General features: G+C 61.7%; 48 protein-coding genes, 5 pseudogenes and 1 other annotated feature (1 of these 54 running past the window's edge). Of the genes and pseudogenes, 23 read left to right on the plus strand and 30 right to left on the minus strand.

Annotation, left to right across the window (positions count from 1 at the left end; translation table 11 throughout):
- Positions 1-298: pseudogene (locus tag AiwAL_RS09660) on the plus strand (Na/Pi cotransporter family protein); the annotation flags it as partial.
- Here the strand turns inward: AiwAL_RS09660 and AiwAL_RS09665 are convergent.
- The 7 genes from AiwAL_RS09665 to AiwAL_RS09695 all read right to left on the minus strand — a co-directional run bounded on the left by AiwAL_RS09665 (position 295) and on the right by AiwAL_RS09695 (position 7,110).
- Positions 295-1,137, minus strand: coding sequence for a PhzF family phenazine biosynthesis protein (locus AiwAL_RS09665; RefSeq protein WP_235706219.1), 843 nt, complete (start codon positions 1,135-1,137; stop codon positions 295-297). The pseudogene AiwAL_RS09660 and the gene AiwAL_RS09665 overlap by 4 nt on opposite strands.
- Entirely contained in the window at positions 1,134-2,165 is a 1,032-nt protein-coding gene (locus AiwAL_RS09670; RefSeq protein ID WP_262312607.1) for a histone deacetylase family protein, read from the minus strand. The genes AiwAL_RS09665 and AiwAL_RS09670 overlap by 4 nt, the downstream gene beginning before the upstream one ends.
- Before the next feature lie 41 nt (positions 2,166-2,206).
- A complete protein-coding gene (locus tag AiwAL_RS09675) occupies positions 2,207-3,646 on the minus strand; it encodes a cytosine permease (protein ID WP_235706221.1) in 1,440 nt (479 codons plus the stop codon).
- 137 nt (positions 3,647-3,783) lie between these two features.
- On the minus strand, positions 3,784-4,191 hold the full coding sequence (locus AiwAL_RS09680) for a RidA family protein (protein WP_235706030.1): 408 nt from the start codon (positions 4,189-4,191) through the stop codon (positions 3,784-3,786).
- Between the two features lie 27 nt (positions 4,192-4,218).
- Complete coding sequence (locus AiwAL_RS09685) at positions 4,219-5,697, minus strand: 4-hydroxyphenylacetate 3-hydroxylase family protein (protein WP_262312608.1); 1,479 nt, start codon at positions 5,695-5,697, stop codon at positions 4,219-4,221.
- 12 nt (positions 5,698-5,709) lie between these two features.
- Positions 5,710-6,282: a flavin reductase family protein gene (locus tag AiwAL_RS09690; protein WP_235706028.1), complete on the minus strand. Its 573-nt coding sequence runs from the start codon at positions 6,280-6,282 to the stop codon at positions 5,710-5,712.
- A gap of 153 nt (positions 6,283-6,435) precedes the next feature.
- Positions 6,436-7,110 (minus strand): DUF1028 domain-containing protein, encoded by a 675-nt coding sequence (locus AiwAL_RS09695; protein WP_235706027.1) that lies wholly within the window; start codon positions 7,108-7,110, stop codon positions 6,436-6,438.
- A gap of 124 nt (positions 7,111-7,234) precedes the next feature.
- Between AiwAL_RS09695 and AiwAL_RS09700 the strand changes: the two genes are divergently transcribed.
- Positions 7,235-8,170: a LysR family transcriptional regulator gene (locus AiwAL_RS09700; protein WP_235706026.1), complete on the plus strand. Its 936-nt coding sequence runs from the start codon at positions 7,235-7,237 to the stop codon at positions 8,168-8,170.
- Here the strand turns inward: AiwAL_RS09700 and argE are convergent.
- The gene (argE, locus tag AiwAL_RS09705) at positions 8,154-9,302 is read right to left on the minus strand and encodes an acetylornithine deacetylase (RefSeq protein WP_235706025.1); all 1,149 of its coding nucleotides are present in this window, start codon (positions 9,300-9,302) and stop codon (positions 8,154-8,156) included. The two genes, AiwAL_RS09700 and argE, sit on opposite strands and share 17 nt — an antisense overlap.
- Positions 9,303-9,556: 254 nt before the next feature.
- Between argE and AiwAL_RS09710 the strand changes: the two genes are divergently transcribed.
- The 4 genes from AiwAL_RS09710 (at position 9,557) to AiwAL_RS09725 (ending at position 13,693) form a co-directional block, all read left to right on the plus strand.
- Positions 9,557-10,348 carry a hypothetical protein gene (locus tag AiwAL_RS09710; protein WP_262312609.1) on the plus strand — a complete coding sequence of 264 codons (792 nt, stop codon included), beginning with the start codon at positions 9,557-9,559 and terminating at the stop codon, positions 10,346-10,348.
- 173 nt (positions 10,349-10,521) lie between these two features.
- Positions 10,522-11,868 carry an FAD-dependent oxidoreductase gene (locus AiwAL_RS09715; protein ID WP_262312610.1) on the plus strand — a complete coding sequence of 449 codons (1,347 nt, stop codon included), beginning with the start codon at positions 10,522-10,524 and terminating at the stop codon, positions 11,866-11,868.
- 11 nt (positions 11,869-11,879) lie between these two features.
- On the plus strand, positions 11,880-12,251 hold the full coding sequence (locus tag AiwAL_RS09720) for a cupin domain-containing protein (RefSeq protein WP_235706023.1): 372 nt from the start codon (positions 11,880-11,882) through the stop codon (positions 12,249-12,251).
- Between the two features lie 53 nt (positions 12,252-12,304).
- Positions 12,305-13,693 carry an APC family permease gene (locus AiwAL_RS09725; RefSeq protein ID WP_235706022.1) on the plus strand — a complete coding sequence of 463 codons (1,389 nt, stop codon included), beginning with the start codon at positions 12,305-12,307 and terminating at the stop codon, positions 13,691-13,693.
- Positions 13,694-13,704: 11 nt separating this feature from the next.
- Here the strand turns inward: AiwAL_RS09725 and AiwAL_RS09730 are convergent.
- Positions 13,705-13,901 (minus strand): annotated as a pseudogene (locus AiwAL_RS09730) (hypothetical protein); the annotation flags it as partial.
- A gap of 451 nt (positions 13,902-14,352) precedes the next feature.
- Here AiwAL_RS09730 and AiwAL_RS09735 point away from each other — a divergent pair.
- Positions 14,353-14,912 (plus strand): annotated as a pseudogene (locus AiwAL_RS09735) (transposase); the annotation flags it as partial.
- Positions 14,640-14,756, plus strand: a sequence feature (AL1L pseudoknot). Its footprint overlaps the pseudogene before it by 117 nt.
- An 800-nt stretch (positions 14,913-15,712) precedes the next feature.
- Here the strand turns inward: AiwAL_RS09735 and AiwAL_RS09745 are convergent.
- The 3 genes from AiwAL_RS09745 to AiwAL_RS09755 form a co-directional block, all read right to left on the minus strand.
- Complete coding sequence (locus tag AiwAL_RS09745; RefSeq protein WP_262312611.1) at positions 15,713-16,495, minus strand: 3-hydroxybutyrate dehydrogenase; 783 nt, start codon at positions 16,493-16,495, stop codon at positions 15,713-15,715.
- 190 nt (positions 16,496-16,685) lie between these two features.
- Positions 16,686-17,582 carry a 3-keto-5-aminohexanoate cleavage protein gene (locus AiwAL_RS09750; protein ID WP_262312612.1) on the minus strand — a complete coding sequence of 299 codons (897 nt, stop codon included), beginning with the start codon at positions 17,580-17,582 and terminating at the stop codon, positions 16,686-16,688.
- Positions 17,583-17,915: 333 nt separating this feature from the next.
- Positions 17,916-19,337 (minus strand): MFS transporter, encoded by a 1,422-nt coding sequence (locus tag AiwAL_RS09755; protein ID WP_262312613.1) that lies wholly within the window; start codon positions 19,335-19,337, stop codon positions 17,916-17,918.
- A 249-nt stretch (positions 19,338-19,586) separates the two neighbouring features.
- On the opposite strand from AiwAL_RS09755, the gene AiwAL_RS09760 reads away from it, so the two are divergent.
- Both AiwAL_RS09760 and AiwAL_RS09765 read left to right on the plus strand, forming a co-directional pair.
- Positions 19,587-21,014: an MFS transporter gene (locus AiwAL_RS09760; protein WP_262312614.1), complete on the plus strand. Its 1,428-nt coding sequence runs from the start codon at positions 19,587-19,589 to the stop codon at positions 21,012-21,014.
- Positions 21,015-21,192: 178 nt separating this feature from the next.
- A complete protein-coding gene (locus tag AiwAL_RS09765) occupies positions 21,193-21,492 on the plus strand; it encodes a hypothetical protein (RefSeq protein ID WP_262312615.1) in 300 nt (99 codons plus the stop codon).
- 4 nt (positions 21,493-21,496) lie between these two features.
- Here the strand turns inward: AiwAL_RS09765 and AiwAL_RS09770 are convergent, their stop codons facing one another.
- Genes AiwAL_RS09770 through AiwAL_RS09785 form a run of 4 tightly spaced genes read right to left on the minus strand, consistent with a single transcriptional unit; the run spans position 21,497 to position 25,625 of the window.
- Entirely contained in the window at positions 21,497-21,964 is a 468-nt protein-coding gene (locus AiwAL_RS09770; RefSeq protein WP_262312616.1) for a biotin/lipoyl-containing protein, read from the minus strand.
- A 9-nt stretch (positions 21,965-21,973) separates the two neighbouring features.
- Entirely contained in the window at positions 21,974-22,798 is an 825-nt protein-coding gene (locus tag AiwAL_RS09775; RefSeq protein ID WP_262312617.1) for a 3-keto-5-aminohexanoate cleavage protein, read from the minus strand.
- A gap of 27 nt (positions 22,799-22,825) precedes the next feature.
- Complete coding sequence (locus AiwAL_RS09780; RefSeq protein WP_262312618.1) at positions 22,826-24,286, minus strand: pyruvate carboxylase subunit B; 1,461 nt, start codon at positions 24,284-24,286, stop codon at positions 22,826-22,828.
- Positions 24,279-25,625, minus strand: coding sequence for an acetyl/propionyl/methylcrotonyl-CoA carboxylase subunit alpha (locus AiwAL_RS09785; protein WP_262312619.1), 1,347 nt, complete (start codon positions 25,623-25,625; stop codon positions 24,279-24,281). The genes AiwAL_RS09780 and AiwAL_RS09785 overlap by 8 nt, the downstream gene beginning before the upstream one ends.
- Positions 25,626-25,729: 104 nt before the next feature.
- Between AiwAL_RS09785 and AiwAL_RS09790 the strand changes: the two genes are divergently transcribed.
- The gene (locus AiwAL_RS09790) at positions 25,730-26,638 is read left to right on the plus strand and encodes an IclR family transcriptional regulator (protein WP_262312620.1); all 909 of its coding nucleotides are present in this window, start codon (positions 25,730-25,732) and stop codon (positions 26,636-26,638) included.
- A 28-nt stretch (positions 26,639-26,666) separates the two neighbouring features.
- The gene (locus tag AiwAL_RS09795; RefSeq protein ID WP_262312621.1) at positions 26,667-27,440 is read left to right on the plus strand and encodes an SDR family NAD(P)-dependent oxidoreductase; all 774 of its coding nucleotides are present in this window, start codon (positions 26,667-26,669) and stop codon (positions 27,438-27,440) included.
- Positions 27,441-27,495: 55 nt separating this feature from the next.
- Here AiwAL_RS09795 and AiwAL_RS09800 read toward each other — a convergent pair whose 3' ends face one another.
- The 9 genes and pseudogenes from AiwAL_RS09800 to AiwAL_RS09840 all read right to left on the minus strand — a co-directional run bounded on the left by AiwAL_RS09800 (position 27,496) and on the right by AiwAL_RS09840 (position 39,252).
- Positions 27,496-28,929: an MFS transporter gene (locus AiwAL_RS09800; protein ID WP_262312622.1), complete on the minus strand. Its 1,434-nt coding sequence runs from the start codon at positions 28,927-28,929 to the stop codon at positions 27,496-27,498.
- A gap of 144 nt (positions 28,930-29,073) precedes the next feature.
- Positions 29,074-29,994 (minus strand): CoA-binding protein, encoded by a 921-nt coding sequence (locus AiwAL_RS09805; protein WP_262312623.1) that lies wholly within the window; start codon positions 29,992-29,994, stop codon positions 29,074-29,076.
- The gene (locus AiwAL_RS09810) at positions 29,991-31,118 is read right to left on the minus strand and encodes a succinate--CoA ligase subunit beta (protein WP_262312624.1); all 1,128 of its coding nucleotides are present in this window, start codon (positions 31,116-31,118) and stop codon (positions 29,991-29,993) included. The genes AiwAL_RS09805 and AiwAL_RS09810 overlap by 4 nt, the downstream gene beginning before the upstream one ends.
- A 23-nt stretch (positions 31,119-31,141) precedes the next feature.
- Positions 31,142-32,566 (minus strand): acylating sulfoacetaldehyde dehydrogenase, encoded by a 1,425-nt coding sequence (gene sauS / locus AiwAL_RS09815; protein WP_262312625.1) that lies wholly within the window; start codon positions 32,564-32,566, stop codon positions 31,142-31,144.
- A 42-nt stretch (positions 32,567-32,608) separates the two neighbouring features.
- Positions 32,609-33,619 carry a phosphate acyltransferase gene (locus tag AiwAL_RS09820; RefSeq protein WP_262312626.1) on the minus strand — a complete coding sequence of 337 codons (1,011 nt, stop codon included), beginning with the start codon at positions 33,617-33,619 and terminating at the stop codon, positions 32,609-32,611.
- 117 nt (positions 33,620-33,736) lie between these two features.
- Positions 33,737-34,462 (minus strand): IclR family transcriptional regulator, encoded by a 726-nt coding sequence (locus tag AiwAL_RS09825; protein WP_262312627.1) that lies wholly within the window; start codon positions 34,460-34,462, stop codon positions 33,737-33,739.
- Between the two features lie 367 nt (positions 34,463-34,829).
- Positions 34,830-35,647 (minus strand): annotated as a pseudogene (locus AiwAL_RS09830) (IS5 family transposase).
- A gap of 1 nt (position 35,648) precedes the next feature.
- A complete protein-coding gene (gene xsc, locus AiwAL_RS09835) occupies positions 35,649-37,424 on the minus strand; it encodes a sulfoacetaldehyde acetyltransferase (RefSeq protein ID WP_262312628.1) in 1,776 nt (591 codons plus the stop codon).
- Positions 37,425-38,209: 785 nt separating this feature from the next.
- Positions 38,210-39,252 (minus strand): annotated as a pseudogene (locus AiwAL_RS09840) (IS110 family transposase).
- A gap of 238 nt (positions 39,253-39,490) precedes the next feature.
- Between AiwAL_RS09840 and AiwAL_RS09845 the strand changes: the two are divergent.
- The 9 genes from AiwAL_RS09845 (at position 39,491) to AiwAL_RS09880 (ending at position 49,467) form a co-directional block, all read left to right on the plus strand.
- Entirely contained in the window at positions 39,491-40,915 is a 1,425-nt protein-coding gene (locus tag AiwAL_RS09845; protein ID WP_235703738.1) for an MFS transporter, read from the plus strand.
- A 93-nt stretch (positions 40,916-41,008) separates the two neighbouring features.
- Positions 41,009-41,173, plus strand: a complete 165-nt coding sequence (locus AiwAL_RS09850) for a hypothetical protein (protein ID WP_235703739.1) — start codon at positions 41,009-41,011, stop codon at positions 41,171-41,173.
- Positions 41,174-41,177: 4 nt separating this feature from the next.
- Positions 41,178-41,264, plus strand: coding sequence for a K(+)-transporting ATPase subunit F (kdpF, locus tag AiwAL_RS20385; protein ID WP_407932529.1), 87 nt, complete (start codon positions 41,178-41,180; stop codon positions 41,262-41,264).
- A gap of 2 nt (positions 41,265-41,266) precedes the next feature.
- A complete protein-coding gene (kdpA, locus tag AiwAL_RS09855) occupies positions 41,267-42,964 on the plus strand; it encodes a potassium-transporting ATPase subunit KdpA (RefSeq protein ID WP_235703740.1) in 1,698 nt (565 codons plus the stop codon).
- Positions 42,965-42,975: 11 nt separating this feature from the next.
- Positions 42,976-45,012, plus strand: coding sequence for a potassium-transporting ATPase subunit KdpB (gene kdpB / locus AiwAL_RS09860; RefSeq protein ID WP_235703741.1), 2,037 nt, complete (start codon positions 42,976-42,978; stop codon positions 45,010-45,012).
- 12 nt (positions 45,013-45,024) lie between these two features.
- Positions 45,025-45,642 carry a potassium-transporting ATPase subunit KdpC gene (gene kdpC, locus AiwAL_RS09865; protein ID WP_235703742.1) on the plus strand — a complete coding sequence of 206 codons (618 nt, stop codon included), beginning with the start codon at positions 45,025-45,027 and terminating at the stop codon, positions 45,640-45,642.
- A 69-nt stretch (positions 45,643-45,711) separates the two neighbouring features.
- On the plus strand, positions 45,712-46,071 hold the full coding sequence (locus AiwAL_RS09870; RefSeq protein WP_262312629.1) for a hypothetical protein: 360 nt from the start codon (positions 45,712-45,714) through the stop codon (positions 46,069-46,071).
- Positions 46,072-46,171: 100 nt separating this feature from the next.
- Positions 46,172-48,775, plus strand: a complete 2,604-nt coding sequence (locus AiwAL_RS09875; RefSeq protein ID WP_235703744.1) for a sensor histidine kinase KdpD — start codon at positions 46,172-46,174, stop codon at positions 48,773-48,775.
- On the plus strand, positions 48,772-49,467 hold the full coding sequence (locus AiwAL_RS09880) for a response regulator (RefSeq protein ID WP_235703745.1): 696 nt from the start codon (positions 48,772-48,774) through the stop codon (positions 49,465-49,467). Before AiwAL_RS09875 ends, AiwAL_RS09880 begins: the two co-directional genes overlap by 4 nt.
- Here the strand turns inward: AiwAL_RS09880 and metZ are convergent.
- Positions 49,464-50,648, minus strand: coding sequence for an O-succinylhomoserine sulfhydrylase (gene metZ / locus AiwAL_RS09885; RefSeq protein ID WP_235703746.1), 1,185 nt, complete (start codon positions 50,646-50,648; stop codon positions 49,464-49,466). The genes AiwAL_RS09880 and metZ overlap by 4 nt on opposite strands.
- Positions 50,649-50,778: 130 nt before the next feature.
- On the opposite strand from metZ, the gene AiwAL_RS09890 reads away from it, so the two are divergent.
- Positions 50,779-51,789 carry a glycosyltransferase family 4 protein gene (locus tag AiwAL_RS09890; RefSeq protein WP_235703747.1) on the plus strand — a complete coding sequence of 337 codons (1,011 nt, stop codon included), beginning with the start codon at positions 50,779-50,781 and terminating at the stop codon, positions 51,787-51,789.
- 97 nt (positions 51,790-51,886) lie between these two features.
- Here the strand turns inward: AiwAL_RS09890 and AiwAL_RS09895 are convergent, their stop codons facing one another.
- Both AiwAL_RS09895 and AiwAL_RS09900 read right to left on the minus strand, forming a co-directional pair.
- Positions 51,887-52,543 (minus strand): hypothetical protein, encoded by a 657-nt coding sequence (locus tag AiwAL_RS09895; RefSeq protein ID WP_235703748.1) that lies wholly within the window; start codon positions 52,541-52,543, stop codon positions 51,887-51,889.
- Between the two features lie 88 nt (positions 52,544-52,631).
- Positions 52,632-53,675: a class I SAM-dependent methyltransferase gene (locus AiwAL_RS09900; protein ID WP_262312630.1), complete on the minus strand. Its 1,044-nt coding sequence runs from the start codon at positions 53,673-53,675 to the stop codon at positions 52,632-52,634.
- Positions 53,676-53,838: 163 nt separating this feature from the next.
- Between AiwAL_RS09900 and AiwAL_RS09905 the strand changes: the two genes are divergently transcribed.
- On the plus strand, positions 53,839-54,147 hold the full coding sequence (locus tag AiwAL_RS09905; RefSeq protein ID WP_262312631.1) for a carboxymuconolactone decarboxylase family protein: 309 nt from the start codon (positions 53,839-53,841) through the stop codon (positions 54,145-54,147).
- Positions 54,148-54,170: 23 nt separating this feature from the next.
- Here the strand turns inward: AiwAL_RS09905 and AiwAL_RS09910 are convergent, their stop codons facing one another.
- Positions 54,171-54,914, minus strand: coding sequence for a flagellar hook assembly protein FlgD (locus AiwAL_RS09910; protein WP_235703750.1), 744 nt, complete (start codon positions 54,912-54,914; stop codon positions 54,171-54,173).
- Between the two features lie 27 nt (positions 54,915-54,941).
- Entirely contained in the window at positions 54,942-56,408 is a 1,467-nt protein-coding gene (locus AiwAL_RS09915) for a flagellar hook-length control protein FliK (RefSeq protein WP_235703751.1), read from the minus strand.
- Between the two features lie 270 nt (positions 56,409-56,678).
- On the opposite strand from AiwAL_RS09915, the gene flgE reads away from it, so the two are divergent.
- Positions 56,679-57,671, plus strand: the 5' portion of a protein-coding gene (flgE, locus tag AiwAL_RS09920) for a flagellar hook protein FlgE (protein ID WP_235703752.1). 324 nt of this gene lie beyond the right edge of the window; only the first 993 of its 1,317 coding nucleotides appear in the window; it begins with the start codon at positions 56,679-56,681; its stop codon lies beyond the right edge, outside the window.

A 57,671-nucleotide genomic window follows, 5' to 3' on the forward strand; every position in this document is an offset into this window, starting at 1 on the left:
GAACGTGCGGACGGCGGCGGCTTTGTTCGTGACCGAGGATGCGCGCGCGGCCCGCCTGCTCGCCGCCGAGAAGGAGGCGTTCCGGGATATCGAGGCTCACGCCACGTCCGTGCATTTCGAATGGTTGCGGGCCGGGCGGATCGATATGGCCGAGACCAGCTCGCTGTATCTCGACACGCTGCGCGACCTCAAGCGGGTGAACGCCCACCTTGTCGCGGCGGCGGCATACCCCGTGCTTGAGGGCAAGGGCGAGCTGCTGCCGAGCAGGTTGCGCCAGGACGGGATGGAGGAAGATTAGAGCGCCACTGTTCCCTCGATGCAGGTCGTGACCTTGCCGCCGACCCAGATATCCGCGCCGATCTGCCGCACCTCGACCCGTCCCGCGCGCCCGAGTGCCGTGCCCTGGCTGGCCACGTAGGTCGAGGGTGCCAGGCCGCTCCCGATCAGCCATTGGGCGAGGCCGGCATTCAGACTCCCGGTGACCGGGTCTTCCGGCACGCTGGAACCCGGAATGAAGGCGCGCACTTCGAATTCGGCGTCCGTCCCGTCCCGGTCGCGGTCCCATTTCCCGACCACACCGAGATCCAGACCCGCCAGGGCGGCGTAATCCGGTTGCAGCGCCAGCACCTCGGCGCGGGATCGTAGCATGACGGCGACCCAGCCTGGGCCGTTATCCACCCATTGCGATGCGATAATGGTGTCCCGCGTCAGGCGAAGCCCACGCGCGATCCTGTCCAACAACTCGGGCTCGACCGGGCCGGCCCGCCGCAACGGCGGCGCCGCGAAGGCGAGCGATGCGCCGTCGCGCCGGATGCGCACCAGGCCAGCATCGCATTCCTGAACGATCTCGGCGCCTCGCGGTACGCCACCGGATGCCAGCCAGACATGGCAGCTTCCCAAAGTGGGATGTCCCGCGAAGGGCAATTCCCGCTCGGGCGTGAAAATGCGCACCCGGTAATCCGCATCCGGCGCGCGCGGGCGAAGCAGAAACGTCGTTTCGCTCAGATTGGTCCAGTCGGCGAAAGCGGCCATCCGTGCATCCGAAACCGCGTCCGCGCCGACGACCACGGCGAGAGGATTTCCCTTAAGCGCCTGTGCGGTGAACACGTCTACCTGCTGGAATGGCAATGTCGTCATGCGGTTTCGAATCCGCTCAATACGTTCACCACGTTGATCCCGATGTCTTCGACGGCGTAGCCGCCTTCCATAACGAACATGGTCGGCCGCGCCAAGGAGGCGATGCGCTCGCCGATTCGGGTGAAATGCTCCCGCTCCAGCCGGAACTGCGAGATCGGATCGTGCTTATAGGTATCGACGCCCAGGGAGACGATGACGATGTCCGGCCGGTAAGTCTGGATGCGTGTCAGTCCGTGGTCGAGCGCGGCACTCCATGCCGGCCATTCGGTGCCGAGCGGCAGCGGGTAATTCGCATTCATACCCTCGCCATCGGCTGCGCCGGTTTCATCGGCAAAGCCGAGCCGGTAGGGAAATTCCGCGTCGGGGTCGCCGTGAATCGAGACGAACAGCACGTCGTTGCGCCGATAGAAAATCTGCTGCGTGCCGTTTCCGTGATGGTAGTCGATATCGAGGATCGCGATCCTGGCAGCACCGTCGCCGAGCATCGCCTGTGCCGCGATGGCCGCGTTGTTGAGAAAGCAATATCCGCCATAGTGGTCGGTGCCCGCATGGTGACCGGGCGGACGGCAGAGCGCGAAGGCAGAGCGTTCGCCCTGGGTGATGAGGGAACTCGCGGTAAGCGCGGTATCGGCCGAGGATTTGATGGCGCGCCAGCTTGTTGGCGTGATCGGGGTGCCGGCATCGAAGGAGTAATAGGCCAGTTTTCCGTCCAGGCAGCGCGGAACCCGGTCTTCCCGCACGCCGCGCGTGCCGAAGGTGAAGGGAATCGCGCCGCCCGATCGTCCGGCTTCCTGCCATTCCGCATAGGCGTGCTGGAACAAATCGATCATGCCGGCATCATGAATGGCGGTGAGTTTGGATAATGGATAGGGTTGCGGCGCGGAGATTTCGCCAAGCCGCGCGCGCTCGATTTCGGCGCGGATCAGGTCCGCCCGTTCGGGTTTTTCGAAGGCGGGAACATATGCGCCGTTGAGAAGTTCTCCGGGGCTTTGGTGAAACCGATGATCGGCATTGAAGATCGTGCGCATGGATCGATTCCTCGGGCGTTTCCATATTCGGATTTGCGTGATTACAGCGAACCCAGACTGAGCACGCTAGCGTTGATCGCCGGCCGCTCACGGGCAAGATCAAGCGAGCGAGCGACGCTGTAATAAACCAAGCCAGACACCAACAGGCCTGGCGCCCATGAAATGTCCACCCCGCCGAGAGCCTTGGCGACAGGCCCTTCGTAGAAACCTGCTAAATCAAAGAATGGCACGCTTGCCGCGAAGCCAACGAAATAGGCGACGATACCGCGCCAGCTCCATGCGCCGTAGATTCCGTTCGGCTCAAACAGATCCCTGATCGCGTAATGTCCACGGCGGACAAAGAAATAATCCATCAGGTTCACAGCCGTCCATGGAACCAGGAGATAGAGCATGATCGACAAGCTGTCATACAGCGCATTGATGGCTTTTGCGGTGACGTTCAATGAAATGGCAAGCCAGATCACCATCAGGACGAGAATGCCGACAACCCGTACGCCCTTGCTGGGTTTCAGCTTTACGAACGCATCGGCACCTGTGACCAGAGTGAGCATGCCGGAGTAGGCGTTGAGTCCCATCGTCGCGGCCAGCGCGCCGATGGAGACCAGCACCAGTATCGTACCGAGATGGGGGAATACCATGTTTCCCGCTAGATTGGTCGCAACTAGCCCGTCTTGCACACCGAGATAGGTGGAGAGCCAGGCTCCGAGAATGATAAGCCAAATTGCCGAGAGAGAGGCGCCAAGATAAACACTTAGCACAAGCCCGGTGCGCGATTTTCCGTGCGGCAGATATCGAGTGTAGTCCGAAACATAGGGCGCGTAGGTGATGTTGAAGCTGGCTCCAGCCGCGAACTCCGCGGCGAAAGCGATCCAGTTGAAGCCGGAATGTGCAGGCGGTTTTCCAGATACACCGCCGGTTGCGATCGCGACCGTGAGTATCAGGTAAAGTGGTAGGCTGATCCAAAACAAAATACGAAAAACGAGATGCAACCAATCATGACCATAAATCGCTATCGTTATCGCGATGACCGCAAGGATTAACGCAACGGCACTGATTTCCCAGCCGAACAGATTGTGCAAGCCCTGGCTGAGCAACACAGTGTCGACCACGTTGAAACCAGCAAAGGTGAAGAGCGTGCCTATCAACGGGATAATTACCCCCCGATAGCCGAACTGGGCACGTGATTGGATCATCTGGGGCAATCCAAGATCTGGCCCCTGGCTTGCATGGAATGCCATGAAGATCGTGCCGAACAAGATACCCAGCGTACCGCTGAGGGCGGTATAGCCGAAGCTCAGGCCCATCCCCGGTCCGATGAAGCCAATCGCAGTCGTGACGAAGTTGAAATTTCCGAGAAACCAGAATGGCCCCTGGTTGATGACCTTGCCGCGTCGTTCCGAAATCGGCACATAATCGATGGTCCGATGCTCGATGCCAAGCCGAAATGCGTTTGTGGTTCCTTCACCCGTTTCAGTGTTCATTTGGACGTCCCCATTATTTCAAGCTTTTGTTCAGCCAAAGCAGTTAGGAAGATGTTCGAGTTTTCCAAATCCGGTTGATTGCGTCACTGACGGAACGTATTTCTATGTTTAACGGACTTCGCTTAACGCACTCCCGTTTATGGCAGTTCCGCGATCACGTCGATTTCGACGAGCCATTCCGGCCGCGCCAATGCGACCACGACCAGTCCGGTGAACACCGGAAAGACGCCCTTCAGCCACTTGCCGGCGACGCGATAGACCGCTTCCCGGTAGCGGATATCGGTGAGATAGACGGTGACCTTGCAGATATGATCGAGCGAGGCCCCGGCTTCGCGCAGCAGAAGGTCGATATTCGCCATGACCTTCTCGGCCTGTCCCGCGGGATCGCCGACGGCGACGTTCTCGCGGGTTTCCAGATCCTGCGCGACCTGACCGCGCAGGTAGATCGTCTTGCCGGCGATCACCGCCTGGCAAAGATCGTTGTCGAGGCGCTGTTCAGGATAGGTGTCGTGGGTGTTGAACTTGCGCAGCCGTGTATGAGCCATGGCGTGAATCCCTCGGTGTTAGCAAATTTATTCGGCGGCGCGGCGGAGAGCATTGTCCTGGCCGAGAACCCGGCCAGACAGTCCCGCTGCCTTGTGCGCGACCCGCAGCGTCTCGTTCCAGTCGAAATTGCGATACACCGAGGCAAGATGCGCGAACGGCGGCGATTGCGCGAAAAGCTGAAAGGTCAGCCGGTGCCCCGCATAGTCGGAGTTCAGAAGGTCGCGGGCGAACGCGAGTAGTTTCCTGCGGTCTTCCGCCTGCCAATTGTCGTTGATGGTGTAGAATTTTTCCAGCCACGGCGCGGTTTCGGGGTTACGGAACGACGCCGCGTCCGGTGTCACGCAGATTTGCCCGCCGCAGAGTTCGCGGGCGATATGCATCATCTCGTGCAATTGCGAGCAGGCGAGCACCCGGCCGGTGTAAAGCAGGGACTGGTTCGGCATCAGCAGGCCGCCGGGGCTTGGCTCGGCGGTGGCGATGGCGGCGGTGAGATGCGCGTTGATTCCCTCGCGGTAGCAGGCGAGCTGGGCCAGTTTCTCCTGCACCGCCTGCTGCTTGTCGAGCCCGGTCTGGCGCGCGTTGAACAGCGCGGCGCCGATCATCATGTCGGCGAATTTGAGATTGCGCTGCACGAAGGCGAAGGCGCTGTAGCGGTGCAAGGTCGCGCGGATGAAGGTCGCCGCCCTGGTATGGCGGTAGAACAGCACGTTTTCCCAGGGGATCAGCACGTTGTCGAAAATCAGCAGCGTATCGATTTCGTCGAAGCGGTTGGCGAGCGGATAATCCTCCGCCGGTGCGCGGCCGGCGAAGCCGGTGCGACAGATGAATTTCAGGTTCGGCGAGCCAAGGTCGCAGACGAAACCGACGGCATATTCGGAAAGTTCGGCATTGCCCCAGTTGGCGATGGTTGGTTTGGTAAAGGCCTGGTTGGCATAGGCGGCGGCGGTTTCATATTTCGCGCCGCGAACCACGATTCCCGCATCCGTTTCCTTCACGACATGGAGCAGCATGTCGGGGTCCTGGTCTTGCGGTCGTTTGGACCGATCGCCTTTCGGGTCGGTATTGGCGGAGACGTGGAACGGGTCCTGGCGGATCACTTTGTCGATGTGCCAGCGGATATTCTCGGAAAATTGCGGATTGACCTCGTTCAGCACGTCCTGGCCGTCGAACAGCGACCACATCTCGCCGACCGTCTCGTCGCCCACGCGGGTCACGATACCGCCGATCTCGTCCAGCACCGTATCGGTCGCGAGGCGTTTGGCGTGCCAATCGGCCTGGGTGAACGGCAGTTTCAGCCCGATCGCCGAGCTTTGCCCGCGCTCGTCCTGGTAGGTCATTCTCTCGGCGAATTCGGCCTCGTGCTGCATGTCGTAGATGCGCGCCCGGATATCGACCAGGGGCTTGAACATTTCGTGGGTCGCCACGTCGTGCACGCGCTCGCCGTTGATCCAGACCTGGCGGCCGTCACGGATCGAATCCCTGTATTGTTGTCCTGTGCGGATCATATCGGTCTTCTTTCAGTTGCGTACGTTGAGCGCGGTTTCGGACAGTTTGCTGATTCGGGCATAGTCCTGGGCGACATAGGCCAGAGCCGGCGCGCCGGTGCTCCTCGCCGCGATCACCCGGCCGATGAACACCATATGCGTCGCGGCCCGATGGGCGTGATCGACTTCGCAGTGAAACGCGGCGACCGCATCTTCCAGGCGGGGCGCGGAACACGCGATATCCGACGTCCAGGAGGCGCAGCCGAAATCGAAGGCGGGATGGTCGCCAGAGGTGGCGCGCCCGGCAAAGCAATCGGCGACATGGCTCTGGGCTTCCGACAGCAGATTGACGGTGAAGACGCCGTTCCCGCGGATCGCGGCGCAAGCCGGGCTGCGAAAATTGATGCAGGTTAGCAGCATCGGCGGGTCTGCCGAAACCGATGCCAGCGCGCTGACGGTGACGCCGAAGCGGCCGGCCGGCCCGTCGGTGGTGATGACGGAGACCGCGGTTGGAACCAGGCGCATCGCGGCGATGAACGGCTCGCGCAGCGGCGCCATGGTGTCCCGAACCAGCTCGATGGCACGCTCCTGTGCTTCAAACGCCATCTCGATTACCTCCAAGGCTAGGGCGCGGGCCGAGGCCGCAACGCCATGTCGTTGAGCTGGGTGGACTATGGGCGATTTCGCGGAGAATATAAAATCGATACTATAACAGCATTGGCTCGGAAAAATAAAAGCAAGGAGGGCTGGATCGGGACGCTATTCGTTGCCGGGAACTCCAAAGGACGGGGCCGATTCGGGATTGAGGGCACGGGTGACGTAATCCTGCATCTGCGGCCGCCAGACAGCCCAGAGCGCATCGAGCGCATCGAGCGGGTGGTTGTGCCAGTCGACCCGCAAATCGACGACCGGCCATGCCACGCGATCCACCAGGATCAACCCGATCGATCTGATCGGTCCCGCTTCACCTCCGGCGGCAAGGCCGGCGCGCATCGCCGCAAGAACCCGGTCGCCCAGGTGGTCTGCCGGCGCCGCTTCGAACGCGGCGACGATTGCCGCCGGCACGCCGGTACTGGCCAGGAGGTTTCCCGCCGAAACCACGTTCCTGCCGGAAGCCGCCGCATGCAGCCCGAGCGAGCGCGAGCCGGAGAAATGTGCGGTTCCGCCCTTGTCGTCCACCAGTGTCAACTGGCGATAATCGAGATGGGTCGCCTCCGCCTGAAGGGTTTTGCAGGCTTCCGCCGCGGTCATGCCCTCCGCCAGAAGCGCCAGCGCGCGCGGGCCGAGGCGGGGATCGGTGATGTTTTGCGTGGTTGCGGCGCCTACTCCGGCGCGGGCATAGGCGCAGCGTGCCGCGACGGCCGGCGAGGAGGACGCCACGGCGACCGCGAATTGGCCGGTTTCGGCGCAGCGCGCGGCGATCGAAAATGTCATGGGCACAGTTCTCCGGTTCGTCGTGAATGGATGGGCAACCTACCCAAGCAGGTTGTCTAACTTTTGCAAAATATTTCTTTTTGACGATTGGTTTAGGAAAAGCTAAGTTCGGGTAGAGAACGATATGCGCTTTACCCTCAAGCAGATTTCCTATTTCGTCGCGGCGGCGGAAACCGGCAGCATCACGCTGGCCTCCGAGCGGGTGAATATTTCGCAGCCCTCGATTTCCTCGGCGATCTCCGCGCTGGAGGCGACGTTCGGGATTCAGCTTTTCATTCGCCATCATGCCCAGGGGCTTTCGCTGACCAATGAGGGGCAGAGGTTTCTGCGCGAGGCGCGGGGGCTGCTGCAACAGGCGGAGGAGTTGCAGAGCGCGGCGTCGGTCATTTCCTCCGCCGTGACCGGGCCGCTGGAAATCGGCTGCATGTCGACGCTTTTCCCGCTGGTGATTCCCGAGCTGATCCAGATTTTCAAGAAGCGGCATGAGGCCGCGCGCATCAACGCGATCGCCGGCAATCAGGCGGAATTGTTCGAGACGCTGCGGAGCGGCCAGATTTCCCTGCTGCTGACTTATGACCTCAACATTCCGCCGGATATCGATTTCGTGCCGCTATCGCCGCTGCCGCCCTTTGTCTATGTCGCGGCGAAACATCGGCTGGCACGGCGGCGATCTGTGGCGCTTCAGGAATTGGCTGAAGAACCCTTCATTCTTCTCGACCTGCCGCTGAGCCGGGATTATTTCCTTTTCCTGTTCCGCCAAGCCGAAGTGGTGCCGCGCATCAGCGGGCGGTTTCCGCATATCGACGTGATTCGCAGCCTGGTCGCGCGTGGCGAGGGCTATAGCCTTGCCAACGCGCAGCCGAAGAACCAGTCATCGCTTGATGGCCGCAAGCTGTCCTATCTGGCTCTGGAGGGGTCGTTCAAGCCGCTGATCTATGGCATCGCGCTGCTGAAGGGATTGCGTCGAACCTCGACGACGGATGCGTTTCTGGCGCTGTGCCATGAACTCCTGCACGAAAAGCCGCTGCCCGGCACCGTGACGTTCACCGCAACGACGTGACCACGCGATCCAAAAACGCATCGCAGGCGGCGAGTTCGTCTTTCGTGATGTATTCGTCGGGCTTATGGGCGCGATCGATCGAACCGGGGCCGCAAACGACCGCCGGCAGGCCGAGCGTGTCGTTGAACAACCCGGCTTCGGTGCCGAAACTCAGCTTGGTGCTCGTCGCATTGCCTGCGGCTGCCCTGGCGAGTGCCGCGATCGGGGCATCTTCCGGCGTGTGCAGGCCGGGATAGGCGTTTTGCACGGTCATTTCCACGGCTGCGTGCCGGCCGCGGGCGATTTCGTTACGCGCGAGCCGTCCGCCGGCTTCCGATAGGCGCGCGAGCAGATCGTCCGGCGAATCACCTGGGAGAAAGCGAATTTCGAATTCCATGTCGCAGGCATCCGGCACGATGTTCAATGCCGTACCACCCTTGATCGTGCCGATATGCACCGTGCTGTACGGCAGCGCATAGGCGGCGTCGGGCGTGCCGTGGGCGCGCAGCCAGGCTTGCAACTCTTCGGTCTCCCGCACCATGGCCGCCGCGAGATTGATGGCGTTGCAGCCCAGCGTTGGGTTCGCGGAATGTGCGGCCTCGCCGCGACAGCAGATGCAGCCGGCGACCTTGCCTTTGTGGCCGATCGCGACGGCAAGCCCGGTCGGTTCGCCGATAATGCACCCGGAGGCGCGAAAACCCTCGGCGGCGAGCCGTTCGAGCATGGGACGCACGCCGACGCAGCCGATTTCCTCATCGCATGAAATCGCGAGATGCAGCGGACGGCTCAATTCCGTGCCGACGGCACGTTCGGCCGCCGTCAGCATGCAGGCAACGAAACCCTTCATGTCGACAGCGCCGCGCGCATGGAGCCGGTCATCCCGCTCGGTCAGCACGAACGGATCGCTCGACCAAACCTGGCCGTCCACCGGCACCACATCGCCATGGCCTGACAGAACAATGCCGCCTTCATTGTCCGGCCCGAAACTCGCCAGTAGATTACTGGTGCCGGGATTTTCGCCGGGGAAGGCGCTGACCCGGCCGCCGGCCACGCGCAGGCGATCCGCGACATAGGCGATCAGCGCATCGTTCGGAGTCCGGCTGATGGTCGGCACGCTAACAAGCCGTGCCAGGGTTTCCACGGTCGATTCCATGGCATATCTATACGTCGCGCGCCTCGACCCCGACAATAGCATATCCGTTCGATTTAGGAGGGTGACGATAATTCGGGAAAGCTGTCCTTGAGCATCGAAAAATTCAATGCAAATGACGGTTTGGTTTCTGCTATCATAAGCAGAAGACAATAATCAGAACGCTGAAATCAGCAGCCGTATCGGAGGAATTCTGGCATGATGGCCGACCGCGCCTCGAGGATGACGATCAACGACAACGCGCTGGCGGATGCTCGATGATGCTGGGCCGACCGGAAAGCAGTCAACAGACGACGGCGCGGGATACGCGCTACGACATTCTGTTCGAGCCGGTGAAAATCGGCCCGCTAACGGCGCGCAATCGGTTCTATCAGGTGCCGCACTGCAACGGCATGGGCTATCGCGATCCCACCGCACTCGCCCATATGCGCGGCGTCAAAGCCGAGGGTGGCTGGGCCGTGGTCTGCACCGAGCAGGTGGAATTCCACTACACCTCGGAGATCACGCCCTTCATCGAACTGCGCCTGTGGGACGACCGGGACATCCCGTCGCTCGCGCGTATGGCCGATAAAATCCACGAACACGGCAGCCTCGCCGGCATCGAACTCGCCTATAACGGCATGAACGGCGCCAATCTCTATTCGCGCGAAGTGCCGATGGGGCCGGCGCATCTGCCGGTCGCCAGCTTCACCTATGATCCGGTCCAAGCGCGGCGAATGGACCTTCAGGATATCCGCAATATCCGCAAATGGCATCTGGATGCGGTTTTGCGGGCGAAGCGGGCGGGTTTCGACCTGATCTATGTCTATGCGGCCCATGCGCTCGGCTTTCTGCACCATTTTCTGTCGCGGCGCTTCAACGAGCGCACGGACGAATATGGCGGGTCGCTGGAGAACCGCATTCGCCTGATGCGCGAAATCACCGAGGAGACGAAAGCCGCTATCGGCGACACCTGCGCCGTGCCGATCCGCATTTCGATCGATGAACTTCTTGGCGAAGGCGGCCTCTACAAGGCTACGGGATTCACACATTTCATAAAATGTATGTAAATCAACGGATTGTAACCGATATTCCGATTTGATCCCGTTATGTGTTCTCTATTATGAGCACTTCAGATCATGTACTTTAATCTGGCTTCGGCGAAATTTTTTCGGGTTGATTCTTTGCCGCAAAGAGATGTGTGCATACCGTAGCCTCTCTCTACAAGGAGGAGGTCGAGGACATGATCGGCCTGATGGCCGATCTGCCGGACCTCTGGGACGTCACCCTCGCCGGCTGGGAGAATGACAGCCGGACATCCCGTTTCGCCGAGGAAGGTGCGCAGGAACCATTCATCAGGGGCGTGAAGCGGCTCACCGCGAAGCCGGTGGTCGGGGTTGGGCGCTACACCTCCGCCGACCGCATGGTCAGCCTTGTCAAGAAAGGCATCGTCGATCTGATCGGCGCGGCCAGGCCATCGATCGCCGATCCGTTCCTGCCGAGGAAAATTAAGGAGGGCCGTTTCGACGACATCCGCGAGTGCATCGGCTGCAACATCTGCGTTTCCGGCGATTTTACCCAGTCGCCGATTCGCTGCACGCAGAACCCGACCATGGGCGAGGAATGGCGCAAAGGGTGGCACCCCGAGACGGTCAAGCCCAGGCGGACGGACAAGCCGGTGCTGATTGTCGGAGCCGGACCTGCCGGGCTGGAGGCGGCGCAGACGCTGGGAAAGCGCGGTTACGACGTGACCATCGCCGAAGCGGGCACGGAACTTGGCGGCAGGGTGCTCCAGGAATCGCGGCTGCCGGGCCTCGCCGCCTGGGTGCGCGTGGCCGATTATCGCAAGATGCAGCTTGCGCAGCTCCCCAACGTCGAGATTTTCTTCGATAGCAGGCTCGACGCCGGCAACGTGCTCGAATTCGGGTTCCCGCGCGTGGTAATCGCGACAGGGGCAAGATGGCGTGGCGATGGCATTGGCCATCGCCACCTGGCAGCGATCCCAATCGCAGAAGGCGCCTGCGTTCTGACACCGTCCGACGTGATGGCAGGACGCCGGCCGGCCGGTAAGCGTGTTATCGTCTGGGACGACGACCACTACTACATGGGCGGCGTGATCGCCGAGCTTTTTGCCGAGCAGGGCTATGAGACACTCTATCTGACGCCAGCCTCCGAGGCATCGACCTGGACGCGCAACACGATGGAACAGCACTTCATTCAGAAGCGGATGCTGGAGAAGGGAATCACTATTCAGTCTTTTCGTTCGGTCGATGTCATCGAGCGCAATGAGGTCGTCACTTCCTGCGTCTTCACTGGCCGCGAGGAGCGCATCGCCGCCGATGCGGTCGTATTGGTCACCGCCCGCTTGCCCAACGAACAGCTCGCGCTCGACCTGCTGGCGCGCCGCGACGAGTGGGCGGACGCCGGCATCGAAGACGTTGTCTCGATCGGCGATGCGCTTGCGCCCGCCACGATTGCCCATGCCGTCTATGCCGGACGGCGCTACGCCGAGGAGCTGGATGCCGATCCGCTGCCCGACGGCGTTCTCCCATTCCGCAGAGAGATTGCCGAACTTCTACCCCTCGATTGAAAGAACTAACGATGATGATCCCATGCGTGCTGAATTCGGAACTTGTGGCGCTTGATGCCTGGGGCAGCCCCGAGGATATCGGCGCCACGACGATCGAGGGGCCGATCGCGGTTTCCGGCAAGTTCCTGATCGGCGGGCCGGACAAGCCGGTGTTCGGCGGACTCTATGCAGCAACGCGCGGCACCTACCGCGTCGTCTACGCTTTTCATGAACACGCCACGCTTCTCGACGGTGAGGTTGCGATTACCGACGAGAAATCCGCCAGAACGGTCGTGTATCGGCCGGGCGATTCCTGGATCATCGCCAAAGGCACTGACGTGACCTGGGATATCCGGTCCGAGACAATCCGCAAGAGCTACATCGCGACAACGATCGATTTGTGAAGCCGGCGCTCATGAAGGGCACGGCACGATAATCGGCAAGGAGGAAAAACGGAATGAGTACCAGGCTAAGGGCCAATTCCCTATCGTTTTTCGAATCCCTGGTCATGGGTGTCGCCGGATCGGGGCCGGCGAACGGCATTTCGCTGGCACTCGGTGCTCTTATTGGCACCGCGGGAATGCTGGCCCCTGTCGATCTGCTGATTTTCGCCATCCCGATGTTAGGCATCGCCTTTGCATACAAGGCGTTGAACAAACGCTCGACCCATGCCGGCGCCGCCTATAACTGGGTTAGCCAGTCCTTTGGCAAATTCAACGGTTTCATGGCGGGCTGGGCTCTGATCACGGCACAGATGATCTTTATCATCGTGGGTGTGACCCCCTTGTCCACCGCGGTTCTGGATTTCATAAATCCGGCACTGGTCAACAATGTTGTCATCATTACGGCGCTTTCGGTGCTGTGGTTCCTGTTCATCGTCGGCGTCGTCATGGCCGGCATCAAACTCACCAGCTACATGCAGATCATCATGACGACGTTCGAGATCCTTGTGCTGCTTGCCGTCGGCACCGCGGCGTTCATTCATGGTCACACCCTGCACCGGGCCTCCCAATTCTCATGGCACATGTATACGCCGGCCTATGTGATCGGCCATTTCTCGATCAAAAACTTCTCCGCATCCTCACTCATCGTGGTGTTTCTCTACTGGGGCTGGGATGTCACCGCCAATCTCGGCGAGGAGACCAAAAACGGCGAGGAGGCAGCCGGCAACGGCGGATTGTCGGGTGTCCTCGTTTGTATCTTTCTTTATTCGATGTTTGCGGTCGCGGCTTTGATGCTGTTCAATTTTGCCGAGGTTCAGAAGTACAGCAATAACATCATCTACCAGATCGCGATCGCCTCGGGCCTGGGGCGAATCGGTGGCCTGATCGCACTCATCGCCGTCGTCGCCTCCAGCGTCGCCACGGTTCAAACCGGCATGCTGCAGGTGACCAGAACCATGTTCGCGATGGGCCGCGACGGCGCGCTGCCGCGCTATCTCGGCACCGTCAGCGAGAAAACCCAGAACCCGACCGCGGCCACCAACTGGCTGATCGGCGCGGGGCTTGCCGGTATCCTGCTCACCGGCTTCATGCCCTCGGTCGCTTCCATTCTCAACGATGCCGCCGCCGCGACCGGCTTGCAAGTCGCCTATTATTTTGGCTTGGCTGGCTTGGTCTCCGCCTGGGTGTTCCGCCACACATACCGGGAGTCCGTCGCGCGCTGGTGCCTGTTTTCGTTCTTCCCCGGCATCAGCGCGATTTTTCTCATGACGCTCGGCCTCTATTCGCTCACCACGTTCAACACCACGACGATCGTAGTCGGCGTTGGCACCCTGCTCGCCGGCATCCTGTTTTTTCGTCCCCGACGCTATATGGTGGCGGCCGTGGAGGAGCCGGGCGTGTGACCCATCATCGGGGGGCTGGTCGGCAGATCAGCGACCGTTGTGCGCTTTTTCCATTTTTGGCGACCGCCTTTTGGTTGACCCCGTAGCGCTTGGCTAGAACCCTCAGGCTCTCTTGACTATGCTGTATCGCTCGACGGACCGCCTCTGTCGTGGTGGCGCGCCCATGTAAAACACCGCCCTGGCGGTCATACGCTTGTGCGGGAAACATCGTTCCAGGATGCGCCGTGACCCAAGATACCCCCGCCCGCGTGAGGAGGCCTCATGTCGCCGTGAGGTTTCAAACGCTCGATCCACCCCCCAACGCGCGTGTAGAGCACGGGGCGTCGGCAATCCCGCCATCGTGTGGCGGGGAATGACACGAGCGGACAGATATGTCCGAATTAGGCTTGCCTTAACATTGCCTCTTGGCGCATCTTGTCATGGTGAAGGCCGCTGATCTTGTCCGATTGATCGAGCGCTATGCGATCCGCAACGGAGTCGAATATCGAACTGAATTAGGCAAGGGTAGTCACCGCAAGATATGGCTTGACGGTTACCGAAGCTTGGTGCCGTTTCACTCCGGCGATATGCCAATCGGCACCTAACAAAGCAATCTTGCGGCAACTGGGTGAACCGCGCCGGGAATCCTGGAGGCTCCAACTCTTGAGTAGGATGGAGCAATGGAAAAGCGGAAGACATCGAACAGATATTCACCTGAGGTCCGCGAACGCGCGGTGCGGATGGTGCTGGAGCATGGCAAGGATCATGCTTCGCAATGGGAGGCGATCGGTTCGATAGCGCCGAAGATCGGCTGCACGACGGAGACGCTGAGAGGGTGGGTTCGCCGGGTGGAGCGCGACCAGGGGATACGGCCCGGCCCTACGAGTGCTGACCAGGAGCGGATCTAATCTCTGGAGCGGGAGGTCCGGGAGCTGCGCCAGGCGAATGAGATCCTGCGCAAGGCATCGGCTTATTTTGCTCAGGCGGAGCTCGACCGCCGGTACAAGCCATGATCGCGTTCATCGACGCGCATCGCGAAGTCCACGGTGTCGAGCCGATCTGCGAGGTTCTGCCGATCGCGCCGTCGACCTACCGTGCGCATGCCGCTCGCCGTGCCAACCCGGGCCGCCTGCCGCCGCGCGCCAAACGGGACATCCAGCTGCGGCCCGAGATCCGCCGGGTGTGGGATGAGAATTTCCAGGTCTATGGTGTGCGCAAGGTCTGGCGGTTGATGGCCAGGGTGCACAAGAACGCCGCGGTCGTCGCATTGGCCAACAAGCTGGCGCGGATTGCGTGGGCCGTCCTACGCCACGGCGACAAATTTGACGCGAAAGCCGTTGGTGTGACGGCGTGACCGAAATCGACCGGTGCTGATATGATGATCGGCTAACCGGTCCATGATGTTTGCGGGTGGTGGAAGAAAGATGGCCTGACAGTCGATCGGTGTTCTGGAAATCTGCTAGACCCAATGGCGGACTTGACGCCGTCGAAGTTATGAGAACCAGAGCGCGCGGATCTCCATCGTGGCCGGGAGCTTACTCCGAGGCCGGATACGTTGACGCAGACTACACGGTTCATCTGACAAAAAACTACTTGCAGACGGGGCGGGCCATACGTTGGGTCAGGCATTGCTTCGATAAACCCGCGCATCCGATCCCGCAGACCCGCCTCGATCGGGTCGAACCAAGCCGTCCCATCAAACAGGCTGCCTTCCGGCGGCGTTGTGCTATTCTTCTCCATGGCGGAGGCAGCAAAGGTTCCGTCGGCGTAGCCGATGGAAAGCTGCCGGAGGTGTGATCTCCATCGGCGCTCGAACGCCGAGTCTGGTGGTTGAACTCACCCGGAGATTACGCCACCCAGAATTTCCACACACGCCGCGACGCCACCACGTCAATTCCAACATAATACTCTATGGTTGTTCCTCGATGATGCTTGGGGCCGACCCATTCGGACCCCGTTCAACACACCATCACTCTGGGGGACAGCCACCACGCCGCCTATAGCTTTGGCCGCCGGCCCATTACGGCATCTGGGAATCCTTCAAAGCATGAACATGCCGTGGCTTACGCAGACTGATTGCCCGGTAAGCGCATTGGTGGGAAACGAAGCTAAAAACACCGCAACTTCAGCTAGTTCTGATTCAGTTGTAAATTCGCCGTCGACGGTATGCTGAAGAAAAACCTCTTCTAGGGCTTGCTCTTCAGGAACACCCCGTTCCCGGGCGAGAGCGGGAATTTGACGTTCGATCAGTCCTGTGCGCACGACTCCAGGACAAATGGCGTTTGCACGTAATCCGTATGATGCACCCTCTTTCGCCAGGGTTCGGCATAAGCCGATTAGGCCATGTTTAGCCACGACATAAGGCCCCTTCTGCACCGAAGACATATAAGAATGAACCGAACCCATCAAAATAATGCTGCCTCCGCGCTTCCGGGCGCGGATATGCCGAAGGCAAGCTTTTGTGGTTAGGAAGGCTCCATCCAAGTGCACAGCAAGCACCCTCTTCCAGTTTTCGAAGGTTAAATCGGCGATCGTATCGAGATGTTGGGTGCCCGCATTCGAAACTAGGATGTCTATCCCCTCGAATTCTATCGCAACCCTATCGGTCACTTCGTTGACCTGTACCTCGTTCGTAACGTCCATTCGCTGGGCGATCGCGATACCGCCGTCCAGTCTAATTTCGCGGGCGGTCGTCTCGGCCCCACTCATATCGACATCAGCAACACAAACGTTTGCTCCTTCTCGGGCAAAAACAACCGCGATTTTCTTGCCTATTCCGGCCCCTGCGCCTGTTACAATAGCAGATTTATTCTTGAGTCTCATTCTTGGCCTCCCTTAAGGGAAATGATCTGCGACAAATCCTTACTAACTGGTTGGTATTGGCACATCACTGTCGGCATTGGTCCGGCGTCATAGGCTGCCGAACTCGCCACCCGACTCAACCAATCACGGGACGTTATCAAATTTGAGCAAAATAGTCTTCGCCCATCGCAAGGGATGCGTGGGTTCCCGTCTACTGCGCCGTGCTCATCTGCATCATTGCTCGTGCTTCTTCAGGTGTGGCAATTTCGCGCCCTAGCTCGCGAGCGATGCGAACTGCACGTTCAACCAATTGCGCATTGCTGACGGCCAAAACCCCTTGGTGATAGTAGACATTGTCCTCGGTCCCGACACGTATGTTACCTCCCATGGCAAGTACCATCATCGAAAGGGGCAACTGGTATCGCCCAATGCAGACTACTTGCCAGCTGCTTCCTTCGGGCAACGCATCGATCATGGTCATTAAATTTTGAGGTGATGCGGGAATGCCGCCATCGATCCCGATCACTAAACTGAAATGCAGCGGGCCGGTCACGACACCGGCATCAACAAGCTTCATAATGTTTGCGATGTGGCTGAGATCGTAGACCTCGAACTCGTTCTGAATCCCACGTTCGTTACACCCTTTGATAAACTGGGTGTTCCAAGCTTTAGAGTTGTCGAATAGGAATTCCGTAAATTTGTGCTGAAAATGGAAAGTTCCAGCATTAACCGTGAGCATATCTGGGCGGGGGGTGAGATTTAGTAGCGCCATCCGTTCTTCTTGCGTGAAGCCTAATCCGGGTCTGTTGGGTCCGTCTACATACCGTACGCCTATCCCATTTCCTACCTGGGTAATCATTGCTCGACACGTGTCGGTGATACCATGGAGGACTTCGTGATATTTATCCAGCGAGGATGTGGTTATCCCTTGCGGATCACGCACGTGCAGATGCGCGATCGACGCCCCTGCATTGTAGCAATCATGCATTGCTTGAACGATCTCTTTTGGTTGCTCGGGTAGCGCCGGATTGGCCTCTTTCCCATGCAGACCGCCGGTAGTTGCGACGGTAATAATCACTTTGTCGAGTTTTGTGACGTCCGGTTTCATCGACTGCTTCCTCCTAGAAGTGAAATATATCGCCCGAACCATCAGCTTCGGGCACACGCAAGAACCGTTGAATTCTGTCGCCTTGCGTGATGACAGAGATTCTCAAGATGTGGCGACTCCCAGGGAATCGTGACGGGCACTCACATGTATTAGATGGTGCTTCGACGACGGATCGACGGAACATGACTGGCACCTGGCCATCATGGTTGAAGGGCATGCTGTTTGGCGGGAAAATTGAATGTGGTGTCGCGCCCCTGCGAGACTGTTGGCTCCACGTGCCAACAGCAGCAGGCAGAAGGAAGGGCACCAAGGCTTATGTGTGCGGCCCCACGGTTACTCCACGGAGGCAAGTCCGAGACCTCCTGAAGGAGTCAACGTGTCCGCGACGAGTTCATCCTCGATATCCGCATCATGCCAAACCGGTTCCGTTCGCATAGCAAGCGTGGCAAGAAGGCCCGCCAGGGGCGCCCCGGCAATTACAATCAATGTATCATAGAAGCCGATAGCGGCCACGAGAACGGGAAAGCTAAAGAACCCACAGATGCTACCGATCCGCACCATGCTTTGGCTCCAGCCATTCCCAACTCCCCGGATACGTGTGGGATACGCTAGTGCTGCCGTAGTGACCGCCAAGGGAGCAGGACCCATCATATGGCCGACTATGAAAGTTCCCATCAAAATTACTGTGAGGGTCACACCCAAATGGCGGCCCCCTGCCCAAAGGGTCAACAAAGACACCAGGACAAGTAAAAAACCAAATATACCAAGGCGGCGAAGTCCAAGTCTTTGTGTATATGCAACAAGTATGCCCGCACCCACAAGACCAATTGCGTTGAAAAGCAGCAGCCCCATAATTGCGTAGAGAAAACTCGCTCCGAAGACTTTAACAACGATCGTTGGAATATTGAACCCGATTGCAAAATATTCCAGACTTTCCGCGATAGCTATAATCGTAACGATCAATGTTGTTCTTAAAAATTGTGGGTGAAATATCTCAAGGAAGTCCACACGTGCACGAGGTGGGGCGTGTTTATCTGCTGGGTCAATTTTTACAAATACCCCGTATGTTCTTTCGAGAATCCGCGCCGCTTCTGGAAGACTAAGGTTACGGGCTGCCCACAGCGGGCTCTCGTCCATGAATCGATATCGGAGCAGCAAGATAACAAACGCTGGCACGGCCCCGAAACCGACAGCAACTCGCCACAAGTTATTGCCGACCCCAGCAAAATAAAACGGGAGTATAATTAGTCCCGTGGACATGGTAGCAACGAGCCATACTACAAGCCAGAGATTAACGGCGCTCCCCCGGCGTCTCTCTGCAACGAATTCGGAAATGAAACTTAGGGCTACGGGGAAATCGAGGCCTACTCCAATACCCATCAAAAAGCGGAAAATAAGCAATATCGCAAAATTAGTCGATAGCGCAGCTCCTATTGCTGCAACGACCAAGCACATAAGATCCACTAAAAACATTCTTAACCGACCAACCTTGTCGGTGAAGTAGCCACCTGAAAGCGCACCCAAAAAAGCACCAAACGCCATAATGGCGGTTACGCCACCCACAGCAAATGGCGTAAGATCAAAGGCTTTTTTTATTTGTACGACGCCAATACCAAGACTCGTGAAATCGTAAGCGTCAATAAAAATCCCACCAAGAGCAATCAGTACTATAGCCCATGTAAAACTACTTTGCCGATGCGAGTTAATGAATCTATTCACATCCATCGGAGAACGAATCACAACTGTTTCCAGCACTTCTCTGTCCCGCATGTTTCGACCCCGTTGCTCCACACGAACTGCCGATCTTGTCCGACTTTACCCAGATCAGATTGCATTCGGCGCATAGATTAATTTTTTCTTGCAGAATGATACCGAAATCGCGTATTGTCAATTCTAATCCATTCTGCGAGATAAAATATCCCGAAAATTTGATTAATTGGTCGCTCAGAATCTGGCGGGAGGATCATACGTTTGGTTCAGAATCTCGGGGCCAGGAGGGCAAAAATGACAGAAGGTGACAGGTCACACATACTTCGAGACGAAAACTTACTCGCGCGGCTCGACAGAATTCCCATCAACCGAACCATTGGGTGGCTAATCGTTCTACTTGGGTTGGTTTGGATTCTCGAGGCATTCGACATTGGCATCATTGCACCGGTCATCCTGCTCCTAAAGTCGAACTGGCATTTGCAGCCGAAAAGCGTGGGCTTGATCGCAAGCTCGGGGACTTTTGGAATCGTTCTTGGCTTGCTTCCCGCGGGCCGGCTTGCCGATATCTATGGCCGCAAGGGAGTACTCATAGCTGGGATTTGCACGTTTTCGATATTCACGATGGTAAGTGCCGATTCCTCTAACTATTATGAATTGGCAATTTTCCGCTTCATCGCGGGCCTTGGCCAAGGTGCGGTCTTCCCGGTTCCCTACCTGCTTCTTTCCGAGTTTGTGAACAAGAAGTGGCGCGGAACAGCGGTGGGCCTATCCAATTCGCTTCTTGGGCTCGCCTACGCACTGAACACGCTCGCAGGAGCCTGGGTACTGAGAGCGTTCCCATCCAATGTTGCGTGGCGTGTGCTACTTCTGATTGGTGCGGCTCCAATCCTCATCGTGCCGGTCATCTGGAAGTTTCTGCCGGAATCACCACGGATTCTACTCAAGAAGGGCAGGCCCGATGCTGTCCAAGCCTTCGTCGAGCGGCTTGAAAATGAAAGTGGATTGCCTCACGATACCACGCTTGTCGACGAGAAATCCCTTCGCGTGCTCCAGGTTACGGAGGGAAGGCGGGTCAGCGTTCTCGATCTTTTGAAGCGCCCCTACTTGCAGCGTTGCTTCGTATCGTTCTCAGCCTTGCTGTCACCTTTCGTCGTGTTCTACGTGATCACGATCTACGGGCCCACGATCCTTCATCGCATGGGGGCGACCAAGCACAATGCCCTTCTCTACACGAGCGCTTTGATCGTGCTGGGCATCATCTCAAATATTCTCGTCGGTCTAGTTGGAGACAAATTCGGCCGCCGGGCCACGCATTTCGTTGTGATGACGATCGCCGCGATCTCAACTGCGGCGCTCGGCCTACAGGACGTGTCCCGAGGGGTGGTTATTCTGGCCGCCGCGTTTACCTGGTTCTTCGTCTACGCCGGCTTTCCGCCCTCGAAGCTCTATATGGCGGAACAGTTCCCGACGAGGTTGCGGGCGACTGGGTCCATGTTCGGAGAGAGCGTGGCGCGATTCTTAACCGGTGTTGTGTTGGTCTACTTTATCCCGATCCTACTGAATACCGTGGGGCTCACGAGATTGTTCGTGATCCTGGCACTGTTGACGGAGTTGTGCTTGATCCCGATCCTGTTCATGGGAACACAAACCTCCGGCATCAGTGTCGAGGAGACAGGGACGGACGTTTCCGTCTATTCGACATCTCGTAGATCGCCGCCGTGAAATTGCCCCCCGGATGGTGTTGGCGATGTCTCGCGGTTGCGAATCTGCTCAACCAGATCGAGTGCTTGATCGGCTTGATGACGGGCGAGCCTAATGGCGATCGAGCACGCGCCGGCGGGGCGTAAGAGTTTCTACGGGAGCTGGCCACAACTCAGCGTGCCGCTTGGCCTGATTGCAGTTGGCCGACAGGCTCGGGCTCAAGCGGGTGTTCGGCGCCGGCTGCCTTCTGATGGCGGTGACGACAGCGATTTCCTTCTGGCTGATGCAGAGCTACGGCCGATCGGAGCCATGGGAGGTGCTGATCGCCACCAGTCTGCTCAGTGCCAATCACAGGGCGCCATGGTATGTCGTGATCTACATGGTGATCTTCAGCCTGATCAGCTTCACCGCGGTGAGCGCGATGCGGTTCGCGCCGGTGGCGCCGAGGCTGGGCGGTGCGGGGACGGGGCGGAGCGTTCCGGTGGCGGGTGCGGAATGACCGGTCAGGCCGCAGCAACGATCCGGAACAGCGGCTGGTCAATCTGCACAAGCTCAGCGTTCTGCGTGTAGATGCGGGTCACAATGCCCTCGGCTTCGGCCAGGATCGTGGTGAAGAGCTTCATCACCTCGATGGTGCAGAGTATGTCGCCTTTCTTTACGGCGCTGCCGACATCGACGAAAGGCGGGTCCTTCGGCGACGGTGCGCGGTAGAACGTGCCGGTCATCGGCGAGCGGAGGATGGCGCCATCCGTGCCGGCATCGGTGTCGGACGACGCAGATGCCACAGCCGGTTTCGCCTCGGCGGGAGGCGGCATCTGCGGCGGCCTTTGCAGCTGCGGCTGCGGGGCCGGCGCACCCGTGCTGCGGCGGACGACGATCTTCGTGTCCGCGAGTTCGACGATCACCTCGTCGCACTGGCTTGCATCGATGATTTTGATGATGTCGGCGACGTCTTTGTAGGTCAGCGCCAATTTTGCCTCCTATTCAGCAAGTCCGAGGATTGAGCGTGCCTCCGCCGGGGTTGCCGACCGGCGATCGTATTCGGCGGCGGCCTCGGCGACAAGCTGCACCAGTTCGGCGTTGCTTGCAGCGAGGCGCGTCTTGTCGAAGCGGACATTGTCTTCGAGGCCGGTGCGGGTGTGGCCGCCGAGTTCGAGACACCAGCGGTTCACTTCGAGCTGATGGCGTGCCATGCCGAGGGCGGACCATGTCGCCGTCGGGCAGAGTGCACGCAGTTCCGAGAGCAGGAATTCGAGGAGGGCGCGGCGGACCGGCATCGCGTTCTTCACCCCCATGACGAACTGGACGTGCAGGGGCTCGGCGATTAGACCGTTCTTCGCGAGTGCGATGGCGTTGTAGAGCATGGCAACATCGAACACCTCGATCTCGGGCTTGATGCCGTAGGTCTGCATTGAGCGACAGAGTTGTTCGATGAAAGCAGGGTCGTTCTCATAGATCTGCGTCGGGAAATTGCAGGACCCGGTGGTGAGCGAGGCCATGTCCGGCTTCAGGTAGAGGCTCGCGCCGCGCTGTGACGCTTCCCGCCCGCGCCCGCCGGTCGAGAACTGAATGATCATGCCGGGGCAGTGCTTGCGCACCCCCTCCTGCACCTGGGCGAAAAGCTCCGGCGAGGAAGACGGATTTTCCTGGGCGTCGCGCACATGGATGTGCACGAGGGCCGAACCGGCCTCGTAGGCGGCGTGGGTGGACTCGATCTGTTCCGTCGGAGTGATGGGGACGGCGGGATTGTCCTTCTTGCGCGGGATCGCGCCCGTGATCGCGGTAGTAATGATGATTGGCTTCATCGTACGAACTTTCGCAATGCAGTGCGCCTATGCGCCGGTTTGTCGGAAATGGAAGGACCGGATCGACGGCCGGTTACTGATCTCTTTCAGCAGGGTCGCCAGTGGCGTGCTCATGATCGGGTATTCCACGTCGATCGGGCCGTTTTCCTTCAAAGCGCGATACTGGGAGTCGTCGTAGAAGGCAGCTAACAGGAGATCGTCGTCCGACGCGAAGGGGCCGCGCGCCGCCCGGATGCGCGCGAGGCCCGGCGGCAGGTCGGCGCCCGGTCGCTCGGTGATCGGTGCCACACCGCGGGTGATCTTGTCGTAGAGATTGGCCTCGATCGTCCCGGCGATCTCACCGTAGCCGCCGCGGACATAGAGACGGATTTCGTCCGGCACGGTATCGTAGCGCTGGCGGCCGTGATCGCGGCCAACGACGTTGAGCACCGCCTGGGTCACGATGTACTGCGCGAAGGGGCTGACGACGATCGGATAGCCGAGATCCTCGCGGACGTGCCAGGCTTCCTCGAGGATATCGTCCAGCCGATCCCGCAGCCCCATCGTTTCGAGCTGGTAGGCGAGGTTGGAGACCATGCCGCCGGGGCATTGGTGGCGGAAGTGGAACTCGTCGTATTCGTTTGGTGTGCCGACGGGTTTGCCTTCCTTCTCGGCGATGTAGACCAGGCGTTCGGCAACCTCGCGGACCGGGGCGAGATCCACTGGCACGTCGTAGCCGCGGCGGCGAAGGTTGGCCGCCACCAGCTCGGTCGGCGAATGGGAGACGCCGTTAGCGAGGGTGGAGGTCGCAGTATGGATCACGTCGACCCCGTGCTCGACTGCCTGAAGCACGACATAAGGGGCGAGGCCGGAATTGCAGTGGGTGTGGATCTGCAGCGGGCGGTCGCCCAGCACGTCCTTGACGGCCGGCACCAGCGTCGCCACCCGTTCCGGCGTCAGCAAGCCGCTGGCATCCTTGAGGAAGATGGCATCGACATCGAGGGCGATGAGCTGACGGGCTTTTTCGGTGTAATAGGCGTCGGTGTGGACCGGGCTGAACGTATAGACCAGCCCGGCCGCGACATAGAGACCATGGCGCTTCGCCGCCCTGACCGGGATTTCGAGATTTCGGATGTCGTTCAGCGCGTCATAGGGCGTATGGTAGCGCATGCCGTTGGCAGCGAACCGCTCAGCCGCGAGTTCCACCACATCATCGGGAAAGAATTCAAACGTAAAGAGGCTCTGGCCACGTGTGTGGACGATGAGCGGCGTTTCCGTGATCCACGAGGAGAGCAGGCGCATCCGTTCCCACGGGTCTTCGCGCAGATAGCGCACTGCGACGTCGAAGACCGCGCCGCCGACGAGGTCGATCGCCTCGAAGCCGGCGCGGTCGAGGCGTGGGGCGATATCGCGCATCATCGCGGTGGTCATGCGCGTCGCCCACAGGCATTGATGCGCGTCGCGCAGGGTGACATCGATCAGGCCGATGCTGCGTTTGCTGTCAGGCACCGGCGAACTCCGTCTCCACCCAGCGCGTATGGACGGAGGCGTTGACGAAGGCGGGGGCGGCCAGCACCTTGCGCAGGAAGGGGATCGTGGTCGCTATGCCGCCCGCTTCGAAGCAGTCGAGCGCGTCGCGCGCGCGGGCGATGCAGTGCGGGCGGTCCTGCCCATGCACGATGAGCTTGCCGATGAGGGAGTCGTAGAAAGGCGGAACCTCGTAGCCGCGATAGGCGTGGCTGTCGATCCGCACGCCGGGCATCGCGGGCGGACGCCAGCATGTGAGCCGGCCCGGCGAGGGCATGAAATTCCGTGCGGGATCTTCGGCGTTAATGCGCAGCTCGATGGCATGGCCCTTTGGCGTGAAAGGCCGGTTGGGGAAGGAGAGCGGCTCGCCGGCGGCGACGCCGAGCTGCTCGGCCACGAGATCGGTGCCGGTGAGCATCTCGGTGACCGGGTGCTCGACCTGGATGCGTGTGTTCATCTCGATGAAGTAGAATTCCCTGGTTTCGGTCTCGTAGATGAACTCGACGGTGCCGGCACCGACATAGCCGATGGCTGATGCGAGCTTCACAGCGGCGGCACAGATCGCCTGGCGGGTCGGTTCGTCGAGCACCGGCGACGGCCCCTCCTCGATCAGCTTCTGGTGGCGCCGCTGCACGCTGCAATCGCGCTCCAGCAGATGCGTCACCCGGCCCTGCGTGTCGCCGAAGACCTGCACCTCGACATGCCGGATCCGGCTAATGAAACGTTCGAGATAGACGCCGCCGTCGCCGAACGCCGCTTCGGCCTCGGCAGTCGCCTGGGCGAAGGCGGCAACGAAGGCCTCCGGCTCCTTCACGACGCGCATGCCTCGGCCGCCACCGCCGGCACGCGCCTTCAGCAGGATGGGGAAACCGACCGATTTTGCCTCCACTGCTGCTGCCGCTGCGTCCAGGAACGCATCCTCGGAACCGGGGACGACGGGGACGCCGTGCTTCAGTGCCGTCCGCCTCGCCTCGGCCTTATCGCCCATCAATTCGATCGCACGGGCGGGCGGTCCAACGAAGGCGATGCCCGCGGCGAGGCAATCGGCGGCGAAGGCGGCGCGTTCGGATAGGAAACCATAGCCTGGGTGCAGCGCATCACACCGCATGGCCTTCGCGACCTCCAGTATGGTTCCCGCATCGAGGTAGCTGCGAGACGCGGCAGCTGGCCCGATCCGCACCGCTTCGTCGGCGGCCCAGACATGGGGGGAGTTTTCGTCGGCATCGGAATAGACCGCGATGGACTGCACCCCGCGCCTGCGGCAGGCCCGGACGATACGTAGCGCGATCTCACCTCTGTTTGCGATCAGGACGCGTTTCACACGATCCCCGGGACGTTGTATCGTTGCTATGGATGTTCGAACGCAGTTTGGACGTAAAAAAACCACATTGCAAGTTTTTATTTATCACCTTATGAGAGAAAAGAATGGCGAAGGTAATAGACCGGAAACTGACCGGGCACGATGACCCGAAACGCCCCGCTCCAGCCGCGGTGTCAGACGTTGCTTACGACGCACCGGGAAAGCGTCAGGCCCCCCTGCCTTCGATGAAGCCTTTCGCCTTCTTGGAAGCGGTGGCCCAGGCCGGGAAACCGCTCGGGATTCTGGAATTCAGTGCGCGGCTCAATATCCCTCAGCCGACGGCGCACCGCATCGTGCACATGCTGATCGACGAAGGGCTGCTCGCGCGCGAGCCGGGAACCCGCCGCTACGGGCCGGGCGACCGGCTGGCGCGGATGGGGATCGACCTGCTCGCGACCTCGGTGCGGCTCGCGCCGAGGCGAGCGATCCTGGAAGAGCTTTCGCGAGCGCTGGGCGAGACCTGCAATCTCGGCGTGCTGTCGGGGAACACTCTCGTCTATCTCGACCGGGTGGAGGCTGCGTGGCCCTTTGGGCTGCGATTCGAGCCCGGCTCACGCGTGCCGCTGCATTGCACGTCGATGGGCAAGCTCTTTCTCAGCCACCTGCCGGCGGAAGGCCGGGGGCGTATCCTGGGGACGGCGCCGCTCTATCGCTACACTGCGAACACGATCGTCGAGATCTCGAGACTCGAAGAGGAGTTGGAACGGATAAAGGCCAGCGGCATTTCCACCGACAACCAGGAATTCCTCGCCGGTGTCGTCTGCGTCGCCGTTCCCATCCGGGAGCCAGGTGGCAAGGTGGTGGCGGCGATCGCGGTATCGGCGCCGGTGGCGCGCATGTCGCTCGAACAGGGGTTGCACCATGTCGACCTGCTGCGGGACGCGGCACGCAGGATCGAAGGGACGTTCTGGGACGCGACGGCGCTGAAGCAGGCACGGCGGCTAAGGCGCACGAGAACGAAAGCCGCTGTCTGAGCGGCGGCGGGAACAAGGACGGCAAGGAATGGCAGACGATCAGGATCCTCTCTTCTCGGTCGCGGGCCTCGCGGTTCTCGTCGCCGGCGGCGCCGGCGGGCTGGGGTTGCCGATTTCGCGGGAACTCTGCCGCCGCGCCGCCCGCGTTGTCATCGCGGATATCGACGAGGGCAAGGCGGCCGCCTGCGCCCGAACGCTCGCGGATGCCGGCGGCTGGGCCGCGGGCATCGGGATCGACGTCGTCGCGACGGAATCCTGCGCGGCGGCGATCCGGCAGGTCGAGGAACGATGCGGCGGGATCGACGGGCTGGTGAATGCGAGCGGGATCTACCGGGTGGCGTCAGCTCTGGAACTTGCCGATGCGGACTGGGAAAGATCGATCGACATCAACCTGACTGGCGCCTTCCGCCTCGCCCGCGCGGCCGGCGCCAGCATGGTGCGGCGAGAGCGGGGGAGTATCGTGACGATCACCTCGGTCTCCAGCCGCGTCGCCAACCGGAATTACGCAGCCTATGCGGCGAGCAAGGCCGGTGCCGCGCATGTGACGCGGGTGCTTGCCACCGAATGGGCGGAAGCGGGCGTGCGGGTCAATGCGCTCGGGCCTGCCGTTACGCCGACGCCGCTGGCGGCGGAGATTGTCAGCGACCCGGCGACGCGGGAGGCGGCCCTTGCCCGGATTCCGATGCGGCGGTTTGGAACGCCGGAAGACCTGCTGGCGACGATCGTGTTCCTTCTGGCGCCGGGAAGCCGGTTCGTCACCGGCCAGGTTCTCTATGTCGACGGCGGCCGGACGATTTCCTGAAGACCGCGTGTGCCGCACGCCTGAATTGGGCGAGCGGCACCGCGTGGCGTGACGGTCAGACCGCGTCGCCCGCGCGCACCTCGTGGCTGCGGGTGGCTTCGGGCTTGTGGCCGATGACCTGCTCCAGTTCCTCCAGCGTCTTGCCCTGGGTTTCCACAGTCGAGGTCAGCTCCGTGACAACGCCGATGAAGGCGACGATGGCGATGATAACGAAGCTGATCGCCTGGCCTTCCCGGTGCAGCAGCACCGGCAGGACATAGGCGCCGACGACGCCGCCGAAGAAGCGCGACACCGCCTCGACCGTCGCGGAACCCGTCGCACGCAGATCGATCGGGTACTGCTCAGCGAAGGACATCTTCAGTGCCGGGAAGGCGCCGGTTCCGAAGAAGGACATGACGCAGGCAAAGAGAACGCTGCTCGTCACCGAGCCGGCTATGGCGAAGAACACCGCGCCGATGCCGGCCGCGCCCATGAAGGTCACATAGGCGGTGCGCCGGCCACGACGTTCGGCCAGCCAGCCATTCGCCAGCTTGCCTGGAATGGCGGCTGCTGTGATGATCGCCGTGAAGATCAGTGAGGTCGCGAACTTGAAGCCGTGGGAGACGAAGATCGTCGGCATATAGGTCATGACGACGTAGAACATGAAGAACACGCCCGTCGCGGAGATACTGCGGGTGATCGTGCGCCCGATCAGCGCCGGCCCGAAAAGCTGAGAAAAGCGGCCTGAGACGACTGTGGGCTCGGCGCCCGGGACCGGGATTTCCGGCGGTGGCAGCGGCCTGCCGGTCGCCTGCAGCGCCTTCGCCTCGAGTTGCGCGATCCCAGCCTCCGCCTCGGCGAGGCGGCCCTTGCGGGCGAGCCAGCGCGGGCTTTCCGGCAGCAGCCAATAGACAGCAGCGGCGTAGATGATCGGGCTCGCGGCGATCATGAAGAAGATGCGCCAGGACATCGTTGGATCGAAGTTCGGGAACACCACGAAGCCGAGCAGCGGCGCGATGAAGTAGCCGATCGACAGACACGCGTCCATGAAGCCGTTGAACATCGTCCTGTGCTGCTTGCGGACGAATTCGCTGACGATGGCATAGGGCAACGGAAAGATCGCGCCCATGCCGAGGCCGGCGGCGAAGCGAACCCAGAGCAGCGAGTGGTACCCCGGCACGAGGCCACAGAGGAAGGTGAAAACGCTGTACCAGACGATGCCGCCGATCAGTATGCGCTTTCGCCCATATCTGTCGGCGAGGCGCCCGGCCGGGATCAGGCCGATGACGACGCCGAAGGTCTGGAACGCGACCAGCGCGCCGACATCGCTCGGCGTCAGGTGCAGGGTCTCGCGCAGCGCGGGTAGCGAGACGCCGAGCGAACCGATGCTCAGCGCCTCGGTGAACCAGGCGAGGCCGGCGATGATGACGATGCGCCACGTGAGCAGCGTGACCGGCAGCCGTTCGAGCCGCGCGGCGATTTCCGCCTGAGCCGCGACCCTTTCTTCCATTCTTATCATTTGTGCGTTCCTCCTTTGTGCCGGCGTGCTTAGGGTCCGAGCCTCGATAAGCGCCGCAACTTGGTTTGAGATATTCAAGGAAGTCGGCGAAGCTTCCGCAGAATGCTTGAGATCCCGTTGTTCAAGTTCGGACCCTTAGCTGGTCGGTGATGGCTCCAGCCTGTGCCTCGTCTGCGGCGTGAGCCGCGCGGCAATAGCCTCGACGATGCCGCGCGGCGTGTCGGCGACGGTGACGCCCGCCGCCTCCAGCGCCGCGCGCTTGCCGGCGTAGCTGCCGGCATTGCCGGCGACGATCGCGCCGGCATGGCCCATGCGGCGGCCCGGCGGCGCGGCGCGGCCGGCGATGAAGGAGACAACAGGCTTCTGCATCGTCGCCGCATAGATCGCCGCTTCTTCCTCCATGCCGCCGCCGATCTCGCCGACCATCACCACTGCCTCGGTCCGCTCGTCGCCGTCGAGTGCCTTCAGCGCGTCGAGCGTGGTCGTGCCGATCATCGGGTCACCGCCGATGCCGACGAAGCTCGACTGGCCGAGCCCGGCGCGGGTGAGGTTGAGGCAGATCAGCGTGCCGAGACTGCCGCTGCGCGAGATCACGCCCACGCATCCCGGCTTGAAGACATTGGCGTTGTGCCCCGGCATGATGCCGACGAAGGCCTCGCCCGGCGTCACCAGCCCAGCGGTGTTAGGGCCGACAATGCACGTACCCGCCGCCTTCGCGCGGGCGAAGACGGTGAGCATGTCATGCGACGGGATGTGTTCGGTCAGCATGACGAGGCCGGAAATACCGGCATCGATCACGTCGAGTGCGGCGGTGCCGGCGAGCGCGGGCGGCACGAACATCACGGCGACGTCTACCGCCATCTTCGCCACAGCCTCCTTCGCCGTGGCGAAGACCGGGAGGTTCAGATGGGTCGTGCCGGCACGCTTCGGATTGACGCCTGCAACGATGCGCGTGCCAGCTTCTTTCATGCGTTCGGACCAGAACGTGCCCTGCCCGCCCGTCATGCCGAGGACGAGGATGCGGTCGGACCGGCGGATGATCGGGAAGCCGCTCATCGGGCGGCCCCGATCGCGGCCTGTACCGCGTCTTCCATCAGATCGAAGGGTTCCACGTTGAATTCCTCCCGGATGAGTGCGACAGCTTCGTCCTCGCCGGTGCCATGCACCGAGAAGAAGACGGGGATTTCGGGTGATAGGCTGCGCCAAGCGTCGATGACGCCGCGGGTCATCACGTCAGTGCGCGCGAAGGCGCCGCAGAAATTGACGACCAGCGAACGCACGCCGGGATTGGAGAGCAGCAGCTTCAGCGCCGGTTCCGCCTTGGTATAGGCATCGCCGCCAATCTCGAGGAAGTTCGCCGGCTTGCCACCCTGATAGGAGACGACGTCCATCGTCGTCATCGTCAGACCCGCGCCGTTGGCGAGAATGCCGACGCCGCCTTCGAGTTCGATAAACTTGAGGCCAAGCGCGGCCGCTTCGGATTCCAGCCTGGTCATCTGGTCCGACGCCGCCACGGCAGCGATGTCCTGCTGGCGGAAAACAGCGGCGTCATCGAGCGAGAACTTGCAGTCGAGCGCTATGACACGGCCATCCTTCAGCTCGGCCAGCGGATTGATCTCGATGAGTTCGGCATCGGTTTCACGGTAACGCCTGTAAAGTGCGACCAGGATATCGGCGATCTTCTCCTGCTGCGCGCCGAGGCCGAGGCCGTTCAGCATCGCCATCGCATCGGCCTTGCCGAAACTGTCCGGCGTGTCGACCAGGTGGCGGCGGATCGCGTCCGGCCTCTCGGCTGCGATCTCCTCGATATCCATGCCGCCTTCTGCGGCGAAAAGCACGAGCGAACCGCGCTCGTGCGGGGCATGCAGGACCGAGATATAGAATTCCCGTGCAATCGGCGCGAGTTGTTCGACCAGCACCGCCTCGGTGCGATGGCCGTCGATCGTCATGCCGATGATCGCCTCGGCCGCCGCGCGGGCTTCCTCTGGCGTCTGCGCCAAGCGGATACCGCCGGCCTTGCCGCGCTTGCCAGCAGGTACCTGTGCCTTGATGACGCAGGGGCCGTGCGACCTTGCGGCGGTGACTACCTCGTCGACAGTGCTGCAGAAGGCACCATCGAGCAGCGGGATGCCGGCGGGTGCGAGGACGAGCGCCTTTGCGTGATGTTCAAGCAGATTCATGGATTTTCCTTGCGCTCCCGTTTTCATTCGCCGTATTTTTCCAAGTAGCAGCCGAACAGTTCCTGCTCCGTCGGCTTGTCTTCCGGTATCGGCGTGACGAGGTGGGTGACGTTGAGGAAATGCCGGTAGTTCAGGTTCTCGCTGATCGAGTTTTTCTGCCACGAGCCGCAGCCCATGCTCAGCGTGAACTCGAGCCCGCTGTCGAACCCGCCGCCATTGCCGAAAGTATGGGCGAAATTCACCAGCACGCGCACGACGTCGAGTTCCTCGGCGAGGCGGCGGGCGCGGGAGAGCTCCTTCGTGTGGATGCCGCAGGAATGGCCGCGTCCCTGGTGGTCGAGAATGGCGCGCACCGTCCCGGTGGCGTTGTCGATATCCTTCGCGCGGTAGACGGTGAGCACAAGGGAGAGTTTCTCGCCCGAGAACGGATGCGCGCGACCGATGCCGGTTTCCTCGACGAGGAAGAACCGTGCCGACTTCGCCGCCTCCGGCAGGCCGAAGGCTTCGGCCAGAACTGACGCGTCGCGGGCGATGAGGTCGCGGTTGAGCTTGCCGTTCTGCCAGAGGATGCCCTCGATCCGCTTCGCTTCCGCCGGCGTGCAGCGATAGCCGCCGGCACGTGCGAGCGCGGCGAAAGCGTCCTCGTAGACGGCGTTGACGATGACGAGCGCATTCTCCGCCGAGCAGGAGGTCGAGTTGTCGAAGGTCTTCGAGGCGGCGATCTTGCGGGCCGCGTCATCGAGGTCCGCCGTCTCGTCGATGATGACGGGGACGTTGCCGGCCCCGACGCCGATCGCCGGCGTGCCGCTGCGATAGCCGCGGCGTACATTGTCCTGCGAGCCGGTGATGACGACAAGGTCCGCCGCTTCCATCAGCGCCTGCGTCATCTGCTTCGAGGCGGGCGACGGCAGGATCTGCACCAGATCCGCCGGCGCGCCGATGCGGACAAGTTCCGCCCGCATGCCCTCGACCGTCACCATCGTGGTCTTCGTGCCGGCGGGCGAGGGCGCGATGACGATGGCGTTGCGGCCCTTGAGCGCCATCATCGCCTTGTTCACCGCGGTCGCGGACGGGTTGGTCGACGGGGTGACGGCGCCGACGACGCCGATCGGCTTCGCAAACTTGACGATGCCGCGAGCCTTGTCCTCCTCGATCATGCCGACCGATTTCGCGCGCAGTAGGTCACGTAGCGTGCCGAAGGTCTTGCGCTGGTTCTTGGTCACCTTGTCGCGCGCGTTGCCGAGCCCGGTATCCTGCACGGCGAGTTGCGCAAGCGCCTCGGCGCGGTCGGGACGGTAGAGCGACCAAGCGAGCGCAATGACGAGTTCGTCGGTCCGCGTCTGGTCGGCATCGGCGATCGCGGCCATGGCGGCGCGGCCGCGCTCGATGAACGGTGCGATGACGGACGCGGCGGACGCCTGTTCCGGGTAGAGATTCGGTTGATCCATCGTTCTGGTTTGCTCCTTGGTCATCAGGTTTGGTCTTGCAGGTCAGTTGTTCGTGGCTCGCATTTCGGCGGGTTGCGGGGAAAGCAGTTGCGCGAGCGCGATGGAGGCGAGCTTCGCCTCCATCGGGTCGGCACGGGAAGTGAGGACAACCGGCACCGTGGCCCCGAGCACGACGCCGATGGCGGTCGCGTGCAGCAGATGCACCAGTGCCTTGAACAGAGTGTTGCCGGTCTCGATGTTCGGCACGATCAGCACATCCGCCCGCCCGGCCACGGCATCGCCGGCCATGTCCTTCAGCGCCGCCGATTCCGGGGACAGCGCGATGTCGAGCGCCAGGGGACCGGTAATGCTGCAGCCAGACCGCTCGGCCTCCTCGCAGAAAGATGCCGCGAAGGCACCGGCGGCGACGGAACTCGGCATCGCGGCGTTCACCGTCTCGCTCGCCGACAGCATAGCGATGCGCGGATGCGCGATCCCCACGGTCTTCGCCACTCGAATGGCATGGCGGACAATATGAAGAGTCGTTTCAGGATCGGGCGCGACGTTCAGCGCGGCGTCGGTGATCAGTAGGTGGTGCACCGCGCCGGGCCAGCGCATGACGAAGACATGACTGAGCCGGCTGCCGGGCGGGCGTAGCCCAGCGGCGCGGTCGAGCACCGCGCGCATCAGGGCATCGGTATGCAGGTGCCCCTTCATCAGCAGCCGCGCCTCGCCCGTGGTGACGAGGCCGACGGCAAGCCGCGCGGCATCGGCCTCGGTCATGGCGGGGACAATGCGGAACGCCGGCGGCGAGGCCTCCTTACTCAACACGGCCCCGATTGCAGCCGGGTCGCCGACAAGGATGGGCTCGACCAGACCGAACGAGGCGGCCAGGCAGACGCTTTGCAGCACGTCGGATGCACCGGCCGCGGCAACCGCCATCGGTGTGGGGCCGCGCTCGCGAGCACGCAACAGCAGATCGGGCGGGCAGAGATAGCCGCCCGCCGCCCCGGCGGACGGCCAAGCCCCCTCAGTCTCGTGGGTCCGCGTTTCGAGCGCCTCGGTTCCGGTCATCAGTTGACGACGGGCCCGGCGACGAAGCTGCCACTCGTGCACGAGGGATGGGAGATACCGGCCTTCGTTGGCATCATCTGAACTTTCCTCCTCCTGCCCGCCTTCCGGCGGGCCAATCTATTCAGTGAGCATCAGACTCTCGCAAAGCGCCCGTGCGGCTTCCAGCAGGACAGCGCGGTGCCGATAGACATCTGAAACCGGCATGCGCGCCGCAGGGGCCTGAATCGCTATGCCGGCCGTGATGTCCTGCCTTGCGTTGAAGATCGGCGCCGCAAGGCAGACGACACCGGTGAGATATTCCTCACGATCGAGCGCAAGGCCGTCACGGCGCACGCCATCGAGTTCCGCCCGCAGCGCGGCATTCGTGGTGATGGTCGTCCGGGTGTACGATTCGAAGGCGATCTGTTCGATCAACGGCGCGCTCTTCGCTTCCGGCAGGAAAGCAAGAAAGAGCTTGCCGATGGCAGTGCAGTGCAGCGGCACTTTCGAGCCGACATGGAAATGCAGCTGCAATGCGCAATGTGTCGCTTCAACCCGGTCGAAATAGACGATCTCGCTCCCGTCGAGAGCCCCGACATTACAGGTCTCGCCGACCTTCGCGACCAGGGCGTTCAGTATCTGGCGCCGCGGCGCGTATTGCACCGAACTGCGCAGCGTATCAAAAGCAAACCCCGTCAAACGCGGACCGATCGCCAGGTGCCGGCTCATGAACTGGCGCTGCAGGAACCCTTCCGCTTCGAACTGCTCTATCATGCGGTAGACGGTCGGCTTCGGTAGGCCGAGATGGGTCGCGATATCGACAGCCAGTACCGGGCGGCCAGCACGGACGACATAATCGAGCACCGCGAAAGACCGCAGGAAAACACCCGGATTGCTCCGTTCGGCCGGGATATCGGGAACAGAATCGACGAGTGTCGCCAACCCCGGCTCCCGCACCGAACCAGTCTCGACCGGCTTATTGTTGCGGGTGCGCCGACGCCGCTCCCCAAGCACTATCTGAGCCAATGTCATTTCCGTTCTGCGGTATAAAACCTATTATAGATTGATACAAAGCGAGCGATACGTCAATTTCAATGTGATAAATGAGAGAATTTTATCCGAAAGATGATGCTGATTGTGGCGCAACAAGCACAGGGAACGGAAACAATTATGGACGCAAGCAGGCATCGGAATGCCGGCTTTCAGAGCTCGACTCTGAATGGTAGTGTGGCTACCGCTGGCGGGTGATTTTTCTTGTGAGCAGGCGGATATGGGCAAGGAGGAGCCACGCTGTGGCGCTGGCGATGGTTGCCTCGAAATCCTTGGCGAGGCGGCGGCATCTGCCGAGCCAAGCGAAGGTTCTTTCGACGCCCTCCAGCAGCTTTCCACCGGCTTACGCCGGCGGAACTTCGCTGCTTCCGCCCACCTGCGAGGCAGGAGTTCAAAACCTGTGGCCTTGTCGGAGCGTTTGACGATCTGCATGGTCCAGGTGCCGATTTTGGCGAGGCGCCCCTTCAGCTTCGGGCCGGCATATCCGCCGTCGGCGAAGACGTGTCGGAGCCACGGATACAGCGAGCGAACGGCGTTGAGCACCCGCACGGCGCCGTCGCGGTCCTGGATATCGGCGGGGTGGATGACAAGCCCGACCAGATGACCGAGCGTGTCGGTGATGATGTGGCGCTTGCGGCCCTTGATTTTCTTTCCGGCATCGAACCCGCGCGGTCCGCCCGTTTCGGTGGTCTTCACTGACTGGCTGTCGATCACCCCGGCAGTGGGGGAAGGCTCACGACCAGCCAATTCTCGGGCCATCATGACAAGGGCGTGGTTGATGCGTTCCAGGGTGCCGTCGTGGCAGAAGCGGTAGAAATACGCCTGCACCGTGGTGAAAGGCGCGAATTCCCTCGGGATCTGACGCCATTGGCATCCGGTCGCCAGCATGTACAGGATCGCCTCCACGATCACCCGCAACGATACCGAGCGCGGTCGGCCACGGCGCGATATCCTGGTGGCCAAAATATAAGTAGAGCGTGATCGGCCTGAACCGATCACGCTAGCCGACGGCCTGCGGGCGCATGTCCTCGCGCTTGATACCGGCCACGACGACGGGTTTCTTCATCGCATCGCGGCGGAACGGCTCGCCGAGTTCCTGGTTCAGAACCACTTCGATAAAGGTGGTGACGCCCTTGGCCTGCGCCGCGCACGCCTCGCGCAACGCCTCGGTCAGCTCGGCCTGCGTCGTTGCGGTAACGCCCTTCAGGCCGCAACCCTCGGCGACCTTCGCGTAACTCAGGTGCGGATCAAGCTCGGTGCCGACGAAGTTGTTGTCATACCACAGCGTCGTGTTGCGCTTCTCCGCACCCCACTGATAGTTGCGGAAGATCACCATGGTGATCGCCGGCCATTCCTGGCGCCCGATCGAGCTCATCTCGCTCATCGAGATGCCGAAGGCGCCGTCGCCGGCGAAGCCGATGCAGGGCACGTCGGGGTTGCCGATTTTGGCGCCGATGATCGAGGGAAAGCCGTAGCCGCACGGGCCGAACAGGCCGGGGGCCAGATATTTCCGCCCCTGCTCGAACGTCGGATAGGCGTTGCCGATCGCGCAGTTGTTGCCGATGTCGCTCGAGATAATGGCATCGCGCGGCATGCCGGCCTGGATGGCTCGCCAAGCCTGGCGCGGCGACATGCGATCCTTGTCGCGCTCGCGGGCATCATGGTTCCACGAGGTGCCGTCATCGTCTACCTCGTGGTCGAGGCCGGAAAGCGTCTGCAGCCAAGCCGATTTGGTCTGGTGGATCAGCGCCTTGCGATCATCGCGCCCCTGGTCCCCGGCGGTCTCCGAAAGCTGGGCGAGGATGCTTTCCGCCACCAGCTTCGCATCGCCGCAGATACCGACCGCCACCGGCTTGGTCAGGCCGATGCGGTCGGCGTTGATGTCCACCTGGATGATCTGCGCATCCTTCGGCCAGTAGTCGATGCCATAGCCCGGCAGCGTGGAGAACGGGTTGAGGCGGGTACCCAGCGCGAGCACGACGTCGGCCTTGGTGACAAGCTCCATCGCCGCTTTCGAGCCGTTGTAGCCGAGCGGGCCGACGGCAAGGCGATGGCTGCCGTGGAAGCTGTCGTTATGCTGGTAGTTGTTGCAGACCGGCGCATCGAGCCGTTCGGCAAGCGCGGCACAGGCCGGAATTGCGTTGGCCAGCACGACGCCGGCGCCGGAAAGAATAACCGGGAACTTCGCCGCTGAAAGCAGCTTCGCCGCCTCGGCGATCGCCTTCGCACCGCCGGACGGCCGCTCGAACTCGACGGCGGCGGGCAGCGGCACGTCGATCACCTGGGTCCAGTAATCGCGGGGAATGTTGATCTGCGCGGGGGCCGACAGACGCTTCGCCTTCATGATGACGCGGTTGAGCACCTCCGGCACACGCGCCGGGTCGCGCACTTCCTCCTGGTAGCAGACCATGTCGCGGAACAGCGCCATCTGCTCGACTTCCTGGAAACCGCCCTGCCCGATCGTGCGGTTCGCCGCCTGCGGCGTGACCAGCAGCATCGGCGTGTGGTTCCAGTAGGCCGTCTTGATCGCGGTGACGAAACCGGTCACGCCCGGGCCGTTCTGGGCGATCGCCATGCCCATCTTGCCAGTGGAGCGGGTATAGCCGTCGCAGATCAGGCCGCCATTGGTCTCGTGCGCCACGTCCCAGAAGGTGATCCCGGCCTGCGGGAACAGGTCCGAAATCGGCATGAAGGCGGAACCTATGATGCCGAACGCATGTTCGATGCCGTGCATCTGGAGAACCTTCACGAAGGCTTCTTCCGTGGTCATTTTCATTACGTATTCCTCTCCGCATTTGAATTTCACTCGTGCGACACATCCAGCGCGAGATCCGCCAGAATGTTGCACAACGAAGCCCGGAGATCAATTGTTCTCATTCAATCAAACATATTATTCCGTTGTACGGAATTTTTGTCCACCGTCCCCAAATCACCACCCCCTGTCCGGACGAGGGCACCGTCAACTTGTTGGGGCTGGTGTTGACGAGGGCTCGATCGGCCCCCTTCGGTATGGATGATCATGCGACCATCGCGGTGCCGGTAACCTCCTGCCATTGGGCGAATGCCAGACCCAACGTATGGCCCGCCCCGTCTGCAAGTGATTTTTTATCAGATGAACCGTTCAGTCTGCGTCAACGTATGCCGGCCTCGGAGCAAGCTCCCGGTGGGTCGCGATCAGCGCATGTTGAACGATTTTTCGCTTGGATTGGCCGGAATCGTCGCTTCTCCCGTGATGTCGAAAAACTCATATCATGTAAAATCGCGCGCAATAATGGCTCTTCTCTATTCGGCTGGTTGAGGTCAAGCGCTTTCAGGCATCCACCGTTCCGATGTTTGACGTCGCCCGCGGGTCCGCTCTTCTCTTCGGGATCAGCCATTTGGCTCTCCCAGCATGGGATCAGTAGAATGGGGCGGAACAATCTGACTCGCGTCCTGATCACGCGTTGCGCGACCGGTACAAGAGCCACGGCGAACTCACCCCATCCGTCGTCCCGCGAGGGACATCTTCCACCAGGCGGTGGAACTCGATATTTCCGTGCCGTATGACAGTCGGAGAAGTGATTAAGCCGCCGAGGCGGCAACTGTCTCCTTTGTCCAGCGGAACTCCGTGCCATCGATCCACATGCGATGCATGATCACGGCCAGCCGGCGAGCGAGCGCGACGATGGCCTTTTGTTGACTCCGCCGTTTGGCGATGTTCATCGCCCAGGCTTTCAGCCACGACCATCTCTGTGCACGCGTCAGCATGACCTGGGCGGCTTCGTAGAGCAGGTGGCGCATCATGTCGTCCCCGCACAACGAGATCCGACCGACCCGGTGGTTCTCACCCGATTGATTGAGAACCACCGGGTCAGCCCCAAGGCTGGGCCGACAGCCTTTGAGTTCGTGAAGCGCGCCGGAATGTCGATCGTGCTCCTGAAGGCCAACGATACGACCGGGCCGACGCCAGGAATCGTCATCAGCCGTCGGCACACAGCGTCATCGCGAACGATCAACAGCAATTTGCGGTGCAGCGTCATGAACGCATGGCGCAGTTGTTCTCGGGATGCCAGGAGTGGCGCCATGATCTCGACGAGCTCGGGCATGCCGTCAACGAGCTCTCGGATCCGGTCGTCGAATTTGACCACGCCGACGGCGCCAACCTTGAGCCCGAAGTTGCGCAGCAAGCCGCGGATGTCGTTCTCGATGGCGATGGCTTTCTCCTGCAGCAGCTTGCGCGCCGTCAGCAGGGCGCGATGCTTCTGGCTCGTCAGCGTTTTTACATGCACGGGCCGGAACAGATTGACACGCATCATCTGTGCGATGCCACGAGCATCATTGCGATCGCTCTTGTTGACCTGCGCCTTGAGGAACGCCTTCGTATGACGGGTCTCGATGCAGATCACTGGCAATCCAGCCTCTGCCATCCCGCTGAACAGCCATTGTGACAATGGTCCAGCCTCAAGACCGACACGGGTAAGGGGCAAGCCAGGATCGTTGAGCAACCGCGCCAGGTCCTCAGGATGGCTCCCGACCTTCGCCTCGCGGCAGATCTTGCCCATTTCGTCGATGATGCACACCGACGTCTCTTTCACCGAGACGTCCAGACCGGCATAATACTTCATGCTGCGCTTCTCCATCTGATGCTTGTGGCCGTTTCAACCCGGACCACGTTTACCATCAGCCTGAAGCGCAGCACCTCACCCAAAAATCGAGGCTACGACGACCGGCCGAATACCCCATCTGATTCTGAAATTCCTAAAATCGCCGCCACAACCGAGTAGGAATTTCAGAATCGCCACGCTAGTCTCGCCCCGGCCGTCTTTCATCAGGCGGCGATAAAAATAATCGGGAGGGTTCAACGTGAACGATGACAAGGAGGCGGGCCGGCTGCTCGCGCGGCTCGACCGGATTCCGGTCTGGGCGCTGCCGAGCCTGTTCGCGGGCATAATCGGCATTGGCTTTCTGTTCACCTTTTACGATATTTTCGACATCAACGTCTCGTTCATCGAAACCTGCACGCAGCTTGTGCCGGGCTGCACGCCACCGAACTCGGCGCAGTACATCGGGCTGCCGGTGCTGCTGAACCTTGCCGGCTACGTGGCGGGAACCCTGATCCTGAGCCCGCTATCCGACCGGGCGGGGCGGCGCGACCTGCTACTGGTGACGATGGTGCTCACCGGGATCGGCTCGGCGCTGACCGCCGTGGTCAGCAGCTATACCTGGTTCGTGGTGGCGCGGGCGATCACCGGCATCGGCATCGGCGCCGATCTGGCGATCGTCAACACCTATATCGGCGAGATGGCACCGCGCGGCGGAAGGGCGCGCTATACCGCGATGATCTTCATATTTTCTGCTTTGGGTGCCGTGCTGGGCATCTGGCTCGGTCTCTGGCTCACCACGCCGCCGACGCCATTGCCGCTCGGCCTGCCCTTCGCGCTGGCCGGCAAGGGGTTCGGCTATGGCTGGCGCGTGATGTATCTGATCGGCGCGGCGCTCGCCCTGGTCGGCGTGTTGCTGCGGTTCCAGTTGCCGGAATCGCCGCGCTGGCTGGTGACGCGTGGCCGGCTGGATGAAGCGGCGAGCGTGATCGCGGATATGGAAGCGCGGGCCCATGTCATCTCACCGCTGCCGCCGGTGCCCGAACAGATCCCGCCGGCGCCGCCGGACACGCAGGCCCTGCCCTATTCGGCGATTTTCCGCAATGCGACCTATCGCAACCGCACCTTCCTGCTCGTCGCCATGTGGTTCTGCGCCTATATCACCGTCTATGCATTCGCGGCGGGGTTCACCACGCTGCTCGCGGCACTGCACTATCCGCCGCCGGAAGCCGGGCTGATCACCGCGATGGGCACCTTCGGCTTCGTGCTCTGCGCGGTCGTCGCCTATGCCTATGGCGAGCAGATGGAGCGCAAGACCTGGATGCCGATTGCCGCAGCGATCACCCTGGCCGGCGGCGTTCTGGTGGCACTCGGCGGCTCGGTGTTCTGGCTCGGCGTGCTGGGTTCGATGATCGTGTTTTTCGGCTTCAATGTCTGGGTGCCGATCGCCTATGCGTGGTCGGTCGAGAATTACCCGACGCGGGCGCGGACCACCGGCTTCGCGCTGGTCGATGGGATCGGCCATCTCGGCGGCGGGGTCGGCCTGATCGCGATCGCCCCGCTGATCCCGCATCTGGGCGTGCTGGCGGCGATGCTGATCATCATCGGGTTCCTGGTTCTTGCCGCGATCATCGCGCAGTTCGGCATCAGGACCCGCGATCTGACCCTGGAGGATATTTCGCCCTGACTGCGGCGTGATATAATTTTTATGCCGGTTTTATGCACGGCACGGAAAATCGCCATCTCGATTTTATGAGCGATCCGCGATGATGCGGGCTCGTTGACGCTTTCGCTCCGCTTCGGCCCTTTGGGCGGATCGGGTGAGCGCGCCATTCTGTCTGACACACATCGGAGGCCAATCGTGCCCGATATCGTCTCGCTGCTGATCGCCGCCGCGATCTTCACCCTGTTCTTCGTCTACGTTCCCGTCTGCGCAAAGGTCTGACCCGATGATCGATCTGGCATTGGGCGGCGCCGTTGCCCTGGGGCTGCTCGTCTATCTGGTCTGGGCGCTCGTGAGACCGGAGGATTTTTGAACATGACATTTCATGGGTTCGGCTACATCGCGCTCGTCCTCGTCCTGGTTCTGGGCGCGGCGTTCCCGCTCGGCGCCTATATGGCGCGGCTGTTCCGGGGCGAGGTGCATTGGCTGGCGCCGATCGAGCGCGGCATCTATCGGCTTTGCGGCATCGATCCGGCGCGGCAGATGGGCTGGGGCGCCTATGCGATCGCTCTGCTGATGTTCAGCGTTGCGCATTTCCTGCTGCTCTACGCGATCCTGCGGCTGCAATATTATCTGCCGTTCAATCCGCAGCACATCGCCGGCATGGCGCCGATGCTCGCCTTCAACACGGCGGCGAGTTTCACGACGAACACCAACTGGCAGGCCTATTCGCCGGAAAGTCAGATTTCCAACGGCGCGCAGATGTTCGGGCTCGCGGTTCATATGTTCCTCTCGGCCGCCGCCGGCATCGCGGTCGCCGCCGCGCTGATGCGCGCCTTCACCAGCGGCGGGCTGAAGACGCTGGGCAATGTCTATGCCGATATCACTCGGATCACGCTTTATCTGCTGCTGCCGATCGCGCTGATCGCCGCGGTTCTGCTGCTCGTCTCCGGCGTGCCAATGACCTTCGCGCCGTTCGCGCAGGTTCATACGCTGGCGGGCGGGGTGCAAACCATCGCGCGCGGACCGGTGGCGCTGCAGGAGGTCATTAAAAATCTCGGCACCAATGGCGGCGGATTTTTCAACGCGAATGCCGCGCATCCGTTCGAGAATCCGACGGGGCTCACCAATCTGCTGGAAATCTGGCTGCTGCTCGTGATCGGTTTCGCCTTGCCGATCGCGTTCGGCCACATGATCGGCCGCAAGCGCGAGGGGGTGGCCCTGTTCGCCGCGATGGCGATCATTCTCGGTTTCGCCATGGTCGGCACCTACGCGGCGGAGGCGGCAAACAACCCGATCCTGGTTCATGCCGGTATCGCCGCCCATCCGGGCAACATGGTGGGCAAGGAGATGCGGTTCGGCATCGCGCAGTCCACGACCTTCAACACCGCCGCGACCGGTACCTCGACCGGAGCCGTCAACTCCTTCACCGACAGCTATATGCCGCTCGGCGGGCTGGTCCCGATGTTTTTAATGCAGCTCGACGAAGTGGCACCCGGCGGCGTCGGTTCGGGTCTCTACGGCATGGTGCTGTTCGCGCTGCTCGCCGTGTTCGTCGCCGGGCTGATGGTGGGACGAACGCCGGAATATCTCGGCAAGAAGGTGCAGGCCAAGGAGATCAAGCTCGCGATGCTCGCGGTGCTGGTCCAGACCCTGTTCATTCTCGCGGGAGCGGGTTTCTCGCTGCTGACAAAGTCCGGCCTTGGCTCGCTCGCCAATGCCGGCCCGCACGGGCTGAGCGAGATGCTGTATGGCTGGACGTCGGCGACCGAGAATAACGGCAGCGCCTTCGCCGGGCTTTCGGCTAACACGCCGTTGCTGGATTACGGGCTTGGCGCCGCGATGCTGTTCGGCCGGTTCGCCGTGCTGATCCCGGTTCTGGCGATCGGCGGATCGCTCGCCGCCAAGCCGAAACTGCCGCATTCCGCCGGCACCTTCCCGACCGACGGGTCGCTGTTCGTCGGCCTGCTGATCGGCGTGATCATCATTCTGGGCGGGTTGCAGTTCATGCCGGCCGACACGCTGGGGCCGCTCGCCGAACATTATCTGCTGCTCGCCGGCAAGACCTTCTGAGGAATCCGATCATGTCCAATCAAGCCGATACGATCGGCCTGTTCGATCGCACCATCCTTGCCCGCGCGGCTGGCGATTCGGTGCTCAAGCTCAACCCGCGCACGCTGATGCGCAACCCGGTGATCTTCACCACCGAGATCATCGCCGCTCTAGTCACCGTAGTCGGCATCCGCGAATTGGTGACCGGCCAGCCCGCCGCCTTCTCGATCGTGATCGCGGTGTGGCTGTGGATCACCGTGCTGTTCGCGACCTTCGCCGAAGCCGTGGCCGAAGGGCGCGGCCGGGTGCGCGCCGACGCGCTGCGCCGGGCGCGTTCCGATACCATGGCGAAGCTCATCCTTGATCCGCGCGACCGGATGATATTCAAGCCGACGCCAGCACCTGAGCTGCACAAGGACGATCTGGTGCTGGTCGAGACGGGCGATCTCATCCCGTCCGACGGCGAGATCATCGAGGGTATCGCAAGCGTGAACGAAAGCGCGATCACCGGCGAATCCGCCCCGGTCATCCGCGAGGCGGGCGGCGATCGTTCGGCGGTGACCGGCGGAACCCAGGTGGTGTCCGATTGGCTGGTGGTGCGCATCACCGCCGAGCCGGGCTCGACCTTTCTCGACCGGATGATCGCGCTGGTCGAAGGGGCCGAGCGGCGCAAGACACCGAACGAGATCGCGCTCGACATCTTGTTGGCTGGTCTGACCATCGTGTTCGTCATCGCCGTGGCGACTCTACCGGGTTTTGCTTCGTATTCGCGGACACATCTGTCGATCGCGGTGCTCGCCGCCCTGTTCGTCTGCCTGATCCCCACCACGATCGGCGGGCTGCTCTCGGCCATCGGCATTGCGGGGATGGACCGGTTGATCCGCTTCAATGTCGTGGCGACCTCGGGCCGCGCGGTGGAGGCGGCCGGCGATGTCGATGCGCTACTGCTCGACAAGACCGGCACGATCACCTTCGGCAACCGCATGGCTTCGGCGATCTATCCGGTTCCAGGCGTGGACGAGCGCGTTCTGGCCGAGGCAGTATGCTACGCCTCGCTCGGCGACGAGACGCCGGAAGGCCGCTCGATCGTCACGTTTATCCGAGAGCGGTTTCAGATTGCCGAACGCCTTCCCACCAACGCGACCCTGGTGCCGTTCAGCGCCAATACGAGAGTGTCGGGAATCGATAGCGGCGGTAAATCCTGGCGCAAGGGCGCGGTCGATTCCGTGCTGAGCCTGACGGGCAGCGCAACGCCGGCGGTCTTCACCGAGGCGGTGTCGCGCATCGCCCGCGCAGGATCGACGCCGCTTGCCGTTGCCGTGGACGGCAAACTGCTCGGCGCGATCGAATTGAAAGACATCGTCAAGCCGGACATCAAGGAGCGTTTCGCCGATCTGCGCCGGATGGGCATTCGCACCATCATGGTCACCGGCGACAACCGCGTCACCGCTGCTGCGATCGCCGCCGAGGCGGGAGTGGACGACGTGATCGCGGAAGCCACGCCGCAGGACAAGCTGGGCTACATCCGCAAAGCGCAGGAGGAGGGCCGACTGGTCGCGATGTGCGGCGACGGCACCAACGACGCGCCCGCACTGGCGCAGGCCGATGTCGGGGTGGCAATGCAGACCGGCACCCAGGCCGCGCGCGAGGCAGGCAACATGGTCGACCTCGACAGCGACCCCACCAAGCTGATCGAAATCGTCGAGATCGGTAAGCAGTTGCTGATTACCCGCGGTGCGTTGACCACGTTTTCGATCGCCAACGACATCTCGAAATATTTCGCGATCCTGCCGGCGATTTTCGTGGCGACCTACCCGCAATTGCAAGCGCTCAACGTCATGGGACTGAGTTCCCCGGAGAGTGCGATTCTCTCGGCGGTGATCTTCAACGCCCTGATCATCGTGGCGCTGGTGCCGCTGGCGTTGCGCGGGGTGAAATTCCGCGCGATCGGCGCCGCCGCGCTGCTGCGCCGCAACCTGCTGATCTACGGCCTCGGCGGGATTATCGCCCCGTTCATCGGCATCAAGGCGATCGACATGATCCTCACCGCTTTCCACATCTTCTCCTGATCGGACATTGTCATGATTCGCGAACTTCGCCCGGCTTTGTCGCTGGTTCTGCTGTTCACCTTGATCCTTGGCGTGGCCGCGCCGGTCGCGTTCACCGGCTTCGCCCAACTCGTCTTTCCATACCAGGCGAATGGCAGCCTGATCCGGGTGAAAAACCATGCCATCGGCTCGGCCCTGATCGGCCAGAATTTTCCGGGCAGGCAATGGTTTCAGCCGCGCCCCTCGGCGCTGACCGGAACCGACGCGAAGGGGCAGACCGTCGCCACGCCGTATGATGCCTCGGAATCGGGGGCGTCCAATCTCGGGCCGACCAGCAAGACGCTGATCGCCAATGTCACCGCCCGGATTGCCGCTTACCGCAAGGCCTATGGTCCCGGCCCGGTGCCGGACGATGCGGTTACGTCGTCGGGCTCCGGCCTCGATCCGGATATCTCGCTCGCCAATGCGCTGCGCCAGGCGCCCACCGTCGCCGTGGCCCGGCATCTGCCGGCAGGCCGGATGACGGCGCTGGTAAAGCGGTTTGCCATGCATCGGCTGCTCGGCGTCATCGGTACCGATCGGGTTAATGTCCTGAAGCTGAACCTGGCCCTGTCTCGGATGCAAGCCGCGACCACGATGGTGCAAAAATAAATCATTTGATGACTCGCCATGGACAACATAACCCTGAAATCCCATAGATACTGGAGCATCATATGGATAATGATCTTTATCCTGCTGATTTATTATGAGAAAAATTACTCGAAATCCGTCATTGCAGAAAATATTCTTGAATCATCCATTGTTTCATGGATTGCGGTATCCTTTTCGACTCTTCTACGACTTGCCAAAAGCAATAATGCCATGAATGGAAAATTTATATTGATACTGGTCAGGAAAATATCCCGCCCATTTTCGATTTTGCTGTTCATTGAACTGATGTTGTTTTTTCTAATGAAAGAACGCAAGGAATTCATGATCGTATTCATATGTTCGGTGGCGGCGACAACGACCATCTATCTTGCGCTTGCCAGTCTCTGGGAATTTTCCATCTGGCTCAATCGGCCAAGAAACAGAAGGTGATATATCAGACTTGAAACATCGGCAGATTGGCTTCATCGGCGCAAAGGTCGCAAAACCGAACCTTGCGCCGAGGCTGGCTGGTGCGCGATGATGGACGTTGATGGCCGCATCGGATTCCGAGCACAGACCTGACCCGGACGCTTTGCTTGCGCAGGCGGCGGGCGAGCATCGCGGCAAGCTGAAGATTTTTCTCGGCGCAGCACCAGGCGTCGGCAAGACCTGGGAAATGCTCGCCGCCGCCCGGCAGAAACACGCCGAAGGCGTCGATGTCCTGGCCGGGCTGATCGAAACCCATGGCCGAGCCGAAACCGCTTCCCAGCTCGACAACCTGCCGGTTCTACCGCGCCTGAAAGTGCCGTATCGTGGACGGGTGCTGGAGGAATTCGATCTCGACCAGGCGATTCTCCGCCGGCCCGGCCTGTTGCTGGTCGACGAACTTGCCCACACCAACGCACCGGGACTGCGCCATGCCAAGCGCTGGCAGGATGTGGCGGCGGTGCTGGAGGCCGGGATCGATGTCTGGACCACGCTCAATGTCCAACATCTCGAGAGCCTGAACGATCAGGTCGCGCGGATCACCGGGGTCAGGGTCGCCGAGACGCTGCCGGACACGGTGCTCGGCCTCGCCACCGAGATCGAACTGATCGATCTGCCGCCCGCCGAATTGCGCACGCGGCTGGAACAGGGGCGCATCTATCGGCCCGATGTCGCGCGCCAGGCGCTTGGGGGGTTTTTCCGCGAAGGCAATCTGGCCGCGTTGCGGGAGATGGCGCTCCGGCGGGTTGCCCAGCATGTCGACCGGAACATCGCGACCTATATGCGCAGCCGGGCGATCGCCGGGCCCTGGCCGGCGGCGGAGCGGGTCATGGCGGTGATCGAACCCGGCCAGGCGGCCGAACAGGTGGTGCGCCACGCCGCACGGCTGGCCGATGCACTGCAGGCGCCGCTGCTCGCCTTCCACGCCGAGGCCGAATCCGGCGGGAGCGCGGTGCAATCGGCGCTCGATCTGACGATTCAGCTCGGCGGCGCGATCGAAACCAGCACCAACGCCGATGCTCTCGCCGCGTTGCTCGACGTCGCGGCACGGCAGAATGTGGCCCATATCGTCATCGCGCGCGGGCCGGAGAAATTCTGGGCGCGCCGACCGCTCGCGGCAAAATTGGCGCGCCGCGCCCGTGCCTATTCGCTGCATGTCGTGCCCGATCCGGCAGCCAGGGCTGCCGCACCGAAATTGCCTCGACCGAAACGGAACCTCACTCCTTTCGCCATCGGCGTCGCCGTCATGGTGCTCGCGACCGTGCTGGGCTACGCCGTGCGCGGCATGGTGCCGCACGATGCGATGGGGTTCGTGTTCACCGCGATCGTGGTCGGCCTGGCGAGCCGCTATGGCCGCGCGGTCGGGGTGTTCGCAGCGGTGGCGAGTTTCCTGCTATGGAATTTCTTCTTCCTGCCGCCGATCTTCACCCTGTCGGTGGGCGATCCGCGCGACGTGGTGGCGCTGATCGTGTTCCTCGGCGTGGGCCTGCTCACCGGCACGCTGGCCGGACGGGTACGGATCGAGGCCGAAGCGGCGCGCGGGCGCATCGAGGCGCTGCGCCGCGTCGCTCTGTTCGGCCGTACCCTGGCCCAGGCGACCGACGAGGTTTCGCTGCGCGCCGCGATCGAAGCCGAAGCGGCGGCGCTGGGCGGCGAAGCGATCGCGCTGATCACAACCGGAGCCGACCTGCCCGCTTCCGCGGCTCTCGACGAGGCCGCGCAGGCCGCCGCCGAATTTGCTTACCGGAACCGGCTGGCGACCGGCGCCGGAACCATCACCCTGCCTTCGGTGCCGTGGCGCTTCATGCCGCTCGCGACCGAAGCCGGCGCGGTCGGCGTGCTCGGCGTGAAGCCGGCCGGGCCGATGACCGAGCCGCTGGTTCAGGCGCTCGGTGCTCTAGCCGATCAGGCGGCGATGGCGACCGAGCGGTTGCGCCTTGCCGCCCGTGCCGCCGACAGCCGCGCCCAGGCGAGGACGCAGCGGTTGCGCACGGCGCTGCTGTCGTCGCTGTCGCACGATCTGCGCACGCCGCTCACCGCGATCAGGGGTGCGGCGGAGACGCTCGCCGCCTCCGAGGCCACGCTGACCGAGGCGACGCGCGCCGATCTGCTCGCCAGCATCGTGCAGGATGTCGGGCGGATGACGCGTTTTCTGGCCAATATCACCGGCATGGCGCGGATCGAGACCGGCGAAATCGTCGCGCGCCGCGAGCGCGTCTCGCTCGGACCGCTCATCGAGGCGGCAATAGCGCGGGTGCCCGAGGCATTTCATGCAGCGGTCAATCTCGGCGAAAGTGCGGATGCCGTGGAGGCCGATCCCGCGCTGCTCGAACAGGTGATCGTCAATCTGCTGGAAAACGCGGTCAAATACGCACCCGACGGCTCCGCCATCGCGATCGCCACGCGAAACGAGGGCACGATGATCGTCATTTCGGTCGCCGATGAAGGCATCGGCATCGCCGCCGAAGACCTGCCGCATGTGTTCGACAGTTTCTTCCGCGCCGCACGCGGCGACCGGGTCGCCCCCGGCACCGGACTTGGACTCGCCATCGCGCGCGCCTTCGTCGAGGCGATGGGCGGAACGATCGAGGCGGCGAGCCCGCGTCCCGATTTGCCGCGCGACGGGCTGCCGGGAACAATCGTCGCCATCCGGTTACCAGCGGCGTGAATACCGGGGCCATTCTTGTGGTGGATGACGAGACGCAGATCCACCGGTTCCTCAAGCCCGCGCTCGAAGCCGCGGGCTACGCGACGCTGCGGGCGGAGACCGGTGCCGAGGCGCTCCGACTGGCGGCATCGGCGTCACCCGATCTCGTGCTGCTCGACCTCGGTCTGCCGGACATGGACGGGCATGAGGTGCTCACGAAACTGCGAGAATTTTCCGCGATACCCGTGATCGTGCTTTCAGCGCGGGACCGCGAAGCCGAAAAAATCGCCGCCCTCGACGCGGGCGCGCATGACTATGTGGAAAAACCCTTCGCGCTCGGCGAATTGCTCGCCCGTATGCGCTCGGCATTGCGAATGCACGCGCAACAGGCCGATGCCGCGCCGCACCTCGGTATCGGGCCGCTCGCGCTCGACCCCGAGCGGCGCGCCGCAAGTCTTCATCAGAAAGATGGGACTCATGCCGATCTTGGGCTGACCCGCATCCAGTACACGCTTCTGGCCTTGCTCGTGCGCAACCAGGGGCGGGTGCTGACCCATCGCCAGATCCTCACCGCCGTCTGGGGCCCGGCGCACACCGAGGACATCGCCTATCTGCGCATCTATGTCAGCCAGTTGCGCCGCAAGCTCGCGGGGTCGGGCATCAGCCTCGCGACCGAGCCAGGTGTAGGCTATCGGCTGATCGAGACGGATTAGCCAAGTACGGCCAGCGCGTTGTCGAGATCGTCGATCAGATCGGCGACATCCTCAAGCCCGACCGAGAACCGGATCGTGCCGTCGGTGATGCCGAGGCGTGCGCGTTCCTCGGCACCGATGCGCATGTGCGTGGTTGTCGCCGGGTGGGTGACCATCGACTTGGAATCGCCGAGATTGTTGGAAATCACGATGAGGTCGAGCGCATTCATGAAGCGGAACGCAGAGTCCTTGCCTCCCTCCAGCTCGAACGTCACCAGCGTTCCGCCTGCCAACATCTGGGCGCGCGCGAGGGCGGATTGCGGATGGTCGGCACGGAACGGATAGAGCGCACGGGCGATGTGGCGCTTCCCAGCCAGATGGTCGGCGATCGTGGCTGCCGACCGGCACGCATGATCGACCCGCAGCGCCATCGTTTCCAGCCCCTTCAGGACGATCCAGGCGTTGAACGGCGAAATCGACGGGCCGGTATTGCGAATGAAGGGTTGCAGGGTGTTGTCGATCCAGTCCTTGCGGCCGAGCACGGCACCACCGAGCACCCTGCCCTGCCCGTCCATGTGCTTGGTCGCGGAATAGACCACCACATCCGCGCCGAACTCGATCGGGCGCTGGAGCAGCGGGGTGGCGAATACATTATCGACCACCGCGATCGCGCCGGCTTGGTGGGCGAGATCGGCGACGGCGCGCAGGTCGATGATGTCGAGCATCGGGTTGGACGGCGTTTCGATCAGCACGAGATCGGTCCTGCGCGACAGAGCCGCGCGCCAGGCATCAAGATCGCCGCCATCGACGAACACGGTCTCGATCCCGAAGCGCGGCAGCAGGGTCGAGACGATCCAGTGGCAGGAGCCGAACAGCGCGCGTGAGGCGACGACGCGGTCGCCGGTTTTGAGATGCGACAGCATCGCGGCGTGGACGGCGGCCATGCCGGTCGCGGTGGCGCGGCAGGCTTCCGCGCCCTCGATCGCGGCGAGCCGCCCTTCGAGCATCGAGACAGTCGGATTGCCGAAGCGCGAATACTGGTAATGTGCGATTTCGCCCTTGAAGGTCGCCTCAGCCTGTTCGGCATCGTCATAGACGAAGCCGGAGGTGAGAAACAGCGCCTCGGCGTTTTCGGCGAAGTCGGAACGGATCTGGCCGGCATGGACGAGTTGCGTGGCCGGACGATGGGTGCGCTTGCTCATACGGTTCGGTATATCGCGGTTCGGCGCGGAGGCAAGCTTTCGTCTCGCACATCACATTCGGGCAGGCGGGATGCCTTGGCGACAGCCCCGGATTAACCCGATCTTCGCACATCGCTGGTAGCGTGGCGCGATGGAACGTGCACCCCGCCTTGCCATTATGCTGCTTCCCGGCCTCGATCACTTCACCGCCGATCTGCTGGTGCGATTGCCGGCCGCTTTCGGGTGGGAGGTCCGGCCGTTCATGGTGACCGGCGCGCCGGCGCTGGCGGCGGCCCTGGCCTGGACCGACGGCGCGGCCGGCGACGCGATCTGGTTCGAATTCTGCTGGCCGCCCTTTCCGGCAGTGATCGGCGCCACCGATTTCGGCGGACGGCGGGTGATCGTGCGGGTTCATCGCATCGAGGCGGCCGAAACCGGCCATGTCGCCGATATGTCCTGGGCGAAGGTCGACGACGTGATCGTGGTCAGTCCAGACATGGCCGAGCGCGTGCGCGCGGCCGCGCCGGAAATCGCCGTCACCAGCCGGCTGCATCTGGTGTGCAACGGCGTGGATACCGAGCGGTTCGCGCCCCCCGCCGATTGGAACCCGTTTCGCATCGGCTGGTGCGGACTGATGACGTTGCGCAAGAACCCTTCCCTCGCCCTGCAGATACTGGCGCAGTTGCGGGCCGAGGATTCCCGCTATCATCTGAGCCTGTGCGGCATGGGCGGCGAGACTTTGGCGCACGAGACATTCCTTCACCTCGCGCGCCGGCTCGACCTCCTTGCCGCGATACGCTGGGAGGGGCGAATCGCTCAGGCGGACATGCCGTCATGGCACGCGGCGAACGGCGTGCTTCTGCATACCAGCCTGCATGAAGGATTGAGCTATGCAGTTCTGGAAGCAGCTTCCGCTGGGTGCGATCTCGCAGTGTTCGACCATCCGGGTGCTGCCGCGTGCTGGCCGGCCCCGATCCTGTTCGGCACGGTCGACGAGGCGGCGGCGCTGATCCGCGCGGCGCGACCGCATCGCTGGCGCGATCATGTCTGCGCAAATTTCTCGCTGGAGCGGCAGATCGATGCGATCGGCGCGATGCTGAACGGCCATGCGGCCGCGAGGACGGAATGTGCGACAGGCCAGCATTCCGTCGTCACGGCCTGATATGCAACCATCAAGACAAACCCAATAAAAATATAAATCGATTTATGCTGTATGCTTGAAAGCGGCGAAAGAAAAACTTCAAGCAATAATCGATTATTTACGTCACGGTTGCGGGGTCGTGGCGCGCTGCCAGCGCGGAATCCTTGACCCTGACATAGGTAAGCCACGTATAGCCGCTGCGGGGCTGCGCCGTCGTATCGAGGCAAGCGAGTTCGGGATCGCGCGGGATATTCAATCCGGGGACAAAGATTTCGTTGCTCCTGCCCGCCTGGGTATCCCATAGTGGCGGGAATATCTCGAAACGATCGACGACCTGTTCCATCCATTCCTTGATCGCGGGATCGCGAAGATAGCGGAAAAACGTCAGATGAGTCGCCTCGCCCGGCAGATTATCGTCGAAAACGATGTGCTGAAAGCCTTTTTGGATTGCCTGCTGCAGGCGATGGATCTTGTGCTGATGATCGTCGAACAGCACGAGAGAAGGTTCCGGCTTGACCATGAATTCGAACCCGCAGCAGGAAAAATCCATCCCCGCGCGTTCCAGATCGGCCGGCCAGTAGCCAGGGCCGATTTTCGCGGAATCGAGGCAGTGGCCCAGGGCAAAAATCGGATCGAGACTGACGATTTTTGCCTCCGGCGCCGCCTGACGCATCACCCAGGTGCTGAAACCACGCCAGGTACCCGACTCGACAATGAATTTCGGCGATAATTCACGCACCCAGTAATAGAGGCAGAACGCCGTATCGGGTGCCATACCATTCGTGTTGACAAAGGGTTTGTCACGAAACTTTCCAACCCATTCATGAGCACATGCAGCAATGTTGTCCGCTTCGTTTGTCCAATCACGGGTTTGCACGTTCGGCTCCGTTGCTTGCGGCTGCAGGTTTGGTGAACACGGCGACAGTGGTGTGCCCGATGGCGGGGCAATCGGTGCGCCGGGTCAAGCCGGCGAGAAGCGTGCACGCGAGCGGCGCCGCCAGGGCGTCGACCCGCTCCCGCAAAGGCGATTCATCGACCACCGGATCGAGTTCGAATCCGAGTTGTCGCGCGATCCCCTCGCTCGCGACCAGTTGCGCCCAGGCGCCGAGCATCTCGTCGATCGGGGTATGATGAAGGTGAAGATCGACAAGGCCGAACGTTCCGGCAATCCAACGCCAGGTTCGATCTTCCCACCAGGTAAGGTGATGCGGCGGAACGTTCAGCAAATCCCGCGAACGGCTGACATAGGATTCGGCGTTGGGTGTCGCGAGAATGATCAGGCCGCCGGGCCTCGTCAGCGCAATCATTGCTTCGATCATCGCACGCGGGGCCGAGACGTGTTCGAGGACTTGAAAAGCGCAGGTGACATCGAAGCTTTCGGGCCGCTCGCGCATGATATCGCAAACGTCCCGCTGAATGACACGAATGTTCAGCACGGCTGCCGCCGCCACAGCATCCGCATTGAATTCCAAACCAAGATAGTCAACATCGCGGAGATGCCCGACGAAATGCCCAATGCCGGCACCGACCTCAAGCACCCGTGCGCCGGATGGGATATAGTCGGCGGCAATTCTAAATTCTGCTTTATCGGGTCTGTGATAGCCGTGACGTCGTGCGATCGCAGCATAGAAAGCGGCATCGCCGGCGACCGGCGGATCAAAAAAGGACAAGCCGGTTACCTCGTCACGCATGAGGTGTACCCGATGAATGGCGGCGAACAGTGCAGAAACGTCGATGCCATGACGCCGCCGATATCCATCGATCAGGTGCGGAACGTCGATGGAACGGACGGCCACGACTCCATCGCTTGTCCCGGTAAGCGGGCTGGCCGGCATGATTATCGTTGATCCAGGTGAACCGATGTTCATGAAGATCCCTTGTCCGGCGTGTCGTTGCCCCGATGGCATCGCGACGCGATCAGGACACTATCGCAATGATCTTAAGAAACAGTGAATATCCGCTTCGTGGATCGGGGTTGACGACGCTTTGTCCCGGAAAGGCCGTAGCTTGACGGCTTCCAGCATCATCGCTTCATTATGCACGTCAACCATCAAAAACAGGAGAGACGCCATGTATGATCGGAAAAATCTCAAGCACCTCAAGACAATCGGCAAACACGCCCCGAAAGCGATGGAGGCTTTTGCCGCGTTCGATGCCGCCGCCATGGCTGACGGCGCCGTTCCAGTGAAATACAAGGAGTTGATCGCTCTCGGCGTCGCTCACACAACCCAATGTCCCTATTGCATCGATATCCATGCCGGCAAAGCGCGCGCTGCCGGCGCGACCGACGCCGAGATCGCCGAAGCCATCATGGTCGCCGCGGCGCTGCGCGCGGGGGCGGCGGTGACTCATGGCACCCATTGTTTTCTGAACGAGTAGCCTTGCCGCACCGCCATTGGCGGTCAATTCGCCTTGCTGACGCTCACCACCGAGCTGAAAGGTACCGACAAGGCGCCAAGATTGAGTGAGACGCTATTGGTGCCGCTGGATACCCCAGTCGCGGTTCCTGTCACGGTGAAGGGCAGCGCGCTGGTCGAGCCATTGCCGTTCGCGCCGATCACCGCGACCTTATAGGCGCCGTCCGGCATGACGGTTCCGGCATTGTTGGTACCGTCCCAGTTCCAGGTATTGCTGCCTTGCGTCGCGGTGAGCGCTGCGTCGCGGATCTGCTGGCCTGCGCTGTTGTAGATCGCGATTGCCACCGGCCCGGCGACGGGCGATGTGAAGCTCAGGCTTGCCTTGCCGTTCTGCAGCGGAATTTCGTTCGATTGGGCGGTGATTTTGCTGCCGAGCATCGCGCTCGCCTGCGTGAGATCGCCTGCCTGGGTAAGCTGGATCAACTGACCGAGGCTTGAATTTGTGTTGATCTGCTGTTCGACCTGCGAAAACTGCACAAGCTCGGAGGTGAACTGATTGGCATCCATCGGACTGGACGGATCTTGATTCCGCAACTGGGTCATCAGCAGGTTGAGAAAACTGGAAAAATTCGATGACAGCACGCCGAGCCCGCCACCTCCGGCGGCGGAAGTGCCGCCACTCGCCGAGGGCACGGCCGAGCCGCCGCCGGTAATGCCAGAGGCCCTGGCATTTGCTGCGGCGATCAACTGACTCTGCTGATAGGCGACGGAAGCGATGCTTGCGGTCATATCGGGCAATCCTTTGCTCGTGTCGTATCAGGCCATCACGTTCAAGCCGAAGCGTCGCATCCGTATCGGGCGTTGCGGCAAGGCGTTATCGGCGGCGGCGGGACGCTCGCCGGAAGCGTCGCCCGACGGACAGGCAAACGCCGTGCCATGCGACGGCTCGCTACGCGACCTTCGGCCATCCTGGCCGCTGCTCATGCCGAGCTGGCCAGCGTTGCCTTGACCACCATTGTTTTGGCCGGTGGTGTCTTGACCTGATGAAGGGTTGGTGTCGGCTCGGGCAGCGTCGAGATGAAATGCGATGCTGCGATGTTCCATCGGGATGCCCGCCTGGGTCAGCGCTCGTTCGAGTGCCATATGATCGTTCTGCAAGGCGATGAGTGTCGCTGGATGCGTTGCCGTCACCGCGATGACGGCTTTTCCATCGGCATGACGGTCGATCTGAACCGTGACCATGCCGATCGCGGGCGGCGCCATCGCGATGGTGAGACGGATTCCAGAAGCGCTCAGCGCCTGGTTTGCGGCGATCGGGATTGCGTCGGCACCGACCATCACGGCGGCGATTTGCACGGCAGCACCCTGGCCGGCTGGCGCGGCAACAGGAGTCGGTAGCGTGGTGACTGGCAGAGGTACCGCCTCGGACAATGCGACTGGCCCGGCCGTTGCGGCACCCGCCAAGGCCGATGAGTCGGGACTCGGCATCGGCGACTCCAGGGAGCGTTTCTGTCCATCTGCCACACTTTGCCCGGTCATGTGCGGCAGAAATGAAGTTGTCGCCGAACTGGCATCCCCCGTGGACGCGCCTTGCGCTGTAGCGGAATTCCCCTGTGCCGCGATTACGGTTTGATATCCAGTCTCCAGGTCATGCTGCTTCATCATGCCCGATCGTCTCAACACCGCTTGACCGTCGCTCGGCGGCACACCAACGATTGTCCTCTGCCCCACTGGCATGAATTGCTGCGTTACAGGAAGCGGGATCGGAAATGGCAAATCGATCCGGGCTGCCGGTGCTGGTGCCACATCAGGCGTTATCTTGGTGCGATCATTCGCAGCCGTCCCATCGCCCTTACTTACTTTTATCGTTATGGTTTTTGCCACGTTGTCTGAGATGGCTGAAGGCGACGATAGATTCGGCACGGCCACTGCTAGAGATGGGTCAATGCCGCCCGGCTCGGTCGGAAGAGACCAATCCTTCGCCATGCTGTGACTTATCCGGTCGGGTGCTTCCTTCGACGGAAGTTGCGCCGCCGGCATGGCATCCGACAGCGTGTGCTTAAAGGAAATCAGTATTTTGGGTGGGAGATCGGCTGGTTTTGCAATTGGCAGTGTTATCGAAGCCGTAGAGGTTAATGTCGCGTTAGTAAATGTCGTTTTGAGTGCGGCTCCGCCGATCGGGATTGCGGTGGCCGACGATTTCGCCTCAGAATTGCCCTGCATGGTTGATATCGAAGCGGAATTGATGGATGGAGTGAAACTGAACGGCATATAAAACAGCAATGCAAATCTCCTGCCAGGCAAACCCGGCGTATTGGCAAGAAAAGCAGGCCAACCATGGGACAAGCGGCAGAAATTGCCGGGCCAAATCTGTCTGGTCGGCGCATTTTGCCGAGGGTAGCGGCACCATTTTCACCAATTCTTGCTGATTCCTCGTCAACCTGCATTGGCACGGTTCATGCTTAGCTCTTCATTGCATGGCTCTTCGTCGCATGGCCGATGCCGCCGCGCGATCGATTCCAGCGAGTGGTTCTTTTGGGAAATGAGGACAAGATGTCGATTTTCGGTGCCTTGGATACGGCAGTGAGCGGGTTGCAGTCGCAATCCAGCGCCTTCACCAATATCAGCGACAATATCGCGAATAGCCAGTCGGTCGGCTATAAAGGCGTCGATACCAATTTCATCAACTATCTGACCCAAAGCACCGCAACGGCCAATGGCTCGGACTCGGTCGCGGCTCACCCGGATTATACCAATACGGTACAAGGTGCGGTCACCCAGAGTAGCGATCCGCTGGCGCTCGCGATCAGCGGCCAGGGGTTCTTCGCGGTCAGCGAACCCGCCGCGACTACTGCAACCGGCGGTACGATGGCGCAGAGCTTTCAGGAACAGCAATATTACACGCGGGCGGGAGACTTCACGCTCAACAAGGATGGCTACTTGGTGAATGGGGCCGGCGCCTATCTCGATGGCTGGTCGGTCAATCCCTCCACCGGCATCATCAATACCGCAGTGCTCGCACCGATCCGGATTGCCCAGGGCACAACCCCGCCGGTACCAACCAGCAGCGTGACGTTATCGGCTGCTTTGCCCGCGACGCCGACGCCCGGTCAGCCGGTGAGCACGCAGGTCGATGTCTATGACAGTCTCGGCACGCTGCATCAGCTTAACCTGAGCTGGGTTCAAAATGCGAGCAACGATTGGACGGTGACATTGTCCTCACCCGATGCCACCCCCTCGACGATCGGAACCGCCGAAATGAAATTCGGCGCGACTAGTGGCAATGCGGTTCCTGCCGGCACGCTTGGCAGCCTATCCAATCCGACCGGCAGCGTTACCGCGACAAGCTATGCAGCGAACGGCCCGGCGACGCTCGATTTTTCGGCCAATTTCGGTAATGGTGCGCAACCGATTTCGCTCGATTTGGGCAATTTCGGCGACACCTCTGGGCTCACTCAATATTCGGGCACCAGTTTCAACCTGCAAGGCGCCTCGCAGAACGGGATGCCCCAAGGCAATTTCAGTAATGTAGCCATCGACAATCGA

The sequence above is a fragment of the Acidiphilium sp. AL genome (assembly GCF_025499445.1).
GTDB classification, from domain to species: Bacteria; Pseudomonadota; Alphaproteobacteria; order Acetobacterales; family Acetobacteraceae; genus Acidiphilium; species Acidiphilium iwatense.

What these genes read in the sequence shown, in the direction of transcription:
- AiwAL_RS09665 (WP_235706219.1), bottom strand. Translation starts at nt 1,137, where the DNA reads ATGACGACATTGCCATTCCAGCAGGTAGACGTGTTCACCGCACAGGCG.
- AiwAL_RS09670 (WP_262312607.1), bottom strand. Translation starts at nt 2,165, where the DNA reads ATGCGCACGATCTTCAATGCCGATCATCGGTTTCACCAAAGCCCCGGA.
- AiwAL_RS09675 (WP_235706221.1), bottom strand. Translation starts at nt 3,646, where the DNA reads ATGAACACTGAAACGGGTGAAGGAACCACAAACGCATTTCGGCTTGGC.
- AiwAL_RS09680 (WP_235706030.1), bottom strand. Translation starts at nt 4,191, where the DNA reads ATGGCTCATACACGGCTGCGCAAGTTCAACACCCACGACACCTATCCT.
- AiwAL_RS09685 (WP_262312608.1), bottom strand. Translation starts at nt 5,697, where the DNA reads ATGATCCGCACAGGACAACAATACAGGGATTCGATCCGTGACGGCCGC.
- AiwAL_RS09690 (WP_235706028.1), bottom strand. Translation starts at nt 6,282, where the DNA reads ATGGCGTTTGAAGCACAGGAGCGTGCCATCGAGCTGGTTCGGGACACC.
- AiwAL_RS09695 (WP_235706027.1), bottom strand. Translation starts at nt 7,110, where the DNA reads ATGACATTTTCGATCGCCGCGCGCTGCGCCGAAACCGGCCAATTCGCG.
- AiwAL_RS09700 (WP_235706026.1), top strand. Translation starts at nt 7,235, where the DNA reads ATGCGCTTTACCCTCAAGCAGATTTCCTATTTCGTCGCGGCGGCGGAA.
- argE (WP_235706025.1), bottom strand. Translation starts at nt 9,302, where the DNA reads ATGGAATCGACCGTGGAAACCCTGGCACGGCTTGTTAGCGTGCCGACC.
- AiwAL_RS09710 (WP_262312609.1), top strand. Translation starts at nt 9,557, where the DNA reads ATGATGCTGGGCCGACCGGAAAGCAGTCAACAGACGACGGCGCGGGAT.
- AiwAL_RS09715 (WP_262312610.1), top strand. Translation starts at nt 10,522, where the DNA reads ATGATCGGCCTGATGGCCGATCTGCCGGACCTCTGGGACGTCACCCTC.
- AiwAL_RS09720 (WP_235706023.1), top strand. Translation starts at nt 11,880, where the DNA reads ATGATGATCCCATGCGTGCTGAATTCGGAACTTGTGGCGCTTGATGCC.
- AiwAL_RS09725 (WP_235706022.1), top strand. Translation starts at nt 12,305, where the DNA reads ATGAGTACCAGGCTAAGGGCCAATTCCCTATCGTTTTTCGAATCCCTG.
- AiwAL_RS09745 (WP_262312611.1), bottom strand. Translation starts at nt 16,495, where the DNA reads ATGAGACTCAAGAATAAATCTGCTATTGTAACAGGCGCAGGGGCCGGA.
- AiwAL_RS09750 (WP_262312612.1), bottom strand. Translation starts at nt 17,582, where the DNA reads ATGAAACCGGACGTCACAAAACTCGACAAAGTGATTATTACCGTCGCA.
- AiwAL_RS09760 (WP_262312614.1), top strand. Translation starts at nt 19,587, where the DNA reads ATGACAGAAGGTGACAGGTCACACATACTTCGAGACGAAAACTTACTC.
- AiwAL_RS09775 (WP_262312617.1), bottom strand. Translation starts at nt 22,798, where the DNA reads ATGAAGCCAATCATCATTACTACCGCGATCACGGGCGCGATCCCGCGC.
- AiwAL_RS09790 (WP_262312620.1), top strand. Translation starts at nt 25,730, where the DNA reads ATGGCGAAGGTAATAGACCGGAAACTGACCGGGCACGATGACCCGAAA.
- AiwAL_RS09795 (WP_262312621.1), top strand. Translation starts at nt 26,667, where the DNA reads ATGGCAGACGATCAGGATCCTCTCTTCTCGGTCGCGGGCCTCGCGGTT.
- AiwAL_RS09800 (WP_262312622.1), bottom strand. Translation starts at nt 28,929, where the DNA reads ATGGAAGAAAGGGTCGCGGCTCAGGCGGAAATCGCCGCGCGGCTCGAA.
- AiwAL_RS09805 (WP_262312623.1), bottom strand. Translation starts at nt 29,994, where the DNA reads ATGAGCGGCTTCCCGATCATCCGCCGGTCCGACCGCATCCTCGTCCTC.
- AiwAL_RS09810 (WP_262312624.1), bottom strand. Translation starts at nt 31,118, where the DNA reads ATGAATCTGCTTGAACATCACGCAAAGGCGCTCGTCCTCGCACCCGCC.
- sauS (WP_262312625.1), bottom strand. Translation starts at nt 32,566, where the DNA reads ATGGATCAACCGAATCTCTACCCGGAACAGGCGTCCGCCGCGTCCGTC.
- AiwAL_RS09820 (WP_262312626.1), bottom strand. Translation starts at nt 33,619, where the DNA reads ATGACCGGAACCGAGGCGCTCGAAACGCGGACCCACGAGACTGAGGGG.
- xsc (WP_262312628.1), bottom strand. Translation starts at nt 37,424, where the DNA reads ATGAAAATGACCACGGAAGAAGCCTTCGTGAAGGTTCTCCAGATGCAC.
- kdpF (WP_407932529.1), top strand. Translation starts at nt 41,178, where the DNA reads ATGATCGATCTGGCATTGGGCGGCGCCGTTGCCCTGGGGCTGCTCGTC.
- kdpA (WP_235703740.1), top strand. Translation starts at nt 41,267, where the DNA reads ATGACATTTCATGGGTTCGGCTACATCGCGCTCGTCCTCGTCCTGGTT.
- kdpB (WP_235703741.1), top strand. Translation starts at nt 42,976, where the DNA reads ATGTCCAATCAAGCCGATACGATCGGCCTGTTCGATCGCACCATCCTT.
- kdpC (WP_235703742.1), top strand. Translation starts at nt 45,025, where the DNA reads ATGATTCGCGAACTTCGCCCGGCTTTGTCGCTGGTTCTGCTGTTCACC.
- AiwAL_RS09870 (WP_262312629.1), top strand. Translation starts at nt 45,712, where the DNA reads ATGATCTTTATCCTGCTGATTTATTATGAGAAAAATTACTCGAAATCC.
- AiwAL_RS09875 (WP_235703744.1), top strand. Translation starts at nt 46,172, where the DNA reads ATGGCCGCATCGGATTCCGAGCACAGACCTGACCCGGACGCTTTGCTT.
- metZ (WP_235703746.1), bottom strand. Translation starts at nt 50,648, where the DNA reads ATGAGCAAGCGCACCCATCGTCCGGCCACGCAACTCGTCCATGCCGGC.
- AiwAL_RS09890 (WP_235703747.1), top strand. Translation starts at nt 50,779, where the DNA reads ATGGAACGTGCACCCCGCCTTGCCATTATGCTGCTTCCCGGCCTCGAT.
- AiwAL_RS09895 (WP_235703748.1), bottom strand. Translation starts at nt 52,543, where the DNA reads ATGGCACCCGATACGGCGTTCTGCCTCTATTACTGGGTGCGTGAATTA.
- AiwAL_RS09900 (WP_262312630.1), bottom strand. Translation starts at nt 53,675, where the DNA reads ATGCCATCGGGGCAACGACACGCCGGACAAGGGATCTTCATGAACATC.
- AiwAL_RS09905 (WP_262312631.1), top strand. Translation starts at nt 53,839, where the DNA reads ATGTATGATCGGAAAAATCTCAAGCACCTCAAGACAATCGGCAAACAC.
- AiwAL_RS09910 (WP_235703750.1), bottom strand. Translation starts at nt 54,914, where the DNA reads ATGACCGCAAGCATCGCTTCCGTCGCCTATCAGCAGAGTCAGTTGATC.